61 protein-coding genes (2 of these 61 cut by a window edge) are annotated in these 57,671 nt (G+C 39.1%); 19 read left to right on the top strand and 42 right to left on the bottom strand.

Annotated features, from left to right (window positions below; genetic code table 11):
- Both arfB and AAEU29_RS17330 read right to left on the bottom strand, forming a co-directional pair.
- Positions 1-203, bottom strand: the beginning of a protein-coding gene (gene arfB, locus AAEU29_RS17335) for an alternative ribosome rescue aminoacyl-tRNA hydrolase ArfB (RefSeq protein WP_421974480.1). 208 nt of this gene lie to the left of the window's left edge; 203 of the gene's 411 nt are visible here — the first part of the coding sequence; its start codon is at positions 201-203; the stop codon falls past the left edge of the window.
- Between the two features lie 179 nt (positions 204-382).
- Positions 383-634 carry a DUF1294 domain-containing protein gene (locus AAEU29_RS17330; RefSeq protein ID WP_421974479.1) on the bottom strand — a complete coding sequence of 84 codons (252 nt, stop codon included), beginning with the start codon at positions 632-634 and terminating at the stop codon, positions 383-385.
- A gap of 295 nt (positions 635-929) precedes the next feature.
- Here AAEU29_RS17330 and AAEU29_RS17325 point away from each other — a divergent pair, with 295 nt between their 5' ends.
- Both AAEU29_RS17325 and AAEU29_RS17320 read left to right on the top strand, forming a co-directional pair.
- A complete protein-coding gene (locus tag AAEU29_RS17325; RefSeq protein ID WP_421974478.1) occupies positions 930-1,883 on the top strand; it encodes an SPM autocatalytic domain-containing protein in 954 nt (317 codons plus the stop codon).
- A 244-nt stretch (positions 1,884-2,127) separates the two neighbouring features.
- On the top strand, positions 2,128-3,444 hold the full coding sequence (locus AAEU29_RS17320; RefSeq protein WP_421974477.1) for an MATE family efflux transporter: 1,317 nt from the start codon (positions 2,128-2,130) through the stop codon (positions 3,442-3,444).
- Positions 3,445-3,450: 6 nt separating this feature from the next.
- On the opposite strand, the gene AAEU29_RS17315 is transcribed toward AAEU29_RS17320, so the two are convergent.
- Positions 3,451-4,092 (bottom strand): hypothetical protein, encoded by a 642-nt coding sequence (locus AAEU29_RS17315; protein ID WP_421974476.1) that lies wholly within the window; start codon positions 4,090-4,092, stop codon positions 3,451-3,453.
- A 151-nt stretch (positions 4,093-4,243) separates the two neighbouring features.
- Between AAEU29_RS17315 and AAEU29_RS17310 the strand changes: the two genes are divergently transcribed.
- Positions 4,244-4,936 carry a glutathione S-transferase family protein gene (locus AAEU29_RS17310; RefSeq protein ID WP_421974475.1) on the top strand — a complete coding sequence of 231 codons (693 nt, stop codon included), beginning with the start codon at positions 4,244-4,246 and terminating at the stop codon, positions 4,934-4,936.
- Here the strand turns inward: AAEU29_RS17310 and AAEU29_RS17305 are convergent, their stop codons facing one another.
- Positions 4,937-5,908: a DUF4382 domain-containing protein gene (locus tag AAEU29_RS17305; protein ID WP_421974474.1), complete on the bottom strand. Its 972-nt coding sequence runs from the start codon at positions 5,906-5,908 to the stop codon at positions 4,937-4,939. It lies immediately after the preceding gene.
- 239 nt (positions 5,909-6,147) lie between these two features.
- Here AAEU29_RS17305 and AAEU29_RS17300 point away from each other — a divergent pair, with 239 nt between their 5' ends.
- Positions 6,148-6,882, top strand: a complete 735-nt coding sequence (locus AAEU29_RS17300) for a glutathione peroxidase (RefSeq protein WP_421974473.1) — start codon at positions 6,148-6,150, stop codon at positions 6,880-6,882.
- Positions 6,883-7,042: 160 nt separating this feature from the next.
- On the opposite strand, the gene AAEU29_RS17295 is transcribed toward AAEU29_RS17300, so the two are convergent.
- The gene (locus AAEU29_RS17295) at positions 7,043-7,813 is read right to left on the bottom strand and encodes a hypothetical protein (protein WP_421974472.1); all 771 of its coding nucleotides are present in this window, start codon (positions 7,811-7,813) and stop codon (positions 7,043-7,045) included.
- Positions 7,814-8,046: 233 nt separating this feature from the next.
- Here AAEU29_RS17295 and AAEU29_RS17290 point away from each other — a divergent pair, with 233 nt between their 5' ends.
- Complete coding sequence (locus tag AAEU29_RS17290) at positions 8,047-8,349, top strand: pilin (RefSeq protein ID WP_421974471.1); 303 nt, start codon at positions 8,047-8,049, stop codon at positions 8,347-8,349.
- Positions 8,350-8,406: 57 nt separating this feature from the next.
- Here the strand turns inward: AAEU29_RS17290 and AAEU29_RS17285 are convergent, their stop codons facing one another.
- The gene (locus AAEU29_RS17285) at positions 8,407-8,634 is read right to left on the bottom strand and encodes a hypothetical protein (RefSeq protein WP_421974470.1); all 228 of its coding nucleotides are present in this window, start codon (positions 8,632-8,634) and stop codon (positions 8,407-8,409) included.
- Positions 8,635-9,141: 507 nt separating this feature from the next.
- Here AAEU29_RS17285 and AAEU29_RS17280 point away from each other — a divergent pair.
- Both AAEU29_RS17280 and AAEU29_RS17275 read left to right on the top strand, forming a co-directional pair.
- Positions 9,142-9,771: a LysE family translocator gene (locus AAEU29_RS17280; RefSeq protein ID WP_421974469.1), complete on the top strand. Its 630-nt coding sequence runs from the start codon at positions 9,142-9,144 to the stop codon at positions 9,769-9,771.
- 183 nt (positions 9,772-9,954) lie between these two features.
- A complete protein-coding gene (locus tag AAEU29_RS17275) occupies positions 9,955-10,263 on the top strand; it encodes a hypothetical protein (RefSeq protein WP_421974468.1) in 309 nt (102 codons plus the stop codon).
- 87 nt (positions 10,264-10,350) lie between these two features.
- Here AAEU29_RS17275 and AAEU29_RS17270 read toward each other — a convergent pair whose 3' ends face one another.
- The gene (locus AAEU29_RS17270; protein WP_421974467.1) at positions 10,351-10,725 is read right to left on the bottom strand and encodes a nuclear transport factor 2 family protein; all 375 of its coding nucleotides are present in this window, start codon (positions 10,723-10,725) and stop codon (positions 10,351-10,353) included.
- Between the two features lie 418 nt (positions 10,726-11,143).
- Here AAEU29_RS17270 and AAEU29_RS17265 point away from each other — a divergent pair, with 418 nt between their 5' ends.
- The 3 genes from AAEU29_RS17265 to AAEU29_RS17255 all read left to right on the top strand — a co-directional run bounded on the left by AAEU29_RS17265 (position 11,144) and on the right by AAEU29_RS17255 (position 13,791).
- Positions 11,144-11,713 carry a rhomboid family intramembrane serine protease gene (locus tag AAEU29_RS17265; protein WP_421974466.1) on the top strand — a complete coding sequence of 190 codons (570 nt, stop codon included), beginning with the start codon at positions 11,144-11,146 and terminating at the stop codon, positions 11,711-11,713.
- Between the two features lie 219 nt (positions 11,714-11,932).
- The gene (paeA, locus tag AAEU29_RS17260; protein ID WP_421974465.1) at positions 11,933-13,240 is read left to right on the top strand and encodes a polyamine export protein PaeA; all 1,308 of its coding nucleotides are present in this window, start codon (positions 11,933-11,935) and stop codon (positions 13,238-13,240) included.
- 68 nt (positions 13,241-13,308) lie between these two features.
- Entirely contained in the window at positions 13,309-13,791 is a 483-nt protein-coding gene (locus tag AAEU29_RS17255; protein ID WP_274760803.1) for an MgtC/SapB family protein, read from the top strand.
- A 40-nt stretch (positions 13,792-13,831) separates the two neighbouring features.
- Here AAEU29_RS17255 and AAEU29_RS17250 read toward each other — a convergent pair whose 3' ends face one another.
- A complete protein-coding gene (locus tag AAEU29_RS17250) occupies positions 13,832-15,118 on the bottom strand; it encodes a M20 family metallopeptidase (RefSeq protein WP_421974464.1) in 1,287 nt (428 codons plus the stop codon).
- 302 nt (positions 15,119-15,420) lie between these two features.
- On the opposite strand from AAEU29_RS17250, the gene AAEU29_RS17245 reads away from it, so the two are divergent.
- Entirely contained in the window at positions 15,421-16,455 is a 1,035-nt protein-coding gene (locus tag AAEU29_RS17245; RefSeq protein WP_421974463.1) for an NAD(P)H-dependent flavin oxidoreductase, read from the top strand.
- Between the two features lie 68 nt (positions 16,456-16,523).
- Here AAEU29_RS17245 and AAEU29_RS17240 read toward each other — a convergent pair whose 3' ends face one another.
- On the bottom strand, positions 16,524-18,566 hold the full coding sequence (locus tag AAEU29_RS17240; RefSeq protein ID WP_421974462.1) for a S9 family peptidase: 2,043 nt from the start codon (positions 18,564-18,566) through the stop codon (positions 16,524-16,526).
- Positions 18,567-18,784: 218 nt separating this feature from the next.
- Here AAEU29_RS17240 and AAEU29_RS17235 point away from each other — a divergent pair, with 218 nt between their 5' ends.
- Positions 18,785-20,110, top strand: a complete 1,326-nt coding sequence (locus tag AAEU29_RS17235) for a hypothetical protein (RefSeq protein ID WP_421974461.1) — start codon at positions 18,785-18,787, stop codon at positions 20,108-20,110.
- 69 nt (positions 20,111-20,179) lie between these two features.
- On the opposite strand, the gene AAEU29_RS17230 is transcribed toward AAEU29_RS17235, so the two are convergent.
- The gene (locus AAEU29_RS17230; RefSeq protein ID WP_421974460.1) at positions 20,180-22,177 is read right to left on the bottom strand and encodes a TonB-dependent receptor plug domain-containing protein; all 1,998 of its coding nucleotides are present in this window, start codon (positions 22,175-22,177) and stop codon (positions 20,180-20,182) included.
- A gap of 84 nt (positions 22,178-22,261) precedes the next feature.
- Between AAEU29_RS17230 and AAEU29_RS17225 the strand changes: the two genes are divergently transcribed.
- Positions 22,262-22,660, top strand: coding sequence for a hypothetical protein (locus tag AAEU29_RS17225; protein WP_421974459.1), 399 nt, complete (start codon positions 22,262-22,264; stop codon positions 22,658-22,660).
- Between the two features lie 92 nt (positions 22,661-22,752).
- On the opposite strand, the gene AAEU29_RS17220 is transcribed toward AAEU29_RS17225, so the two are convergent.
- The 25 genes from AAEU29_RS17220 to AAEU29_RS17100 form a co-directional block, all read right to left on the bottom strand.
- Complete coding sequence (locus tag AAEU29_RS17220; RefSeq protein ID WP_421974458.1) at positions 22,753-23,280, bottom strand: hypothetical protein; 528 nt, start codon at positions 23,278-23,280, stop codon at positions 22,753-22,755.
- An 89-nt stretch (positions 23,281-23,369) separates the two neighbouring features.
- The gene (locus AAEU29_RS17215) at positions 23,370-23,630 is read right to left on the bottom strand and encodes a DUF3081 family protein (protein ID WP_274761381.1); all 261 of its coding nucleotides are present in this window, start codon (positions 23,628-23,630) and stop codon (positions 23,370-23,372) included.
- 63 nt (positions 23,631-23,693) lie between these two features.
- On the bottom strand, positions 23,694-23,912 hold the full coding sequence (locus tag AAEU29_RS17210) for a VF530 family protein (RefSeq protein ID WP_421974457.1): 219 nt from the start codon (positions 23,910-23,912) through the stop codon (positions 23,694-23,696).
- A 119-nt stretch (positions 23,913-24,031) separates the two neighbouring features.
- Positions 24,032-24,460 (bottom strand): excinuclease ABC subunit A, encoded by a 429-nt coding sequence (locus tag AAEU29_RS17205; protein ID WP_421974456.1) that lies wholly within the window; start codon positions 24,458-24,460, stop codon positions 24,032-24,034.
- A gap of 9 nt (positions 24,461-24,469) precedes the next feature.
- Positions 24,470-25,273, bottom strand: coding sequence for a MipA/OmpV family protein (locus AAEU29_RS17200; protein WP_421974455.1), 804 nt, complete (start codon positions 25,271-25,273; stop codon positions 24,470-24,472).
- 2 nt (positions 25,274-25,275) lie between these two features.
- Positions 25,276-26,499 carry a beta-ketoacyl-ACP synthase gene (locus AAEU29_RS17195; RefSeq protein WP_421974454.1) on the bottom strand — a complete coding sequence of 408 codons (1,224 nt, stop codon included), beginning with the start codon at positions 26,497-26,499 and terminating at the stop codon, positions 25,276-25,278.
- Positions 26,499-27,224 carry a 3-oxoacyl-ACP reductase FabG gene (gene fabG, locus AAEU29_RS17190; RefSeq protein ID WP_421974453.1) on the bottom strand — a complete coding sequence of 242 codons (726 nt, stop codon included), beginning with the start codon at positions 27,222-27,224 and terminating at the stop codon, positions 26,499-26,501. The genes AAEU29_RS17195 and fabG overlap by 1 nt, the downstream gene beginning before the upstream one ends.
- A complete protein-coding gene (locus AAEU29_RS17185) occupies positions 27,221-27,676 on the bottom strand; it encodes a hotdog family protein (RefSeq protein ID WP_421974452.1) in 456 nt (151 codons plus the stop codon). The genes fabG and AAEU29_RS17185 overlap by 4 nt, the downstream gene beginning before the upstream one ends.
- A gap of 6 nt (positions 27,677-27,682) precedes the next feature.
- Entirely contained in the window at positions 27,683-28,870 is a 1,188-nt protein-coding gene (locus AAEU29_RS17180) for a beta-ketoacyl-ACP synthase (protein ID WP_421974451.1), read from the bottom strand.
- A complete protein-coding gene (locus AAEU29_RS17175; protein ID WP_421974450.1) occupies positions 28,870-29,418 on the bottom strand; it encodes a DUF3261 domain-containing protein in 549 nt (182 codons plus the stop codon). The genes AAEU29_RS17180 and AAEU29_RS17175 overlap by 1 nt, the downstream gene beginning before the upstream one ends.
- On the bottom strand, positions 29,400-30,647 hold the full coding sequence (locus AAEU29_RS17170) for an NAD(P)/FAD-dependent oxidoreductase (protein WP_421974449.1): 1,248 nt from the start codon (positions 30,645-30,647) through the stop codon (positions 29,400-29,402). Before AAEU29_RS17170 ends, AAEU29_RS17175 begins: the two co-directional genes overlap by 19 nt.
- Positions 30,644-32,905, bottom strand: a complete 2,262-nt coding sequence (locus AAEU29_RS17165; RefSeq protein WP_421974448.1) for an MMPL family transporter — start codon at positions 32,903-32,905, stop codon at positions 30,644-30,646. The genes AAEU29_RS17170 and AAEU29_RS17165 overlap by 4 nt, the downstream gene beginning before the upstream one ends.
- The gene (locus AAEU29_RS17160) at positions 32,889-33,428 is read right to left on the bottom strand and encodes an outer membrane lipoprotein carrier protein LolA (protein ID WP_421974447.1); all 540 of its coding nucleotides are present in this window, start codon (positions 33,426-33,428) and stop codon (positions 32,889-32,891) included. The genes AAEU29_RS17165 and AAEU29_RS17160 overlap by 17 nt, the downstream gene beginning before the upstream one ends.
- Positions 33,421-33,852, bottom strand: coding sequence for an acyl-CoA thioesterase (locus AAEU29_RS17155; RefSeq protein ID WP_421974446.1), 432 nt, complete (start codon positions 33,850-33,852; stop codon positions 33,421-33,423). Before AAEU29_RS17155 ends, AAEU29_RS17160 begins: the two co-directional genes overlap by 8 nt.
- A complete protein-coding gene (locus tag AAEU29_RS17150) occupies positions 33,845-35,368 on the bottom strand; it encodes an HAL/PAL/TAL family ammonia-lyase (protein WP_421974618.1) in 1,524 nt (507 codons plus the stop codon). Before AAEU29_RS17150 ends, AAEU29_RS17155 begins: the two co-directional genes overlap by 8 nt.
- A 43-nt stretch (positions 35,369-35,411) precedes the next feature.
- Positions 35,412-36,326 (bottom strand): lysophospholipid acyltransferase family protein, encoded by a 915-nt coding sequence (locus tag AAEU29_RS17145; RefSeq protein WP_421974617.1) that lies wholly within the window; start codon positions 36,324-36,326, stop codon positions 35,412-35,414.
- 13 nt (positions 36,327-36,339) lie between these two features.
- The gene (locus tag AAEU29_RS17140) at positions 36,340-37,074 is read right to left on the bottom strand and encodes a glycosyltransferase family 2 protein (protein ID WP_421974445.1); all 735 of its coding nucleotides are present in this window, start codon (positions 37,072-37,074) and stop codon (positions 36,340-36,342) included.
- A gap of 5 nt (positions 37,075-37,079) precedes the next feature.
- On the bottom strand, positions 37,080-37,436 hold the full coding sequence (locus tag AAEU29_RS17135; RefSeq protein ID WP_421974444.1) for an ApeI family dehydratase: 357 nt from the start codon (positions 37,434-37,436) through the stop codon (positions 37,080-37,082).
- On the bottom strand, positions 37,429-38,748 hold the full coding sequence (locus AAEU29_RS17130) for an AMP-binding protein (RefSeq protein ID WP_421974443.1): 1,320 nt from the start codon (positions 38,746-38,748) through the stop codon (positions 37,429-37,431). Before AAEU29_RS17130 ends, AAEU29_RS17135 begins: the two co-directional genes overlap by 8 nt.
- Before the next feature lie 5 nt (positions 38,749-38,753).
- Positions 38,754-39,353, bottom strand: a complete 600-nt coding sequence (locus AAEU29_RS17125; protein WP_421974442.1) for a COG4648 family protein — start codon at positions 39,351-39,353, stop codon at positions 38,754-38,756.
- Between the two features lie 5 nt (positions 39,354-39,358).
- Entirely contained in the window at positions 39,359-39,607 is a 249-nt protein-coding gene (locus tag AAEU29_RS17120) for an acyl carrier protein (RefSeq protein ID WP_274761398.1), read from the bottom strand.
- 13 nt (positions 39,608-39,620) lie between these two features.
- Positions 39,621-39,875 carry a phosphopantetheine-binding protein gene (locus AAEU29_RS17115; protein ID WP_274761399.1) on the bottom strand — a complete coding sequence of 85 codons (255 nt, stop codon included), beginning with the start codon at positions 39,873-39,875 and terminating at the stop codon, positions 39,621-39,623.
- Positions 39,868-40,641: a lysophospholipid acyltransferase family protein gene (locus AAEU29_RS17110; RefSeq protein WP_421974441.1), complete on the bottom strand. Its 774-nt coding sequence runs from the start codon at positions 40,639-40,641 to the stop codon at positions 39,868-39,870. The genes AAEU29_RS17115 and AAEU29_RS17110 overlap by 8 nt, the downstream gene beginning before the upstream one ends.
- On the bottom strand, positions 40,635-41,366 hold the full coding sequence (locus AAEU29_RS17105) for a beta-ketoacyl synthase chain length factor (protein ID WP_421974440.1): 732 nt from the start codon (positions 41,364-41,366) through the stop codon (positions 40,635-40,637). Before AAEU29_RS17105 ends, AAEU29_RS17110 begins: the two co-directional genes overlap by 7 nt.
- 186 nt (positions 41,367-41,552) lie before the next feature.
- Positions 41,553-42,782: a lipase family alpha/beta hydrolase gene (locus tag AAEU29_RS17100; protein WP_421974439.1), complete on the bottom strand. Its 1,230-nt coding sequence runs from the start codon at positions 42,780-42,782 to the stop codon at positions 41,553-41,555.
- A 210-nt stretch (positions 42,783-42,992) separates the two neighbouring features.
- On the opposite strand from AAEU29_RS17100, the gene AAEU29_RS17095 reads away from it, so the two are divergent.
- Positions 42,993-44,870 (top strand): propionyl-CoA synthetase, encoded by a 1,878-nt coding sequence (locus AAEU29_RS17095; protein WP_421974438.1) that lies wholly within the window; start codon positions 42,993-42,995, stop codon positions 44,868-44,870.
- 173 nt (positions 44,871-45,043) lie between these two features.
- The gene (locus AAEU29_RS17090; RefSeq protein ID WP_421974437.1) at positions 45,044-47,668 is read left to right on the top strand and encodes an EAL domain-containing protein; all 2,625 of its coding nucleotides are present in this window, start codon (positions 45,044-45,046) and stop codon (positions 47,666-47,668) included.
- A 28-nt stretch (positions 47,669-47,696) separates the two neighbouring features.
- Here AAEU29_RS17090 and AAEU29_RS17085 read toward each other — a convergent pair whose 3' ends face one another.
- The 6 genes from AAEU29_RS17085 to AAEU29_RS17060 all read right to left on the bottom strand — a co-directional run bounded on the left by AAEU29_RS17085 (position 47,697) and on the right by AAEU29_RS17060 (position 53,330).
- On the bottom strand, positions 47,697-49,052 hold the full coding sequence (locus tag AAEU29_RS17085; RefSeq protein ID WP_421974436.1) for a sensor histidine kinase: 1,356 nt from the start codon (positions 49,050-49,052) through the stop codon (positions 47,697-47,699).
- Between the two features lie 110 nt (positions 49,053-49,162).
- Positions 49,163-49,609, bottom strand: coding sequence for a YaiI/YqxD family protein (locus AAEU29_RS17080; RefSeq protein WP_421974435.1), 447 nt, complete (start codon positions 49,607-49,609; stop codon positions 49,163-49,165).
- Positions 49,610-49,686: 77 nt separating this feature from the next.
- A complete protein-coding gene (locus tag AAEU29_RS17075; RefSeq protein ID WP_421974434.1) occupies positions 49,687-50,934 on the bottom strand; it encodes a sensor histidine kinase in 1,248 nt (415 codons plus the stop codon).
- Positions 50,935-50,946: 12 nt separating this feature from the next.
- Positions 50,947-51,645, bottom strand: coding sequence for a response regulator transcription factor (locus AAEU29_RS17070; protein WP_421974433.1), 699 nt, complete (start codon positions 51,643-51,645; stop codon positions 50,947-50,949).
- Between the two features lie 156 nt (positions 51,646-51,801).
- The gene (locus AAEU29_RS17065; RefSeq protein WP_421974432.1) at positions 51,802-52,923 is read right to left on the bottom strand and encodes a type 1 glutamine amidotransferase domain-containing protein; all 1,122 of its coding nucleotides are present in this window, start codon (positions 52,921-52,923) and stop codon (positions 51,802-51,804) included.
- An 80-nt stretch (positions 52,924-53,003) separates the two neighbouring features.
- On the bottom strand, positions 53,004-53,330 hold the full coding sequence (locus tag AAEU29_RS17060) for a hypothetical protein (protein ID WP_421974431.1): 327 nt from the start codon (positions 53,328-53,330) through the stop codon (positions 53,004-53,006).
- A 211-nt stretch (positions 53,331-53,541) separates the two neighbouring features.
- On the opposite strand from AAEU29_RS17060, the gene AAEU29_RS17055 reads away from it, so the two are divergent.
- The 3 genes from AAEU29_RS17055 to AAEU29_RS17045 are packed head-to-tail and all read left to right on the top strand — an operon-like array spanning position 53,542 to position 55,292.
- Positions 53,542-54,372, top strand: coding sequence for a mechanosensitive ion channel family protein (locus AAEU29_RS17055; protein ID WP_274761414.1), 831 nt, complete (start codon positions 53,542-53,544; stop codon positions 54,370-54,372).
- A gap of 53 nt (positions 54,373-54,425) precedes the next feature.
- Positions 54,426-54,797 carry a VOC family protein gene (locus AAEU29_RS17050; protein ID WP_421974430.1) on the top strand — a complete coding sequence of 124 codons (372 nt, stop codon included), beginning with the start codon at positions 54,426-54,428 and terminating at the stop codon, positions 54,795-54,797.
- Positions 54,798-54,830: 33 nt separating this feature from the next.
- Positions 54,831-55,292 carry a DUF3291 domain-containing protein gene (locus AAEU29_RS17045; protein ID WP_421974429.1) on the top strand — a complete coding sequence of 154 codons (462 nt, stop codon included), beginning with the start codon at positions 54,831-54,833 and terminating at the stop codon, positions 55,290-55,292.
- Positions 55,293-55,316: 24 nt separating this feature from the next.
- Here the strand turns inward: AAEU29_RS17045 and AAEU29_RS17040 are convergent, their stop codons facing one another.
- Entirely contained in the window at positions 55,317-56,006 is a 690-nt protein-coding gene (locus AAEU29_RS17040) for an alpha/beta hydrolase (protein ID WP_421974428.1), read from the bottom strand.
- Positions 56,007-56,178: 172 nt separating this feature from the next.
- On the opposite strand from AAEU29_RS17040, the gene AAEU29_RS17035 reads away from it, so the two are divergent.
- Positions 56,179-57,671, top strand: the 5' portion of a protein-coding gene (locus tag AAEU29_RS17035; protein ID WP_421974427.1) for a DUF885 domain-containing protein. The gene runs 343 nt beyond the window's last position; the window shows 1,493 of its 1,836 coding nt (coding positions 1-1,493); its start codon is at positions 56,179-56,181; the stop codon falls past the right edge of the window.

Below are 57,671 nucleotides of genomic sequence, written 5' to 3'. Positions count from 1 at the left end.
CCATCATTTGTGATTCTACTGTCGTTTAGAGACAATAATTTTTCTTTATATATTTGCGGTAATGCACTGTGCTTAATGTCAAATCTCAAGTGGATTGCAGAAGAAACTTTATTGACATTCTGACCACCACTTCCTTGGGCACGAATAGCTGTTAGTTCAATTTCCCAATCAGAAATTGAAACAGTGTTAGAAATTTGTAACATACATTTGTTCCGTACGTCATTTAGTAACCGTTAGTATAACAAACCTAACAATTCTTCTAATAGCTTCGATTTTTAACCTTAATAACAAGTGGTTACGAGTGATGTTTTTTAACTTTAACACTCATACCTGCCGTTAAAATTCATACATCTTAACATTGTGTTATGTGCGTTTTGTTAAGCTAGTTTTTCAAAATATGTGGGTAAATTAGGTAAGATATTAAACAGATCAGATTCACTACAATAGAAATATAAAGATACTTTTTAAAAGGTTGTTTAACGGTTTTATGGCGGAACACATGTTGCCCAATCATAGCCCCAGGCCACCCGCCTAATACACTATAAATATGTAAAGTGCTTTCAGGTACACGAACTTTATCATGCTTAGCTTTGTATTTATCAATGCCATACACAATAAATGTAAATACGCTCATAACACAATAAAGTGCCACAAATTGGCTCGCTATGAAATTTAAAAAGTACAATACAATCAAAACGATTGAAAAGAAGAATACGAGTAACATATAGCTAAACACAGTTTAATTAACAGCTCAAAAACAGTTAGCATGCTACATTAAAAGCGTGAATTTAGAGAACACTGTTTTCAAATCTAGTTTTAAGAAATTCACAATATTTAACTTAAAAAATCGCTTCTAAACTTTATAACTGCTCAATTATCAAACAGCCCTGCCGATAATTTGTTATGTACCCGTTTAAGTTGGTTTTGTTATGAAAATTGAAATCTCAGCGGTAACACTTGAAAATCATCATATGAGTGAGTTTGTAAAAACACGGATTGAAACGCCAATAGAGCCCCCTATTCAAGGACAAAGGCCATCGCAAGCAAACAGTGTTGAAGAACAAAATTCCACACTTGAGATGAAAGATAATGCAAAGGTAATGATCCTTAAGCTGTTAGTGCAAAAACTGGCAGGCAAAGACATAGAATGGTTTGATCAGGTTGAATTTACTGCAGCCAATTCAGCTGCTAAAACACCACCAACGACTCCAAATGACGATGCACAACAAGGGCCTATTCAAGTGATTGTTGAAGAGCTTCACCATGAACACCAAGCTAACTCGCTTAAAATGGCGGGAAAAATCACAACGGCTGCAGGTCGCGATATTAGCTTTGAATTTAAGCTTAATTTTGAGCAAAGCTTTACCGAATATCAACGCTCAATTGAAACCATCAATATGAAAGATCCGCTTATTATTAGCTTTACTAGTAAACCGGTTGAACTTGGCGAAAGCACGCATCAATTTGATATTGATGCTGATGGCAACAAAGACACTTTAACCCAACTTGGAAAAGGCTATGGTTATCTCGCATTTGATCGCAATAACAATGGCAAAATTGATGACGGACAAGAATTGTTTGGCGCATTGAGTGGTAATGGCTTTGCTGATCTTTCGCTATACGATGAAGATGGTAACGGCTTTATTGATGAAAATGACGTAATCTTTGATTCGTTAAAAATATGGATAAAAAATAGCGACGAGGATAAGTTGGTTTCTTTAGACGATGCAAATATTGGGGCTATCGCAACACAAAGTGTTAATTCACCCTTAAATATTCGTAATGATAATGGTGAATTAAAAGGGGCAATTCGACAATCTGGTTATTATATTAATAATGATGGTAATGCAGGCCTTATTCAACAAATTGATTTTGTAGTTTAATGTCTACAAAAGATAGTACAATTATGCTTAGCAGAAGCGGTTTATAACCCGTATGTGTTGTGTGTATTTTTTTATTCTATCAGAGACATAAACGCTTACATTCTGTACACATATTCACGTATTTATTCTTGTATGCTGCATTTATTTATAAGATTTAAATATCAGCATAATGCAACCAACGAGTCTTCATCCATATTTGGTCAGCTCCCCCTGGCGAGCAATTGTTAATTCAAGCTCTTTATTAATGCCAGCAATTTTTATGCTGTTGCTATTTGATGTTCTCGAATCAAGTCTGATTGCATCACACAGTGATAATAGCTTATCACTATTTGGTTATTTTTTGCCGCTTGTTATTTCTATGAATGCGGTAGCAATAGCCATTGCTGTTCGCTCAAATATGATTTTGGTTAAAGAGCAGCAGCATCAAAAATCATTTATTCCAACGCTCTTTATATTTACACTTTTTGTAACCAGCATTTTATTAGTTACCTTGTATTTTGGCCAAGATTATTACAGCGAACTAGTCAATTTAAATGCATGGTTGTCACAGTTCAACAAAGGCGAATTAGCCCATTATCAAAGTGAAATAGCTCTCTTTTACGAATACAAAATTGCTTCATTTTTACCACTGGTTTTGGTTTGGCAAAGTAGCAGTGTAATGCGTGCTTTAGGCTGGTGTCATTTCTCTGCTATGTATTTACTCGCTTGGATGGCAAGCAAAACCTTGCTTTTGTTAATAATTATCGATAATCAAAGTCCGACTTTAATTTCAGATCTTGCACAGCTACATTTTGTTGTGGATAGTTGCTTTGCGCTTGCTGCTATGCTTATTTTTATTGTTTACAAGCGTATCGACTTTAAAATTATTTGTCTCAAAACCTTGTTTAGCGATAAACGGCTATCATTACTTTTGACCTTACAGCAACTCGCTCCTGCTCTTTCATTATTTATTCTCACCATTTTTTTAAGCCGTATTGGCACAGAGTATGTAGGTGCATTTGCCATTATTTTCCGTTTAGAAATGTTACTGTTAGTTTTACCTATGGTTTTTACTGCAGCATTACCTGCTGTCATCGGCATTAACTATTGGGCGAAACAGGTTAAACGTTGTAAAAAAATAATCAGCCATGTCTTAATTTCACTGGTAGTAATTCAATCCCTCATTGGCATTTTACTGCTGGTATTCAAAAGCGATGTTTTATTCTTTTTGTGTCCCGATTGTGAACAAAAACGAGTTATTTTGAACTACTTAAGTTATGTGCCATTTACTTACATCTTTTTAGCCATAGCGCTTTTAGCACCCTCTTGTCTAAATGCGATTGGTTATGTATTTGATGCAAGTAAAGTTATTGTGATCCATCGTTTAGTGCTTGTGCCGCTACTAGGCTTGAGTGGTGTCTATTTTGCTGGAAGCCAAGGGCTATTTATCGGTTTAAGTTTGGCTCATGCTTTTGTTGGTTTATATGTTTTATACAGATATAAAAAACAAGAAAATATTGGTTTGAGAGAACACAATCAAAATGATATTAGAGCTATCAAACAAGGCTCAGCGATTAATTAAAACGCCTTATAAAAGGCGCTTTTTTTCTTCTTTAAATTGAGTGTTCAATTCATCTATAAGCGCCAGCAGTACCTCTTGATCATCTTCACTTAATGCCAGTTTTGTTTGCAATCTTGAATCAAAAGGACTTTCAGCCACACTGGCTAAATGCGTTAAATACGCATCAGTATGCTGGATCATACTAAGTACTTTGCCTTGAATATTAAAAATACACAGCGCTAGTTCATTTGAAGCCAGTAATTCTAGCTGTTTCACGGCTAAACTTATTTTCAATCGGTCATTCGCAACTACTTGTCGTTTTTCGCTAATAAGCTGAAGCAATTGCTTTTTTAATTGTGCTTCTTTTTTAGGGTTATTTAATTCCACTACCGCATTAATGTCTTCTAAGAATACTTTTGAGGCATTATCAAGTTCATCGGCAATCACAGATTTATGACGATAAATCATTTCGCCTAACAAACTCTGAAATACAATCAGCTGAGACGCTGTCATCTCAAATAATTTCAAATGCGCTTCATTTCCGCTTTTAACCTGATATGAGGAACTTCGTGATATTCGCTCTTTGTAGAAAATGATTGCGATTAATACAATCAAGGCGCACAGTACAAATTGTGGATTACTTTCAACTAATGAGAGGATTTCTGACATAGTGTTATTTGTTCTATTTCTATATTTCTTTAGCTATCGGACACTTGCATACAAACACAGATAAACTTATTTTTATTTAGGCAAGTTAGGCTACTGACACTCGCTGACAAAACTACAGCGTATTATGTGCAAAAACAACAGGGACAGTAAAATGATTACAATATATGAATTTCCACCTGCTTTTGGACTCACCAATGCGAGTCCATTTGCACTAAAACTACAAGCATATTGCAAACTTGCCAACATCGATTATCAAGTTAAATATCGCATTGATTCAGGAAAAATGCCAAAAAAGAAGTTTCCTGTTGCCATAATTAACAATGAAATGGTTGCCGATTCAAACATTATTCTGGCAACCCTTGAACAAAATGCCAACCTTGATGCTGATCTCTCTAAAGAACAACATGCAATTGGGTATCTAATTAAAGAATTAGTAGAAGAGAAGCTATATTGGAGCTTAGTGTTTAGTCGATGGGTTGACGATGAATTTTGGCCATTAACTAAGCAGGAAATATTCTCAGAAATGCCAGCATTGTTAAAATTATTTGTTCCTAACTTGGTACGAAAGAACTTAATTAAAAGTATTTATGCCCAAGGCTTAGGCCGTCATAGCAAAACACAAATCTATGACTTTGCCATAGAAGCTATTGAACATTTGGCCAGTTTATTGGGTAATAAACCATATTTTGTAACAGAGCGAATGACACAATACGACGCAGCCGCTTATGCAACACTTACCAATTTGCTAAATGGAAAACTGAGTACGCCAATAAAAACAGCGATTGAAAACAAACCTAACCTTGTTGCTTATATTAATCGCTGTCATTTAGCTTGTGGTGTTTAACTAGAAATTAGCTTCACTTGTATTTCCTGATGTCACTGTAATAAATTTACTTTGACCTTCTGGTGATGGGATAACCAAACCATCAAATTGGATATTGTCATCTACTAAATCATCACAGCGTAACGCCACCATGTAATCACCCGCTGCGACAAAACCAAACTCATAGCTACCCTCAGTTGATACAACGGTTGATGCAAGAGGCGCAGTTGCAGTTGGCACTTCCCCTGTGAAAGCTTCATCTTCACTATCAAACAAATCACCAAACTCAGTAGTATCACCCGGGTACATATACACTGTACATGTGCCTAAATTAAGATTTTCAGATGAAATAGTGCCAGCAATAGTACCCGAACTACCCACAACCTTAATCCCATGTGGTTTTAAAATAAAACCATTTTTAGCTGGGTTATTGCCACGCTGCACCAGAGATGTTCTTAAATCAAATTCAATGGTGTAAGATGGGGTATCATCGACTTGCACTAAACTTGCGTCAACCGCAAACTCACCTAGGCGTAAACGCGAGCTAGGCACTTTAATTGCGTATAATGTTGCGTCATTATCAAGCTCAACATAAGAGCCTGCATCAATAATCACTAGTTCTAATTGATAGTTACCTTCGTCAAGTACAATACCAGCCAGCTCATCAATAATTTTCTTTTGATCTGCACCTTGATAATCAAGTAAGTTAGTGACTACCGAAGATGCTGTAGAGCCATCTTCCATAACAAACTCTTCAACTAAAATTTCTTCTGCTGCATCACCAGAATCATTTAATTTAATAATTTTAATCGTATCTATTTCAAGCACTACTGCAATTGCATCGTCAACAGGTGCATCGCTCAGTCCTAATGAAAATTTTGCTTGTTCAACACCTATCACAGGTGGCACAACAACCTCATTATCATTTGAAGAAGAACTTCCACCACAAGCCGAAATTAAAAGTGTCAGTAAGATTACTAGATAGGTTTTCATAATTGTCATCACATTAAAATTTACCAATATTATAGTAGGTGATTACTGATAAATTGATACGAAAATATTAGTACTTTAGCAGTTATTAGAAGAATACTTGACCAACCAAGTATTATTTAGCTGTGTATTTATAAATTGATTTTTCAGATTGAATTGACCAATTTAATTAATTAGATTGATTAAACATCAAAGGGCATACTGTACCCAACAAAACAAATTAACCAAATCAAGGGCGTAAAATGTTAAAAGATATTTCTGGACAATCAGTACCACAGGTTAACTTACCAATTTTTGCTAATAATCAATGGCAAACACTGACTTCTGACGACCTATTTAAAGGTAAGACTGTTGTTGTTTTTTCCCTACCGGGAGCATTTACACCAACGTGCTCTTCAACACATTTACCGCGTTTTAATGAATTAGCCAATACCTTTAAAGCAAACGGTGTTGACGATATTTTATGTGTATCAGTAAATGACAGCTTCGTAATGGCCGCTTGGGCTAAAGAGCAAGAAGCCGAACACATCAGGCTTATTCCTGACGGCACAGGTGAATTCACTCATGGCATGGGGATGTTAGTAGATAAAAGCGAGATTGGTTTTGGCAAGCGCAGTTGGCGTTATTCAATGCTTGTGAAAGATGGCATTATTGAAAAAATGTTTATTGAGCCTGAAGTTGAAGGCGACCCGTTTGAAGTATCCGATGCAGACACAATGTTAGATTACATTAATCCAAATGCTATCAAACCAAAACCGGTGTCGTTGTTCACAAAACCAAACTGCCCATATTGTCAAAATGCGAAACGACTGTTAGACAAGCATGGCTATAACTATGAAGAGATTGTACTTGGCAAAGATGCATCACTCACTAGCTTAAAAGCAATGTCTGGCCGCGATACCGTGCCGCAAGTGTTTATTGGTGGCAAACACATTGGTGGTTCGGATGATTTAGAAACTTACTTCCAATCAATGTAAAAAATAAAGCCTGCATTTGCAGGCTTTATTTATACCAATTTTATTAACTACTTTGTCATTACTGCGAGTCAAACGCCTCATTAACTGCGTTAAATTTTTCTCCTTGTTTATAAACCGTTTCTCTGTCGCAATAAGTGACCTATCAAATAATGCATTGGTATTAAAAGCGGAACTCAAGATTAACATTTGCACCGGTTTCATTATTGCTTCGGTTAAACCAATCAGCCCTATGGTGCACAATTTCACCTGTTAAAACTAACCAAGTTAAAAACTCATACTCTAAAGCTAAACTTGCGCCATAAGCTTTGCCTGTATCTGAAAAACGAGCGCCTACGCACGTTTTGTCGTAACCACAGCCTTGGTTTACTTGTTCGTGATTTACGTCATCATAACTTTCAAGAAGGTAATACTTCCCGTCGATATCACCATCTTGATAAAACACGCTGCCATACATTAGTGTTTGTTTATTAAAACGGTAACCCGCAATAAGTGAAAGATCATAACTTTTTTGTTCCAGTGACCAATTATTATCAACACGCGATGCACTCTTATTGCGCTTTGAATATATATAACCAACACTTGTGGCAAGCGAGACATTACCACTTTGCTTTTCCTCTTCTGGAGAACCAAGCCACTGGTACTTCAAGCTAAGTTGCTGCTCACCATTATCAACATAGCGCGCTTCAAAGCCATGGCTTAAAGTCATTGCAGCAGAAAAACGAAGCGCTGAATCTCTATCTGCTTTTTTGCTATTGTTAATTGATATTTCATTGGATGTATCAGAGCCGACTGCTAATTTAAAATTAAAAGGATGGCTATTTACTTCTGGGCTATTAAAGCGCGCCATGCGTGGTTTAACTTCGGGGGTAGATTCACATCCTACAAGAGCTACACTGGCTAATACCAGTGACATTGAAATTAAATTTTTCAAAAGAAAATCCGTTTATTTTTAGATGGTTTAGATAGTACGAATTTTTTCGTTATTGAAACAAGAGCAAATTGTAAATCAATGTAATTTAAACAGATAAGCTGTAAAAGAAACTAGAGGTATATTAATAAAATTGAACCTCACTATTTGAATTATTGCTTTAACGTTTATACTTTACTAAGAAAAACTTGTTAAACGGATAAATTTTGAAACCCTCAAAGACTAATGGATTCACTTTGATTGAATTGATGATTGTGCTTGCTATTATTGGAGTTTTAGCTGCAATTGCTCTACCAGTTTACAAAGACTATACAATTCAATCTTCTAATAATGCTTGTCTGTCAGAATCGTCTGCACATGTCAGAGCTGGTGTGGTGTATATTACTAATAAGAATTCTCCATTCCCTGCAGGGAAGCACCAACGTTGCCAATCTCTACCTGGTTTTGATAAAACAACACTATCAATAACAACAAAGTCTATTTCTCCAGGTGATGCAACTATAAACTGTGATGTTAAGGCTGGTGTTTGTTCAATCTAGCTATTTTTAAATCAAACAATTCTAAATTGAAAAAAGCCAGCATCCGCTGGCTTTTGGTTATTTTTCTTTTTGTTCGTTACTTGGTTGTGGTTTTTCTGCTTTTTGCTCTCTTACAATGGCGATTGTATGTTCAATTTTGGGATCAGGTAATACCATATTAACCAAAGCACCAAATACAACTGCGCCAGTTTTTCGCTTTTTTGCCCAACCAATCATCTTCCAGCAAAGCAGCATCAAGAAAGCCCACACAAACACCAAAACAAACAAGGTGATTACTTGTGTCATAATTTTCCTTATCTTTTAAGTTGTTAAATAATTAAAAAAGATAAGCTGTCATATTTGGCTGTATGACTTATTAAAATGATAACTTTCACGAATTAGAAAATTTATAAACGGGCTGCGGTAAAGTGAATGCGCTGACTTGCGAAAGTTAAAACGGTTAGCAAAAACTTTTAATATCGAATAATTTATAAATGCTTTAACAGTACTGTTATTACTGGCTAAGTGTGTAATGTGTTGAAAAGAGTTTAACGTTTGCCTATGAGGTGGAATAACTGAGCGTGCTAAATTAAACGGTAACAACGAAAATATAACAAATAAAATTATTAGCGTTGTTTTAAGCACCGTTTTCTCCCTTTTCTTTGGCCTACCCCATCAAAATTAATATGGGCTTTTCTCAACAATTCAATGCTTTCACAAACCAAGGTGAAAATTTTTGATAATCATTAAATAGTTGTCTTTGTTTTCTCATTAAAAATGCTAGCTTAAAGAAAAAACGTTGAAGGTTTCAAAATGGATCTAAGTACATGGACACTCTATTTTATTGCGGTGCTCATTTTAACGGCGTCGCCTGGCCCCAGCGCACTATTTTGTATGTCAAAAGCAATCACCTCAGGAAAACGTTCGGGTGTATTTGCAGCACTTGGTAGCTTAACTGCAATTACTCTAATTTTGAGTTTATCTTTTACAGGGTTAGGCGTGATAATTGCTACATCAGAGCTTGCGTTTAATATTATTAAATGGCTTGGTGCAAGTTATTTGATTTACCTTGGTATAAAGGCGTTATTGTCAAAGAGCACTGACTTTGAGCTTACTGATATGCCAAATGAAAATAATCAGCAAAGCATGCAGCACTTTATTAGTGGCTTTATAATTGGAGCAAGTAACCCCAAAGCCATTGTGTTTTTTACAGCGTTATTTCCACAATTTATTAACCCAGGTGACTCACTTTTAACACAATACCTTATTTTTTCAGGTACATTTATCTTACTAGAACTGAGCTGGTTGTTGTTTTATGTCATGCTAGGCGTTAAGTCTTCAAAGTGGTTATTCGAAAAAGGTCGCACTGCATTTTTTAATAAACTCTCTGGCAGTGTGTTTATTGGTGCAGGCGCATTGCTTACAATGTCTAATAGAAGCTAGTGAATTCTGTCATTAATAAAATACTTAGAAACCATTATTTACAAAGGAATTAAGATAAAAGACTGGTTTTATTTTGAGGGTAATTAGCTTTATAGTGGCTTCACGATTTAAATTTTACAACATCAGAAACTTTAATCGCTTAGTTTAAAATCCGTTGTGAAAGCTTTGAGGAATAACATTTTAATGAAAACCTTTTTACTTGCATTAACCAGCCTTTTTTTGATGGCGTCTCCACTTCACGCCAAAAATGAAAAACACAATAAAGGCAATGACTTACCACCTGGCCTTCAGAAAAAAGTAGCGCGCACAGGAGAATTACCTCCAGGATGGCAAAAGAAAATTCAGGTTGGTAAACCTATCGACCGTGAAATTTATAGCCACAGCAAAATTATTGTTCCGGTTGACCATAAAGGGTTAATCACCGTAAACATCGATGGCAGAATAATCCGCCTGATTGAAGCAACTCGTGAAGTTGTTAAAATTCTAAAATAGTAAACTACAACATGGATGTTGTGATTTCTTCGGATGACACTTCGTTGTGTAACACTCAAGCCATTGGACTGATAATTAAATAACCCTTTAAACTAAAGTAAATTCATCACAAGGCGTACCTTGATGGTACTTCATTTGCCATGCTCCATTATTGAGTACCCAAATAGATGATCTTTTAGCAAAATAGCTGGCCGAGCCATCCTTACTAACCCATGCTGTTTTGTACAACATTAAAAATACTGAATATTCTAACTGAATACATTCATAGTCTTGCGCATGGACATGTCCGCTTGGTTGCTTTTCCGAAGACATCATTTCAATAATGGTTTTGAATGAAAATGATGTGCCCGATTGGCCTACTTCACGAAATTCAGGATGAATTAAACGGATAATTTCACGTTTATTGTGGCGAGTTTCATAGTTATGAAGTAATTCCTCTTGTTCTATCAATAGTTCTTTCAAGTGAACGCCTCGCAATTCTTAACCTTTACTTTGTTATAACGCAAAACAACTAAAGATCAATGATTAAGCGAGCATGTTTAAATTTTATAATGGCAATAGATAACCAAAATTACTTTTCACGTTAGCTCATATTCACTAGCAAATATGAGCTTGAGGTAGTTACTATCGATAAATTTTAGATATGGTTACTGTTAAGACACAATTAAAACGCAATAAAGCGAGAGTAGTTATACTTACAATAGATATATCACTCTGACAATTTATATTGCCACAACTTTAGTCAGTCGATTACTGTAAATACTGGAGACCATTTGAATTTCGAAAATATAAGGGTTAATAAAAATAGCTGTTGCTTAGAGAAGTAAGGCGTTAAAGTAAAATTACTTAGTTGAGTAAAAAACTAAGTGCTTTTTATTTTATGAGACCCACTATTGATATGCTAATTAAACAACCACTACATATTATTTGCATTTTGCTCGTCATTCTCTTTGGGGTGCAAATTTTAAATACTATTACTGCAGGGTTAGTTTCAAATTTTGGAATTTACCCCCGATACATCAACGGCTTAATTGGGATCCCACTGGCACCTTTTATACACCACAGTTGGCAACATTTATTGTCAAATGCGGCCCCCTTAGCAGTGCTTGCATTTATTGTGTTGCAACAAGGTGTAAAGCGTTTTATTTGGGTATGTTTGTTTATTACATTTAGTGCAGGCTCTGCCGTATGGCTTTTTGCCAGTGAAGGTTTTCATGCAGGGGCTAGCACATTGGTTTTTGGACTAATAGGCTTCATTATTTGTAACGCTATTTTTAGCCGTAATATTTTTAATTTGATGCTAGCTGCAATTATTTGTTTTTTGTATGCCAGTGTTATTTATTCGCTTACTCAGTTTGTACCTGGTGTAAGTTGGAGTAGCCATTTCTTCGGTTTTATTGCGGGTTGCATTGCTGGAAAGCTCTTTTTAAGTAAACAGCAAAAATCGTAAGCTCATTATTAAATTCAATCAACCCTTTTATACTCAAAACACAGTTGCATTCCTGTTGCAAATAGCACAACAAATATCCCCCCTAACCATCTGAAATTTAATTACAAAATTTATTTGAAAAAAGTGATTGCAGCAAACTCAAACTTGCATAATAATTGCGCGCTTTTTAATGTATTTCAGATTAAAAAGCATATGCTCATCTTTTGTTTGGAGAACGCTATGAGTGACTTGTTGGGTATAAGCATTTTAATCATTTTTGGTGCCTTATTTGCTATGTCGGAAATTGCGATTGCCGCAGCACGTAAAATTAAATTACGGGTTATGGCTGACGAAGGTAACAAAAAAGCCCAAGCAGTTTTGCGGCTTCAAGAACAACCGGGTGGTTTTTTTGCCATGATTCAAATTGCATTGAATGCGATTGCCATTTTAGGCGGTATCATCGGTGAACAAACGCTTACTCCATATACCTCACAATTGGTAAATTTGGTTTATAACGGACAACATGCTGATCAAATCAGTTTTTTCCTGTCGTTTTTGGCAATTACCTCGTTATTTATTTTATTTGCTGATTTACTACCTAAGCGTATTGCGATGATCATGCCTGAATCTGTCGCAATCAGAGTGGTTAGTTTGATGAATTGGTTAACCTTTGCTCTCACCCCATTGGTAATGTTTTTCAATGGTATTAGTAATATGGTTCTGCGAATTTTTAAACTGCCTACAGAGCGTGAAGAAATTGTCACCACGGAAGATATCGTTGCCGTAATGGAAGCCGGTGCCCAAGACGGTTCATTGCAACAGCAAGAGTATCAACTGATAGGCAATGTATTCGAACTTGAGGGTCGCACATTACCCACAGTAATGACCACACGTGATTCGATTGTATTTTTTGATATTAACGATACTAGTGAAACAATCAGCAATAAAATTTTAGAAAACCCTCACCACCAATTTTTAGTGTGTGATGGACAGTTGGATAAACTGCTTGGCACCATTGAATCAAAAACTATTTTGCATCAATTATTGAATGGTGGAAAAGCCGAACTCAGTTTACAAGCTTTAAACAAAGACTTGCTGTATTTACCGGAAACACTGACGCTTTCAGATGCATTAAATGCATTTAAATCTGCATCTTCTCAGTTTGCTGTTGTGGTAAATGAATATGCGCTAGTTGTGGGCGTTATTACATTAAAAGATTTAATGAGCAGCTTTATGGGTGATTTAGTGCCATTTAGTGGCGATGAACAAATAGTTAAACGCGATGCAAACTCTTGGTTAGTTGATGGCGCGACACCTATTGTCGATGTTAAAAAATTACTTGAAATTGATGAATTTCCTGACGAAAGTTATTATGAAACTGTTGCTGGATTTATCATTTATAAAATGAAACGAATGCCCAAATGTGCCGACTTTGTGCTGCATGCTGGGTATAAATTTGAAGCGGTAGATATTGACGGAATTCGTGTTGATCAATTACTGATCACCCATCTTGAATCAAGTGAAACAGCAACGTCTGAAAGTTTATAAAATATATAAAACAACAACTTAAATAGGCAGTTAAATTTATTGCCTTGATAACCTAAAAGAGAGAAACATTGGAACTAACAACCCTTTTTTCAATTTCACCGTTTGAATGGTCTAAAATTGCCGCTGCTATTTGCTGTGGATTTATCGTTGGACTAGAAAGACAACTTCGCGGCAAACCTGTTGGTATTCGCACCTCTGCACTAATTGTACTTGGTACTTATATGTTTATTGCTGCTTCAAATTCATTAAATAATGATGTAACCGATACATCACGCATTATTGGTCAAGTTGTTACAGGGGTTGGCTTTTTGGGTGCAGGCGTAATGCTCGCTAAAGACGGCATTGTGGTAGGTGTTACCTCAGCTGCAACCATTTGGGTACTTGCCGCTATTGGTGTTGCTGTTGATATTGCAGGTGAATTAAGTGCAATAAAGCTGAGCGTTTTAGTAGTGGGAATATTGTATGGTGTGGATGTATTAGAGGACTACTTTACATCGCTGACCCAAGGCGTGCACGCAAAATTTCATGATTGGAAAAAGCGAAAAAGATAACCTAATTACTAATATCAGTTTCGCTTTTCAAGTTAAGTAGTTACTTAGCCATTGCCATATAGTCTAGTGCAAAGTTAGTTAAGGCTTCTGTGCCTAATTTAAATGAAGACTCATCGGCAAAAAAGTAAGGCGAATGATTGCTCGGTGCATCTTTAGGATCTGTTCCTTTTGGTGTACCGCCCAAAAATACAAATAATCCCGGTACTTCCATTGCATAGAATGAGAAATCTTCAGCACCAGTAATTTTTGGCATTTCAATTAAGTTACCCTTACCTGTCACCTTTTCAAGCGTTGGTAGCATTTTTTCTGTTAATTTAGGGTCATTAACGGTTACCGGATAGCCTTCATAGATAGTCACATCAGCAGTATTGCCAGACGATAACGCGATATGCTCTGCCGTAGTTTTAATTTTCTCGAAAATTTGTTGGCGATTTTCCATATCAAAATTACGAATTGTGCCGACCATGTCCACTTGTTCAGGAATGATATTATTCCTTACTCCACCAGCTATTTTTCCAAACGATACAATGGCTGGTTCTTTAGTAATATTAATTTGCCTACTGACAATATGATTTACCCCAGTAACAATTTGCGCAGCCGCAGCGATTGGGTCAGCGCCAGCCCAAGGTGTTGAACCATGAGTTTGCTCACCTTTAACTGTTATTTCAAATCGGTCAGCGCTGGCCATGGCTGGCCCACTGCGATAACCAATTTGGCCAACATTTAATTTTGAAGTGATATGTAATCCAAAGGCCACATCTGGTTTGTATTTTTTAAAAATACCTTCTTTAAGCATCAATTCAGCACCACCCTCTTCACCTTGCGGCGCTCCTTCTTCAGCAGGTTGAAAAACGAACATGATATTCCCTGCAAGTTCATTTTTCATGCTCGCAAGTACCTCTGCAGCTCCCATAAGCATTGCCACATGGGTATCATGACCACACGCATGCATTACACCAACATCAACACCGCGATAATTTGTCGTTTTAGTAGATTTAAAAGGTACATCTGCTTTTTCTGTTACTGGTAATGCATCCATATCTGCACGTAACATCACTGTAGGTCCAGGTTTAGCGCCTTTTAAAAAGCCAACAACGCCTGTGTATGCAATGCCCGTTTCAACTTGCAAACCTAAAGATTTCAAATGCGCAGCTACAATCCCTGCCGTGCGCGTTTCACGATTGCCAAGCTCAGGGTTTTGATGAAAGTCACGTCGCCATTCAATCACTTTTGGTTCGGTTTTCTTTAATAAGGAATCCACTGTATCCTGTGCGACTACTTGGCTTGATATCCCAGCTAACGCCAACATTATTAACGTTTTTTTCATTAAATATTCCCCTAAGTTTATTTGATTATTATTATTCATTCTTATTTGTGTCTTATAGCATCAAATACTTACCGAATAATCAATCAGTTTATAGTTGTACATTTGAGAGTATTTTTTGGTTTGAGTTTACAACGACACGCCATTGCGTTTCAGAATCGCTAACATATTATCCGATGCGATAACCTTCTAACTAACTATACACTTGCATTTGCAGGCTTTTTTATTTTCCTTGCATATTTGCTATTCCATATTGGGTTAATTATTTGTAAACTCAACACATCTGACCAGTTGAGAAAACGATTATGCAAACACGCATTACCCAATTATTTGGCATTGAAAAACCCATTGTACTTCCAGGTATGAGCTGGATTTCCACACCTGAACTTGTGGCAGCGGTATGCAATGCCGGTGGTTTGGGCATTTTGGCATCTGGTCCACTTAGCCAACAGCAAACACGTGACGCTATCGCTAAAATCCGCTCACTCACAGATAAACCGTTTGGTATTGGCATTACGCTAATGATGCCTGGTGCAAAACAAAACGCCAAAATAGCACTCGAACTTGAAGTGCCTGTTATTAACTTTTCACTCGGTAAAGGCGATTGGCTAGTTGAAGGTGCTAAAAAATATGGTGGTAAAGTTATCGCTACCGTTGTGACAGAAAAACATGCACTCGCGGCTGAGAAATCAGGGGTTGATGCCCTACTTGTTACCGGGCATGAGGCCGCTGCCCACGGCGGTGAAGTTACCTCGTTGTGTTTAGTGCCGAATATTGTCGATATTGTTGATATTCCAGTGATTGCTGCCGGAGGCTTTGCTGATAGCCGCGGTTTAGTTGCCGCGCTAGCCCTAGGTGCCGATGCCGTTGCTATGGGTTCTCGCTTTGCTACTAGCAGTGAAAGCCCTGTTCATCAAAACGTGAAAGATGCCGTTGTCGAGAAGCGTGTTGCGGATACTATTTATTCGAAGAATTTTGATGGTTTATATGCTCGCGTAATGAAAACTCCTGCTGCTGAAAAAGCAACTCGTAAGCCAATGAACTTCTTGATGGCGACAATAAAATCATTTAAAGCCGCAAAAATGGTCGATATGCCACTTTGGAAATTACTGGTTGGCCTAGTTGCGCAGTTTGACAAAATTAAAATGCTCTCGCTATTTGGCGCTGCCACTGAAAAACTAGAAACCGCCACCATTAAAGGTGATTTGGAGAATGGTGTGCAATTTATTGGGCAATCACAAGGTGTTATTCATCAAGTGCAATCCGTACAACAAATTGTTGATGATGTTGTTTTAGGCGCTGAAGAGCGAATTCAACAACTCGCAAATAAACGAATTTAACTTCCCCCTAAATAAGTTAAGTAAAGCAAAAGCCCCGAATTTTCGGGGCTTTTTATTTATGTTTTAAACTAGTTTGCTTTGGTACGGTACTTTTCAAACCATGCCATTATATTACCGACTTTTTGAATTAAATTACTCGGCCTTGCAGCAATACCATGACTGGCTTTTGGAATGCGCACCATAGCAGAGTCAATTTTACGTAGTTGCAATGCTTGATAATACTGTTCGGTTTCACTCATAGGAGTACGCACATCTTCTTCACCAGTTAACAACATAGTCGGTGTCGATACATTACCAACCAGTGATAATGGTGATCGTGCCCACAAATGTTCAACATGATCCCAAGGCATGCCTGGCATCCAATATTTGGTGAAATATGAATAACCATCAGCAGTTAATGCAAAACTCAGCCAATTTATTACAGGCTTAGCGACAACAGCCGCTTTAAAGCGATCCGTTTTACCTACAATCCAAGCAGTTAACACGCCACCACCAGAGCCACCTGTTACGAATAAGTTATTCTTATCTACATACGGTTTTGCTACCATGCCATCTACAACATCCATTAAATCGTTATAGTCTTGCGATGGGTAATTATGATGGATTAAATTCGCAAACTCTTCACCATAAGATGTGCTTCCGCGCGGGTTCGCCCATACAACCACATAACCTTTTGCTGCCATCAGTTGCACTTCAGTACTAAAATTTGGGCCATAAGCCGTATGTGGGCCACCATGAATTTCTAATATAAGTGGATATTTTTTTGATGCATCAAAGTTAGGCGGTAATGCATACCACGCTTGAATTTCACGATTATCTACAGATGATTTAACCGTTATTTCTTCAATCTTCGCGGTTGCTTTATGAGCCAAGAGGTCTTCATTCAGCATCGTTACTTTTCGCGCTTTGCCTTTTTTCACAATGGCTAAATCGGCAGGACGATCACTGTTTGCATGTGTAAAAACGAGTTGGTCGTTATCAATCACCGCAAATTCGCCAGAGGTGTAAGGACGCCCGAGAGATTGACCACCCAGTTTTACTATTTTCTCTTTAATTTTGCCTTTTAAATTAACGTAACCTACGTATTTTTGACCAAAATCATCATAGCTGAAATAAATGCCACGGCCTTTACTATCCCACTTTGGCGAACTAATCGGTCTATCAAGGGATGCTGTCAGATTTGTTACATCACTGCCATCCAAGTCCATCAGATAGATATCGTTATTTTGACTCGATAATTTTTTATCATCAAAACGTAAGTAGGCAATTTTTTTGCCGTTTGGCGAGATAACTGGTGCAGCATCAGGACCCGGTCGGTTAGTTAGGTTTGTCGTTTCGCCACTTTCGATATCAATTTGGTAGATATCAGATTCACGGGGGCGGTCTTGCCAATCTTTATTTCGGTCACCACTGATAAACACGGCTTTACTGTCTTGTCGCCAAGTAATTTGGCCACCATGATGAAAGTCACCAGTACTTACTTGGCGCGGCGTACCGCCTTCAGCAGGCACAACATAGATATGGCGAAAACCATTTTTCAAAAATCCGCGACCGTCGCTTCGGTAACTCATTTGATCAATATATTTAGCAGTGCCAGCCCAATTGGCGCCTTTTGGCTTTTCAGGCATATCTTTAAAAATACCACTGGATGCCTGTGGCTTAAACATTGAAAAAGCCAGCCACTTACCATCTGGTGACCAGCTTATATTACTTACACTTTGAGCAACATTCGTCACGCGTGCAGTTTGCCCTGTTGCGAGCCATCGAACATAAAGCTGGTTATCACCTTCTTCATTTGAAATATACGCGAGCTGTTGACCGTTTGGTGAGAAACGCGCCATACGATAGTGTGCTTTGCCAGAGAGCAGAGGTGAGTGGCTACTATTAGCAAGATTGTATTGCCATAAATTAGTCCGGGTGCCATCACTCATAATGTCCATGGCGCGTCGTTCGTAAACAATAAACTGGCCATCTGGGCTAACTTGCGGCGCCGCCGCATATTCAATATTAAAAACGTCTTCGTATTGCCATACATCCTGTGACGCTGTAACGCCGAGTGATGCAAATGATAATAGTCCTGCTAACAATGTTATTTTAGGTTTGTTACCCATGGTTAATTTCCATTTTTCGTTATTTAATAGCCAATGTAGCAACCTAGATTAATTTTGCAATTACCCTAAGACAAAGCGCAGATATCCAAGTTTAATTTCGCTAAGTATTTTAACACCATGTTATTAAACTATATTTATGCTAAAATTAGGGTGTTTCCATACGCAATAAAGGAGTATTTAATATCGACCGAGAAGTCAAACTCAGCCAAGATGAAAGTTTGTCTATCAAACTTAGCTATCTTTTATTACCCAAAGAATCGCAACGACTCGACCTCTACTTTTCCTTACCCGTAGAAATGGGTATAAATTCAAGTACATTTAATGAAGAAGACTATTTTCACGCACATGTAAAAAGCCACAGTGCATATTATTCCGAGCAGTTGCACCTGCCTCTAGTACGCAGCCGTTTTATTAGTCAATCAAAAGGTGAAAAAGCAGATTATCGCTTAAATCTAAACCTTTATTCATATCAAATTCGTTTAGCATTAGAAGCCGATATAAAACAGACAATACAACTTAAAGAAGCTGAAGAGTTTTATCCTGCTGCCATTGAATTAGTAGAGCAGGCACAAGTTTTACTGAAAAAACTTCGTCGTTATACGCCACCAGACAAAAAGTTAAAGTCGTATTTTGAAAATGCAGACAACTACTTAAGCTGGCACACTGAACAAATGTTTTTAAAACTGCTCTCGAAAGCCCCAAAAAATTCAGAGTTCACCAAAGAGCGTGAAACTTTGCGTTCGTTTTGTCGCAGCGAAACACAATACCGTAGCGATCAAGAATACAATTCTATGTTGACTTTAGACGACCCAAATCGAATTACCAACAAGATGCGTTTACTACAAAGGTTGACTGAATACGGCGTTGTATTTAGTAAGGAAACTAAAAACTTAAACTTAAACTTGCAACGGTTTGTACGTGGCTCAGTAACGGCTGTAATAATGGCGTTCGTGATGTTTTTGGTACTTAATGCCCGCTCAAATTTTCAAGAGATCACCGTAGCTTTGATTGCATTTTTAGGTGTGCTTTATGGCCTACGTGAGATTTTTAAAGACGACTTAACTCGCATTATTTGGCGCAAAATAAAACAAGGCAGACCCAAATGGCGACATATTTTCCGTAGCAGCTTTGATAACAAAACCATTCATACGCAAACTGTTTGGCTGGAACATATTCGACGTAAATCACTGCCAAAAGAAGTATCCGATCTTTTCAAAAAGCGTCGTCAACAGAATAAACAAGCGGCACACCTTATCCATTACCGCTGTGATAGTAAGGTGATAGCTAAAGAATTTTTACCTGGTTATGAAGAAATTCAACAGCAAGTTTATTTTAATTTGACGCCCTTTGTACGCTATTTGAAAAAAGGCGCTGGCAAATTATTCAGTTTGGAAGGCAATAAAGTATCAGGGCAATCAGTTGAAAGGCGATACCAAATAAACTTGGTTGTTACTTATACTGCAAATGGCTCACATACTGCAACGCGCTATAAAATTACGTTAAATCGCTCGGCCATTGTCAGCATTGAAGAGATGCCTGATTAAGCACAGTTATGCTCCGGTTAGCATGGATAAAGTGTAAACGCTGAATTTGTATAACCTAAACCAGTTAATTTAATTGAAGGTGTATTGGTAATTAATAACAATACTTCTTCTTTTCGCTGGCACTATACCATCCCATACTCTTGGATCGAAAATAGCATATTCTTTATCAAACAAATTCTCTGCAGACACAGACAACGTGTGCTTTCCAAAATCTCGTGTAAGTTTCAAATATACTAAACCATAGCTTGGTTGGTAAAAGTGCGTGTTTTCGCTCAATGGTGCGTCGATTTCGTCGCGCCATATTGCATTTAAATGAATGGTTGCAATTGAGGTTGGGTAACGTACTGATAAATTGGCAAAACGTTTAAAACTGGCATTAATTGGCTCATCAAATAATTGCGTAAAGTTAACAGATACATTTAATTTATTTAACGCTTTGCTGGCCGAAAGCTCCAACCCCGCAATATTTTCATTTACCGTATTATCAAAGGTAAAAAAGCTATTACCATCAATTGGCACAAGATTAATAAAATCTCTTAGCTGGTTATGAAACAACACACTTTCAAGTGATAAATCATGATTAGTGTAAAGCCAAACAAACTCACTGGTTTTAACATACTCTGAGGTTAGATTTGGGTTGCCTTTCGTTACGCTATCACTTGAATAAAGCTCGTTATTTACCGGTGTTCTAAATGACTCACCATATTGTAGTTTAATACTGTGGTGCTCTAAAGGTTGCCAAATAGCCGAAAATCGCGGTGAAAGTTTACTATCTATACCTTTAATATCATCAAAGCGAGCACCGACAAAAAACAACCACTTTTCATTAAGCTGCCATTTAAGTTGGCTATAAATACCATAAAAATCATGGGATGCGCGAAGTGCCGAAAATTCAGGAATGTTTTTAAGGCGTTTTAACTCACCTAAGTAAAAACTATCATCAGGAATAATCAGTTCACTTTGGTAGTCATAATAGTTAGTTGTGGCACCAGCCTGATACTGACTGGCATGTCGATATTCAAGGCCGGAATTTAATTGTTTATCTTCTGCTAATTTAAGACTGTGTGACAGTGAAAATTTTGTCCATTGTGTTTGCCAATTAGGCCCCACTAAAAAATCTTCACTGACTATACCGAATTCTTTCGGTAACACCATTCCTGAAGAGTCTATTTGAAAATTTGCATAACTGACGAGCGCATCTAAAGTGTGACGCTCATTTTGCCAAAGTGTATGCTCTAAGCTTGTGCTAAAAGACTGACTCTTGTGAACATTTTCATTACTGTAACCACCTAGATTAATAAATTCATCTAACTGATTTTCAATAAAATGAAATGCTATTGTTGTGTCTTGGTAATTTAACTGTGCATTAAGTAAAACGTGCTTTAGTGGATCTTTAACGTCAAAATTGTCTGTCACAGCATAGCTTTGACCATCAGCTTGCTGCAACGATATATTGCCATTAAACGTAACATCATCTTGTTTATGGCTATAACTGCCACTTAAAGCTTTATAACCATGCTCACCTATCGAAAGGGTTAATTGTTGATGCTGTTTTTTGGTAATAAAATTAACGACTCCCAAAAACGCATTACTGCCATAAAGTGCAGAGCCTGGCCCACGAATTATTTCCACTCGCTCCAGTATTGATGCAGCAATAAACGGAGTATAAACCGTCGCTTTGCCAAATGAACTTTCATTTAAACGCACACCATCTAATAAAATTAATAAATAGCCATTGTCTAAGCGTACTCCTCGGGCGTGCTCTTTTGGTACAGCCCCCACCCAATCGCCTCTTGCCATTTGCATACCAGGCACAAAATTAAGCACATCAAACGCGTTTATAATGCCAAGGGATGAAATTTTTTGTTCATCAAATACGGTTATCGTTGAAGGTGCAGTTGCGCGAGTTTCAGAGGTATTACTTGCAATTGTGACTTCTAATTCACTTAATTGAGCAATATCGAGAGAGAAAAGATCTGACTGAGGAGCGTTACTTGTTGCAAAGCAATTAAACGACGTCGCTACAAGCAAAACAAAGTAATAAAAACGATAAAACAGTTTTGGCATTATTATTAGTGTATAGTTATCGGCTCGGATATACTTTAAGAATAGTAAAAAGTACTGTAACAGCAAGTGGTTAAAAATTAATTTATGATTGAGCAAACTCTAAAAAGTATTCCTAATTTAGCATTATTTCAACGTGTCACTTGTCAGGTGCTCAATCAATTAAAATTAGCTTTTCCTAATCCTAGTGACATTTCGTGTACCCAGCTTGCTCAGCAAATTATTAATGAAACCCCTTCAAAAAATACTCTTGTGCTTGATGTTGCAATTGAAATAAGTGCCGTTATTAGCTGGTTAGAAAAAGCGGGGCTTATTTGGGTTGGCGGACACGACCTTAATGATTTTTTTGATGTCACAATATCAAAGCAAGGCTTGTCTAAACTTTTAATAGAAATGGATGGAGAAAGTTTGGCGCAAAAACTATCCAACTCACCTTCTAAAGAAGCACAATTTGAAATTATTAAATCTTTAATTTCACATCATTAATATTTATAAATTTTTGTACTGCTACTATACGAAGGAAACAGTAGCAGTAGCAGTAGCAGTAGCAGTAGCAGTAGCAAAAGTAACACTAACCATTATTTAAGAGTTGATAAGCGCCCAATTAAGTTATTTAACGCTGTAACACTAAACCCTCTGTCATAAAAATAAACTATTTTGCCTTTGTCATCTAACAACACCACGCGTGCATTATTTGGCTTTTCATTGCCGGTAAATGCCTGAATACGTTCGCCATCTTGATATATGGTAATTACACCACCCCACAACTCTTTTGGAATACCGCGACGCATACCCTCATCGATTTGGGTACTAAACATTCGCGGAAACATACCTGCAATGGTTGGCAGTTCATAGGCAACCACATCAACCTCTTTCATATCAAGCCCGATAAGCCAGCGGTCAATGTCAAATTGCGAGTCTTGTTTATAACCAATTAAAAAAAGCGCTGGTTTGCCGAGCATAGCTTCAGGTAAATTTATATTTTGCTTTTCTAAGCTCGTTCCAGACACATTCGGAAAAACTGTGCCTTCTACATTTTGGTTTGGATACTGTGTAGCGCAGCCCGATAAGACTGCAATCAGAAATAAATTAAATAGTGCTTTCATATTTGCCTCAAAAAACCTTTTTATAGAGTACGTTAGTTAAAGCAAAATGGTTTTCAATAATTAAGCAATTTAGCCTGATCACAGGCTAACTAATCAACCTCTTTTACAAGCGCTTCAAGTTTGCTCATAAACACATCTTTTAGTTTACTGTGTTCATAATCGAGGTGATAAGTGTTGTGAAAGCCAAAACGCAGCAGCACACCATTGCCTTTTAAGTAAATGGTGTAGCCGTCAATATCTGAAAAGGCGGTGATCCCTTGATAAAGTTTGCCATCTTCAAAGTCTTCACCTTTTTTGTAAATAAGGTCGAATACTTTTAATAATAGTTTGGCATCTAGCTCGTTTTTCATAACTAAGTATTCCCTGATTGCTCAAATTGTTACTTAATTATAGTGAGTTAGTTCACTTTTAGATCATTTAGCGAAAGTATCGAGGTAAAGCGCTTCAACTTTATCACGCGCCCATTGTGTTCGGCGTAAAAATTTCAGCGATGATTTGACTGATGGCTCGTTTGCAAAACAATTGATTTTAATCTCACGATAAAGGCCATCCCAACCATATTCTTCAACTAATTGAGTCACAATTTGCTCTAGCTTTAAGCCATGTAAAGGGTTGTTTGGTTGGTTTTGCATTTTAAAAGCCTTAAATAAGGGGCTGGTATTTTTGTTTTACTCTCACTTTAATTAGTAAACAAAAAACAGCTGCCACTAAAAAAGCCCTAAACGGGCTTTTTTAAAATTATGTTTACCGGTTATAGTTTAACTAAATCGCCTTTTAATGTCACACCTGCCATTAAAAAGCCTGCGCCACATTCAAATTCAGTATCACTTACAAATTCACGTTTTTTATAGAACGAGCTGATGTTTACTACCGCATTCATACCTTCTTTGCGAGCTCGCTGTTGCATTGCTTTAAGTGCGCTTAGCATTACCCATTGGCATGCTTCTTTATCACTTTTGTTTACTGCGTTGGTTTTTTTGTTTGTTTGCACTTCACCGTAAGTTGATAAAACTTTACCTGCATCTTGCTTACCAAAAAATAATTTAATTTCTGGGTCAAGTGTTTGCTGTGCTTTTGAGGTTTTTAATAATTCATCAACAGAATAACGACCAATATCATCACGCGCTGTAGCTGTGCTTGCCGCAAGTACTAAAGATACACCTAGAATTAACTTTTTCATTTTTTCTCCCTACTTTTTTAATGAGTAAAACTTCCATGCAAAACCTAATCCGAGCGAAACATTACTCTGCTCTCGCATCAACGGGCTATGCTGATTTGCACTGTGTGAATAATTATAATAACGAATAAAACCACCGGCCCATAGCCAGTCATTATCGTATGTTAAACCTAAACTAAAAACAGACGCAAGGTAACCTGCATCAGCATCATATTGCAAACGGTCAATTGTTTGAAATTGTTCTGCTACTTGATAAAAATAATTATTGTATGCGTGCGAGCCAAAACGTGAACTAATACGAGCGGTCAAATTCACTTCATGTTGTGCTGAGTGAAATAACTTTTTGCCCGTCTCAATAATTAGCCCAGACACACTGCCAATATCATCAACATCTCGATTATCAATGGCATATGCTTTTCGAATAAATGGGGAAATATAGAAGTAGTTATCTGAAAGTGGGTCGCCATAAGCAAAATACTGATAACTTGGCCCTATTTCGCCTACCCATGCAAGGTCATCCATACCCTCACGGGCGCGATTATCTTTACTTGCTACCGCAATCGCACCACCGGCGCTTAGGCTTAAATAATGCTTAGGGGCAATTTCTAGAAAAGAGGCAAACTCATTACGTTCAACTTTATAGTGCTCTTTTTCGATATGAATATATGGCAGTGGTACAAGGTAACTTTCGTTTTGATCAGAGCCTAAATAGTGTGGAATAGATGAATAAAAAGCCCCAATTCCAAAAGTGACTTCGTCAGCAACACAAAGCGACTGAAAGACTAATAAAATTAACGCAATCCATTGCTTTAACATATTTAATTCCAGCGCTTAAAGATGAGGGATGTATTAATACCACCAAACGCAAAATTATTACTCATCACATAGTCAGTGGTGATTTCACGCCCATCAGCACGAAGATAATCAAGTGGTGCACATTCTGGGTCGATATTATCAAGATTAGTAGTACCACTAAACCAGTTGTCGTACATCATATGAATACTGGCCCATGCTTCGATTGCACCACAGGCACCTAAAGTATGGCCTAAATAACTCTTTAACGAACTAATAGGCACTTCACCGAGCGCGTTAAATGTGGCGTGAGATTCTGCAATATCACCACGATCTGTTGAGGTGCCATGCGCATTTACGTAACCAATTTGTGATTTTTCGATAGCGGCATCCGCAACTGCTTGTTCTATGGCTACTTGCATCGTTTCACTGGTAGGTTGCGTAACGTGCTGGCCATCAGAATTACAGCCAAAGCCAACAATTTCAGCGATGATATTAGCACCACGCGCCTTAGCATGCTCCAACTCTTCTAAAATAAAGGTACACGCACCTTCACCGATAACCAGTCCGTCACGGTCTGTATCAAAAGGACGAGGTGTGTTTTTTGGTGTTTCGTTTTTACAGCTTGTTGCGTAAAGGGTATCAAATACCGCAGCTTCAGTAACACAAAGTTCTTCTGCACCGCCTGCTACCATTAATTTTTGACGACCAAATTTAATCGCCTCATAAGCATAACCGATACCTTGTGAGCCAGATGTACAAGCTGAACTGGTAGTGATCACTCGCCCTTTTAAGCCAAAGAAAACGCCCACATTAACCGGTGCGGTATGCGCCATCATTTGAATATAACTGGTTGCCGTAACCCCAGTCATCTCACCCGTATCCATCATGCGGCCAAAAGAAACAAGGGGTGATGTAGAGCCAATTGATGAACCAAAAGCAATGCCCGTATCGCCGTTTGTCAAAGATGGGTGGTCTAGTAATCCGGCTTGTTCAAGGGCAAGCTCCGTGGTGCGCGTTGCCATTAGGGAAACGCGGCCCATTGAGCGGATTTTCTTACGTGGATAGTGCTTTGGCTTTTCAAAGTGTTTAATTGGCGCAGCTAAATTGGTATTTAAACCATTAATAAATTCCCAATCCGGCATGTTTTCAACTGCATTTACACCGGTTTTTAAAGCCGCTTTAAATGTCTGCCAATCATCACCTAGCGCGGTGATTGCCGACATGCCCGTTACAACAACACGTTTCACTAAACTAACCCACCGTTTACAGAAATCACTTGGCGCGTAATGTATGCTGCATCGTCAGACATTAAAAATGATACCGTACCAGCGACTTCTTTTGGCTCGGCCATACGCCGCATCGGGACCATTTTTAGAATTTCATCGACCGGTAAATCATCAACCATATCAGTGGCGACAAGGCCTGGAGCAACACAGTTAACGGTAATTTTGCGCTTTGCCACTTCTAAAGCAAGTGCTTTTGTCGCACCAATTAGTCCAGCTTTAGCAGCGCTGTAATTCACTTGACCACGGTTACCTGCGATACCAGAAACCGATGCCATAGTAATGATTCGGCCGCCTTTTCGCGTTTGGATCATTGGCATTACTAATGGTTGAACTACATTGTAAAAACCATCAAGACCAGTTTCGATGACTTGATCCCACTCTTCACCAGTCATTGCTGGGAAGGCTGTATCGCGTGTCACACCGGCATTACATACCACACCATAATAGGCGCCGTGCTCTGCAACATCAGCAAGTAAACTTTCTTTCGCTTTTTCGCGATCACACACATCAAATTGACAAACCGTAACATGGCGTCCGAGGGCTTCTATTTGCTCTTTTACAGCAAGCGCAGCATCTATGCCGCTGCGGCAATGTAAAGTAATATCAAAGCCATCTTCAGCAAGTCTTAATGCAATGGCTTTGCCGATACCACGACTTGAGCCAGTTACTAATACACGTTTTGTCATTGTTGTTCCTTTAAAAACTGCACAGGATCTTCCGGTTGAAACACGTTTATTTTTGCCTCAGCAAGTAATGTTTCGCCATCGGCAATATTGCATTCGAATACACTTAATCCGGTTTCTTCTTGAAATAATTTTTTTATTGAAACCGACAGTGTTTGACCCAATTTAAATTCAGGTGAGAATGTTTTATATTTACGCGAGCCAATCAGAAAACCAATTTTAACTGCAGCATTGTCATCAAGTGCTAATGCACCAGCATATGCTGCGATAGATTGTGCCATATATTCAGTGCCAATGTAACTTGCAACTGTTTGAGTTTGCTCGTTATAAAATGCAGATTCAGCGGTGATATCCACTTCACAAACAGCCGAATCTTGATCGTAACTAACTAAGCGCGATAATAAGATCATTGGATCAGCATGAGGCAATACCGCCTCAATCGAATACTGTGTCATGTTGTGCTATTTTCCAAAAATTAGCGATACGTTGTTGCCACCAAAGGCAAACGAATTAGATAAACAGCGCTCTATTTTACCAGAAGTTTGACCAGCTGCGAGTTTAATTGCTGCAAGTTTTTCATCTAATTGGGCACTCGGGTGATTTTCAGGCAACATATTTTCGCTATTTAAATCACTTAGCAGCAACCAACACAGCCCTGCTTCAAGTGCGCCTGCGGCACCTAACGTATGGCCGGTAAGTCCTTTGGTTGAACTAACCATACAATCAAAACCAAGTGCATTAATTGCATTTGCTTCCATTTCATCGTTTTTAGGTGTGCCAGTACCGTGCGCGTTAATGTAATCAATATCTGTTGCGTTTAGCCCTGCATCAGTAAGTGCTTTAGACATACTTGCAATCGCCCCGCGACCCGATGGCTCTGGTGCAGAGACATGATATGCATCAGAACTTTCACCAGCGCCTAAAAGCTGTATTGCTGAATGCGCTTTGCTGCTCTCTTTAGTCATCACAAAAAGTGCTGCGGCTTCACCAATATTAATCCCATCTCGACCTGCATTAAATGGCTTACAATAGCGCTCTGCTGTCGACTCAAGCGCTTTAAACCCGTTAAGCGTCATTTCACATAAACTGTCTACACCACCACATAACACAATGTCAGCAATGCCTGATTGTAATAGCCCCTTTGCACTAACAAGTGCTTTGCCGCTAGAGCTACAAGCAGTGGAAATAGTGTAACAAGGTCCTTTCGCACCGGTTATGTACGCTAAAAATTCACTTGGTGCATGTAATTCTTGCTGACGATAATCAAACTGCTCAGGGTATTTCCCTGTGTCTGAAAATACTTTATAAGCGCTTTCACCTTCACTAATAGCACTTGTACTGGTGCCAAGCACAATGGCAATACGCGAATTTGCAACGTTTTTGCAAAGCGCTTTAAAGGTTTGCTCAATTTGCAAGTAGGCTGATAGCAGCAATTGATTATTGCGAGTATTAAAAAAAGAGTCAGTTATTTCAGGTAACTCTGCTTTCACAGCACCCACTAAAAAGGCTGTGCCATCATTGCCAGTTTTGGCAAAGGGTGAAAGCACATTTTGCTGCGACAACTTTGGGTCACATAGTGCTGCCATTACACTTTCTTTGTTATTACCTAGGCTGCAGATGAGTCCTAAATCGTTTAACGCTACTGCCATTATTCTTTAATCTCTTCAATCGTGATTGTGTAGTGACGACGCAAATGGTTGATGGTGATTTTGTTATCAGCGTATGAAATTACCATAAGCTGACTGTTTGCATCGGCAACTATGCGCTGTTGCTTGCTCTCTTTTACAAACGCCCCATCTAACCCTTTGTTTATTGTGCTAATTGGCCAACTGGCAAGTTGCATATCTGCCAACATATGGCTTGGATATAATGCTAAACCTGGAATATGTTTTTCCAGCGTATAGCTACCATCTTTTAATAGTGACATTGAAAACAAACTGATCCCTTGCGGTGTTAATGCAGCGAAATTCAGCTGCCCTCCCTGTAACTCACTTTGCAACAACAGAGATTGTTGCTGGTTTTCGCGTGTTACCGTAACCAGTTGTAATGAAGATTGTATTGGCCAATTATCCGGTACTGCTTGTAATTGATAACTAACAAAGTCGTCAAGTGGCACACGCTCGGGTGAATGCACACTTGAACAACCTATAAGTAATGCGATACAAACTGCCAGTAAGGTTATTGATACTCTTTGCATAACTTCGCTAAAACGTCTAAACGGCGTTCGCTTTGTGCGACATACGGATTACTAGCATCCCACGCGTAACCCGCGAGAATCGAACACACCATTTGCCTTATCTGCGGATCTTGTTCTTTGTGGAAAATAACATCTTGGAAACGACCGTCATACCACGCAGTGACAAAGGTTTTAAAACAATCGACACCTTGTTTTAACGGTTTTGCATAGTCATTTTCAATGTCAACCTCTTTCCCTTCGAGTAAGTCATTGACTACTGGCGCAATTAAACATGCTGAACGAAGTGCAATTGTTACACCACTTGAGAAAACAGGGTCTAAGAATTCACCTGCGTTGCCTAACAGGGCAAAACGTTCGCCGTGCAAACGGGTTACATCCGCTGAGTACCCCTTTATTTGTCGTGCAGGTGCAATGGCTTTAGCATTTTTAAGTAAGCGCGACAAATTAGGCACTTGATTAATGTAATCAAATAAAATGGCATCATGTTCACGCTCTGGACTAATAACTTTATTAGGCTCAATTACAACACCGACACTTGCAGTGCCATCTGAAAACGGAATAAGCCAATACCACACATCCGGATGCGTAGGGTGTACAGTGATTAAAATTTTATTGCGATCAAAGTTAGCGTCATCAATGTTATCTTCAACATGTGTGAAGTATGAACTACGCACTGGGAATTTTGACGGCTTTTCTAAGTCGAGTAAACGCGGTAGCACTCGCCCAAAACCACTGGCATCTAATACAAATTTTGCTTCAATAGTGTATGTTTCGCCACTGTCATCAATCACCATTAAACGCATATATTCAGCGTGCTCTGTTACCTCTAACACTGTGTGTTGGTAACGAATGGCAACACCTTGCTCTGCCGCGCCATCGGCAAGTAATTTATCAAAGTCTGCACGTTTAACTTGATAGGTCGTGCCTGGTCCTTCAGTAAACTTATCGGTAAAGTCAAAAAAGGTGTGTTCACCTGATTTTTCAAAAGCCGCACCATTTTTAAATTGAAAACCAAGGGCATCCGCTTTTTCATGTAAACTATCAACTAAACCCGCTTCGGCTAAATACGTCATGCACTGCGGTAATAAGCTTTCCCCGATAGAAAAACGTGGAAACGTTTCACGCTCAAGTACAATAACTTGCTTTCCTTGTTTATTTAATAAACTACTTGCAACGGCACCAGAAGGACCTGCGCCAATTACAACTACGTCAACCTTTTCTACCTTCATTTCCTTTCCTTGACAATACAGGGAGCCAAAAAGTAAAGACTCACCAACCCTATCACTAAGGTCAAACCAAAACTAAATACTGCTGGCGTTTTACTAAATATTAAGATGCCAAACACCAAACAAGATGAACACAATGATAAACTTATCGCTTGCAAGTTACTTTGACATAACCCTTTACTACGATAAAAAATAAGGTAATCAATTGCTAGCGCTAAAATTAAAATTGTCGCGAGATAATTAAATAAGTTAACCGCACTTTGTAACCAACTTGATAGCAATAAAGCGCATACGGTTACTAAGCAAATAATCAGCCCAGATAAAAGTGCCGTCGCAAAATCAAAACGAAGTGCCATTACAATCATCGCAACCAAAGCGCTGAGCACCATCAACCCCATCACTGTAGTGCGATAATGACCTAATGCATCAGAAATTTCTTGACGTTTATCAAGTAAATATAAAAAAGATGAATGGGTTTCGGTTAACTGCTGTAACGTTTGCTTAGGTAACATATCACTATTAAACCAAAGCACTGTCGCAGCCTCATTTTGTGCCACTTTATGTACTTCAAATAATTGTGCTAATGGCGAACTTTCAAATGCACTTACTGTCAGCGGTGAATAATTTTGCAGGCTAACATTAATCCCTAAGGTATTACTTACATCGCTATAATGTCCTGATGCTACTTTATTAGTTAGGGTTGTGTATGTCGCCTGTTGTGACGATAACGACGGTAAATAGTTTGCTAAACTTTGTACTTTTACTGTCTCTGCATGTGTTTTTATCCATGCATTGATGGCCTCTTGTTTTTCTAATGCATCTTGCATTGAGTTGCCAACAACTAAAAAGTGATGCTTATCACTTTGACCAAAGAGTGCTAAATTGAGTGATTCATTGCGCTTTAACTCAGCACTTGTGCCACTTAAAACAGTAACATCATCTTGATGAATAATGGGCTTTAACATCAAGCCAACAGCAACTAAAAAGACTGCTAGGGCGAGTATTTTCCCCTTATAGCGATTAATTAATTCGAAACTGTCGGCCCAAATAATACGCGGCATTGTGATATTTAAAACGATAAACTTTTGGCAATAAAGCGCAAACATAAGTGCGCCAAGTAAACCAAAGATCATAAACACAGCAACTTGCTGTAATAACGCCATCGGCGAGAAGCTGTAGAGCGCATACCCAGCAGCCGTGGTGATAAAACCAAGTACTAAACTCGTTGTAATAGAAACCTTTTCAGCACAGAGCACGTGAAACAAATAATCAATCGCCACACCAATTAAGGTGATTGAAAAAACTAAACCGATTAACTCTACGGTATCAAAAGCCATCACTAATGCCGCCATGCCCCATAAACAGGCATTAAAAATAGTGACAAACATTAATCCAACGACGGTTAAGTTGCGAAAGAACACAAACACCAATAAGGTAACAGAAACCAAGCTAATCAAACCAAAAGTTGAGATTTCATACTCTGCTTGCTGTGCATTTTCACTGCCGTGAAAAGCAAAACCTGAGTAATAAATAGCGCTATTAAAGTCGCTTTCTATTTTTATTATTATCTCTTTTATGTCTTCGGTTAATTGAATGCTCTGTGAAAAATCCGCGCCATTCTCACTTAACATAAAGCGAACAAAATAAAACGTCGATTGGGTTTGTTCATGATTAAACCCCAGCATATGTTTTGTGTTTAACGCCTTTTTATATATACCATCTTCTTGCTGTAGACCACCAATCTGAGACACCGTATTTAAAAAGCTTGCTAGGGCTAATGTTGGGTCATTTTCAAGGGAACTTGCGCTTAAAGTACTGTCTGGTTTTGTTAGTTCAGCCAAAGTGTAATTAAGAAGTTCACTTGGCTCAGACACTTGGCTTGGATAATTACTGGCCATCAAACTGCCCGGATAGCGCGAGTAAAAATCCACCACTTCATCAAGTGCAATATCCGGTGGAGCAATATAGGTTAAAGGCGATTTAGACTTTAAGGCATTCGTCAATGCCTCAATGGCTAACTTATTATTACTGCTAAATACTAATTGGCTTGAGGAACGTTGTTGAATGGTATTTTTTGCGTCTTTAAGCGAAGGAGATTCGAACTGTGCTGCACTTGGCACAACGGCTAAAATATCACTGCTAAATTGCGTTAAGCCTTGTTGAAAACGAACGCCAATAGTTGCGATACACGCAAATGCAAGCAGCACAAATGCAAGTGCATAGCCATAACGTAGCACGTTTGGATTAGTGTGCTTGACCATAACTTAGATTTATCTCTGTCACATGCCCTGCTGTCTCACGCAAAACAAGCTTAGAAATTGTTCCTTGCCCACACAAACGCACTTCACTGAAAACCTGATCTAACGGTGCTTTTGCTGTTAAGCCCATGCAATCGCTATCCACATTATTAACGCTTAAGTAATTAGACAGTAGTTTTGGGTCTTGCAGTAACAAAGCTTGTAATAACGGAATATACATATCTGCGTTATTCATTTTGCTTGTGGTACCAAGGTGATCTTCGCTATAAACGCCACTCTCATCCATACGAATAATGGATGCAACCGGTGAGACTTGTTGCCATACAAACCCTGTGCTGTTGGCATTGAAAACACCTTTTGATACTAGGCTATTTTTGAGTATTTTTATTTTTTTGCGCTGCTCAAATTCGCCAAATACTTCCGTTTGCTTTACCAAGGATAATGTTTCAAATGCCTCAGTCATAGAGTCCTTTGCGTTAACCGCTAGAGACATAACACACACAAGCAACATCAATACACTACGCATTTATCACCCTTGCTAGTTTTTCTATCAGTGCTGGCGGGCTCACATATTGCATTTCGCCATCACTAATACTCACCGCTACTTGAACTGAATACCCTTTTGTCAGTTTTGCACCGCTCTCTTTACAACTAATGACATAGTCAATCTTTAAACGGTTTTCATATTCTTTTAAGTACGCAGAGACCACAATTGTCTGACGAAAACGTGCTGGTTTGATGTATTTACAACGCATATCGATAATTGGCCACATATAACCAGACTCAGCCATTTCATCATAGTCGTAATCAAATTCACGTAACAGTGCACAGCGCGCTACCTCAAAATAGCGCGCATAATTACCATGCCAAACCACCTGCATCGGATCGCAGTCATGAAATGGCACATCAATCTCAACGTGTTTTGTTAAAATCGCTCCGCGACTATTCATATAACTTCCACTTTTGCTGTTGAATCGCATCAATCGTGTCGCGCAAGGTGCGCTCTAATGGGCGATCTTCATCGAGGTTCGGGAAATAGCCCGTAATATCGTTATACATGTCCATTAGGCCATTTGCCAAACTATCGGAATCTACTTCGCCGCGCTCTTTTCTGATTCGTAGTGCCTGAATTGACGCAAGTAATGTGCTTGCAAGTACTTGCTCAGTCAATTGAATAACGCGCAGTGCATCACGCGCAGCAATTGTGCCCATGCTGACTTTATCTTGGTTATGGCATTCGGTTGAACGCGAGAACACACTAGCCGGCATGGTGAGTTTTAATGCCTCTGCTGTATAGGCAGATGCGCCAATTTGCACCGCTTTAAAGCCGTGATTAATGTATTGACGCTCAGGATCACCATTTGACAGATTACTTGGTAAGCCGTTATTAAACTTACTATCAACAAGTGATGCGATTTGGCGGTCAGCTAAATCTGCTAAATTGGCTACCGCAGTTTTTAAGGTATCCATTGCCATTGCAATGTGACCACCGTAAAAATGTCCACCGTGTAACACATGCTCGCCAATACCATCAATAATTGGGTTATCGTTTGCAGAATTTAACTCATTTTCAATTAGCTGACGTAACCACGGTAAGGTATCAGCTAACACGCCAATAATGTGCGGCGCACAGCGAATTGAATAACGGTCTTGTAGGCGATCAGCATTACGTGGATGAGTATGATAATTCAGATCATCACGGATCCAAGCAGCAACTTGTTGTTGCCCCGCATGCGGTTTTACTGAGAATAAAATATCATCAAAATGGTGTGAGTTACCCAATAAACCTAAACTGCTAAGCGATGTTAAACGCGTCGCTAATTTTACCAGGTACTCTGCACGGCTGTATGCAAGGCAAGCAAGAGCGGTCATTACCGCTGTACCGTTCATAATTGCCAGACCTTCTTTTGGTCTTAAAGTGAGTGGTGTTAGGTTCAGCGCTTTCATCACATCACCACTATTTGCCACTTCGCCATTAAAATACACATCGCGCTCGCCTACTAAGGCACCTGCAACATAGGAAAGTGGGGTTAAATCACCACTTGCTCCCACTGAACCTTCTTGTGGGATAACAGGCACTACATCGTGATTTAAGTATTCTTTTAATAACGACAGCATATCCCAGCTAACACCAGAGTAGCCTTGTGCTAATGAGTTTAAACGTGTGGCTAAAATTGCACGTCCTTGCTCTTTGGTGAACACATCCCCTAATCCACAACCGTGAAAACGCGTTAAATGCAGTGGTAATTCATTGACTAATGAAAGAGGTACAGCGCGCGTTACTGAATCGCCATAGCCTGTTGTCACACCATAAATTACGCCATCTTCGGCAAGTAACTTATCTAAAAAGGCAACGCCTGCATCAATGCGCTGAGTAAAGTCAGTATCATTCGACAGCTTAGCCTCTGAATGTCCTTTTGCTATCGCAACAATATCTTCAATTGAAAGCGGTCCTTGGCCAAACATAAGTGGCCTTTTTTGCTGTTGATTAATCACTTCTTACTCCGACCTAATCACGACTGACTTGTTTATCATCAGTCCAAAAATCATAAAAATTAAACCATTGATAAGGATATTCACTGGCAAAATGCCCCAACCTATCGGAAAAATGCTGAATGGTTGTTTGTAAATCCTGTTGTCTGGTTTTACGGTTAAACTTTAATTTATCCGCAACTTTTTCAAAAATAACCTGATACTGGTTATCCGTTTTTAAACAAAATAAATAATAAACTGGGCACTCTAACAAACTCGCCAAAATAAATGGCCCTTGTGAGAAAGGCGCGGGTTTACCCAAGAAATTACAATAGTTTACTCTTCCTGCTACCGATGAGCTAGTGCGATCGCCAACGATTACGATAACTTCACCTTGCTCTATTTTTTGTTTAAGCAAAATAGCCAGTGTGGGACTCATATCAGTCACTTGAATCAGATTTACTTGCGCATCATTATTTATTTGCTTAAGCACTTTATTAAATTCAACTGCATGATGAGTAAACACTAATACATTTATGGTTACCGCATAACGCCCTTGGCTTAGCGCTCGACATACTTCAAGGTTGCCTAAGTGAGAGCCGATAAAAATTGCGCCTTGCTTGCTTTGCTGTAGTTTGGTGAACTCTTGGTGGTTTTGGTATGTAATTGCATCGATTGAAATACGCCCAAGCCATGCATCTATTTTATCAAAAGCCGAATCAGCAAATTTACAAAAATGTGTTAGTCCTTGCCAAAAACCAGCGCGAATAGGTTGCCCTTTGTAGCTTTCAACTTGGTTTAAAAAAGCAATGCTGGCTTTTCGTTGCGTTTTACCGGTGCAGTAAAAATAAAACACCACAGGAAATAGCATTAGCCATAACACCTTGCGTCCAACCAAGCGGTAAAAGCCGAGCAAAATACGCATACCAAGTAAGGTGCCGCGCTCTTGCATTGTTGACCAATGCTTAGCCACTAAACTTTCTCCACAAAAGCTTAGGCATACGCACTAACATGCCGAAAAATAAACGGGTATGCATCCAACTGATTAACACATTATCTTCAAGGGCGCGAAAGTGTGAACTGCCACCTTCTGGGTAGATCACTTTAGTAGGCATAAAAATACTGTTTACACCTCGCCAATACAAACGCACCATAATTTCAATATCGAAGTCCATGCGCTTGCCTAAACGCTTATCACGTAAAAGCGCTGCTGTTGCTGCCACTGGGTAGCAACGAAAACCACACATCGAGTCTTTAATGCTAAACGACAAAGTTTCAATCCATACCCAAAAGTGCGTGATATAACGGCTATATAAGCGCACTTTGGGCACTGATTCGTCATAAACAGGGCGGCCACTAATTACGCTTGTTGGGTTGGCTTTACCAAGATTTATTAAGGTTTGAATGTCGTTTAAATCGTGCTGGCCATCCGCATCCACTTGAATTGCATGGGTGAAACCAAGTTTATCTGCGCTAAGTAAACCTGTTTGTACCGCGCCACCTTTGCCTTGATTGTGTTGATGCTCAATTAAAGTGAGTAATTCAAATTTCTTTTCACACTCTCGCATCACCTTTGATGCCTCTATTGATGAGCCATCATTTACCATAATAATCGGCAGCGCCAGGCCGCTTAATTCTGCTAGCACATCTTCAATGACAGCAACGTGATTATAGTTAGGAATAACAATACAGGCGCGCATAACTATTAACTATGAAGAACAACACGGCCAGACGAATGTTGACCATGATCTGAGTGAAAACTAAAGGTAAATTTATTGTCGCTTTTTTTCGTCAAAGTAAGTTCAACCAGGGAGTTTGCCACAATCACCACCTGAAACTTTAATACTTCAACATTTTCAACTAAATGAGAGCTTAACGAAAAATGTTCAATAGCATATTTCACCGCCCAATCTAATTGCACCACACCCGCTAAGATTGGTGCTTCAGGGAAGTGACCATTAAAGTAATCTAGGGCGCGATCCACCCATAAAGTTAATTTAACACTGTCGTCTTGTGTATCGATTGCTCGTACTTCAGGCAATGACTCTTTCAACTTAGTCAAACAATTTCTCCAAATCGGCAAACACCAATTTGCCTTGGCTGTTTACCGGTAATTCTTTTAGGTAACGGAACTTTCGCGGCATGCACACCGCCTCAAAACGCCCGGATAAAACCCGTTTTATGTGTTTATTGAGTGCCAGTTTACCGTTTTTATCCAATTCGCTAAAGCCATCTTCACTTAATGCTGCCACTAGTCCTAATTGTTGGCGCTTTCCACTCTTTAATAAAATCACTTTGCAATGCTTAATAAAGTTATCACTGCATAATGTGCGCTCTAACGCATCAAGATTAACCCGTTTTTCTTCGAGTTTAATGGTGCGATCTAATCGCCCTGACAATATAAACTGGCCATCATCGAGCACCTCTGCAATATCTTGGGTAATAAACACATCATCATCAAAATACGGTGAACGAACTGCTAGTTGCTGCTGATAATTGGCAACCGTGATGCCATTAAAGCACTGCCAAGGTGTAAGCTTATTATCGATGACTTGGCGATAAGCAATCCCTCCGGTTTCAGTGCTACCGTAGATTTGCGTTGCGCCAATAGCTAGCTGTTTATAAAGCGTAATTGCACTTTCATTTGATAACGGCCCGCCCGAGGAAAAAATCCCAAGAATGTTTGCTTTGCTATTAATTAGTACATTGTCTCGAATTAGCCTATCGATAAAGGCTGGGCTAGTAATAATCACTGAGTTTTGTTTTTCAACCAGTGCATGTAATTGCTCAGGAAATTCAACAAAGGTAAATTCCGTTTTATAGCCTGCTAACACTGGCCAAAGCAACTTAAACAACAAACCATAGATGTGTTGATGCGATACGGTTGCAATAATTTGGCAAGGCTTATCAAAACTAAAGGTGTGCTTTAAATTTGTTAATTCCGCGTTGATATGTTGCCAGTGTTTTTCAATTGGCTTGCCATAACCAGTAGAACCAGATGTATAAAAGGTTAGCTTTCCTGTTTGCGGTAATGTGATGTGCTCAATCGCAGAATGTGCGTTGTCTACAACATCCAACACTAACATGTCTTTGCTTAATTGTTTGCTGCCAGTAAAACTATCAACAAAAACATAATCCGCGAGAAGGCTCGCAGTTTCAATGTTCTCAACTTGTCCATTTGCAGGAAAAATAATATCAAACCCAGCATGAGCTGCTGCCAACAAGCGGATTAAAAACTCCTCGCTTGATGCATGGTAAAGCACTAAGCTATTGCCACCAAAAGTGTGTTTATGGTGCTTTAGTGCCGCACTTAGTCTGCTTACTTGAGATGCGAGTAACTGATGCTCTTTCAAAAATGCGTTATCGGTAGGCATAAAAATTAAGACTGCAATCCATGGCGCTTTTTGGCAAAGTGGCGAACAATTAACTCACCTGCCATCAATAATCCCATTAAAATATACGCAACAAGCCCATTATAAAGGGTCCAAAGCGCAATATCGTCACTCAAAATAGTGTAAGTGGCGATAATGATATTGATACTAAAAAAGCCACACCATACTTTTGTTACATTGCGCGTATAGGCGACAACATGCGATGGTAAGGTGACGTTTTCTTTATCTTTAGCTTTTCGCTTTTCATCTAACAGAGCAAAACTTTCAATAACACTTGGCCCTTTGACTAATGAATAGGCAAAAGTGACCAGCATAGTGGCAGAAATCAGTACCGGATAAAAAAGCGTGATTTTGCTGTTATTGAGTAGCCATGCAAGTAACACACACACACTACCCAATAAGGTTGCAGGCAATAGCCATGGCATGGTGTTACTGGCCGATTTACTAAAAAGGTAACGACCAATAATGGCAATTAACAGCAAAGGGGCAATACTGGACAAACTAAAGTGCTGCAACCCAAAGTAAATAAGTACTGGGTAGGCAAGCAATAAGCTTATAAAAAGCGTATTCAGTATTGCTTTTGTCATTGGAATTATTCAGTAACGAGTTTACTAACTTCGTTTACTACATCTTCCACTGTGCGAACTTGCTTGAACGCCTCTGGATCGATTTTCTTGCCCGTGATTTCACGTAGTTTTACTACTAAATCAACAGCATCAATACTGTCCAGATCAAGATCTTGATAAAGATTGGCTTCTAAAGAGATATCATCCTGATCAATTTCAAATTCTTCCACCAAGATATCAGTTAATACTGCGAAGATTTCTTGTTGTGTTTTCATAACTTACCCGCTGTTATGCGTTTTGTTCAATAAATGCAGCTAATGCATCTACTGACGCAAAGTGCTGCTTTGTTTCTTCTGAGTTTGCATCGATTTTGATATCAAACTCTTTTTTGATTGCTAGACCAAGTTCTAGCGCATCAATGCTATCTAAACCTAAACCATCAATAAAAAGTGGTTCGCTGTCTTCAATATCATCAATTGTAATGTCTTCTAAATCTAATGATTCAATAATGAGTTTTTTGATTTTAGTTTTTAAATCACTCATAAGTATCCAGTTCTCCTTGAAAAAATGCCTGCATATCGCGGGTAAAACTTCGTGCCTGTTGTGCTAACTTTGCTGTATCAACGGCTGGTAATTGCAATTGTTGTCTGGTCATTGCTAAATCAAATTTTGCTTGTGTCGGCGCAACCTCATACCACATTTCAGACTTTGTTAATGTTGAAGGTGATACATGAATTAACACAGACACAATTTCAGCATGACAGCGCAGCGCAATATTGGCCGCACCGCGTTTAAATTTTAGTGCTTGCCCAGGTGTTGTGCGTGTCCCTTCAGGAAACACAATTAAGTTATTACCACTGGCAAGCGAAGCCGCACAATCTGTTAATAACCCATCAGGACAATCATTGCTGATATAACCGGTGGATTTTATCACACCTCGCATAAATGGGTTACTAAATAAATGTGCTTTAACAACACAGTCCGCGTTTGGAATAAGCGAAATTAATACCACAACATCAATCAAAGTTGGGTGATTGGCTAACACCAGTTTGCCTTGTAGTTTGGCAAACTTTTCATTATCAGCGATGGAAAATTTGAATATGCCCAAAAAGCCCATTAAGCCGACAAAGAATTTAAACAATAAATGTACGGTGTAGCGCGCCGCTTTTCGGCGCGTTTGTTTATCGCGATAAATCACATATTGGATAGGTAACACCAAAAGCGGCACCAACAAGCCACCTACCCCAAATACAGAAAAGCAAAATCCGGTTGCTAAAATTCGCCAAAACCGTCCTAGTTTTGTTAACAATGTCTAACCTCATCAATGGTAATTTGCCAAGCACTTTGACAACCTAATACCACACTGTCACCTGCATGTTTTGTGGCTAGAAACTCAACCAGTTGTTTCGCTTGTAAAGCGCTATTATTTTTCTCTTCAATAGGTGATAACGTCAGACTTATGCCGTTTTCAGCCTGTTTAGACACCACAAATGCACACGCTAAATCAACACTGTCTTTTTCGTCAAATTGTACGTAGTCCGTTGGCAGTGGTTGGTCACAATACACAACTAATACTTTATCAACGGTGGGGTTATCAAGCTGTACATAGGCTTCAATCAACGCCATTAATAAGGTGTTCTCACCTGCCGCAATACTGTTCATTGGTTGTTGGTTTTTGGTCAAAATAGAATAAAGACCAATAACGGCATTATGCACAGATAAACCAAATGATGTAGGACTAATCACTTCGCCTTCGGCCAAGTCTTTTAAAATACTGGAAGTACGATGAAAGTCACCGTGCTGAGAAGCATAAACAACAGGAAGCATTTCTTCTTCATATGCATTTGCACTTTTTGCCGCAACAAATAACGCCATTTTTGCATAATGGCTTAAACGACGGCGCTGCATTGCAGGTACCCACTCTAACTGAGGGCTTTTACTTGAAGAATCTAACATTTCAATAGCAGTATTAGTCAGCTGGGCATCATCCTTTGCTTTACACCAATAATTGAAATGAGAGAGCACCATTTTCATGTGAAGTGCGTCCATGTTGTTTGAAAATGAGGCGAAACTATAAAAAAACTGCGCCTAAGAAGCAATGCTAAAACGTAAGAAACTGTAATTTAGACTAATATCCGATTATTTTTAGTTCAAATTGTAAACTTTAACGGCACGTTAAAAGCATGTTTATGCATTGTATACGTTTTATGATGTCGTAAATTAACGTTTTTCAGGTACGTTAAATTGTCGCTTAATAAATTGAACAAACTCATTTTGCTGCAAAATACCGGCATGAGTCGCCTCAAAACCTCTAATCGAGCTCGCTTCATTCTGAATATTAGTGGGTATTTGACTTGCCAATGACACTACGCCATCACCGCTGTATCCACTTTTATATGAAAACACCAAGGAGTAGTTAATTGCATCTGACAACGTATGTGCATTAAGTGTCTTTACATAATCACTATTAGATGCCACGTCGTACCAAGAATTAATCACAATCGGTGAATTTTTAACGCCTTTTTCAGCACTCTCCATGCCCAGTAATGGGCTATTCACCGTGGCAAACTGATTTATATGGTAATTACTTTTTATCTCTTGATGTTTTAATAAATAGCCTCTTGCGATTAATCCACCCATACTATGGGCTAACACGGAAACACGTGCAAAACCGTGACGTTTTTGCAAAATATCTACGCCTTCAACTAAATAATCACGCACAATACCAAGCCCAACTCCACTTGGGTAATACAGCACCCAGATTTGATATTGACTGTTTTTAAACGCTTCAATAACGGCTGAAAACTCGCGCGGATTACCTTTAATGCCGTGAATTAAAATTAATGGCTCTTTATTTTCTTGATAGGGGCTTAACATAAAAAGACCGGAATCGACTTGGCTGACAAAATCAATGGGATGCCAAAATCCCAAATCCACGTTTTCAATATCAAAATCTGAGGCGGCTAAGTTAACTACTTTGCCTAAACGATTTATGAATTGATTGTCATTGTATTTTACTAAACGTTTTTTGTTTCGTGGGGTTGAGAAACGCAGTGAGGTAAGGTGCTTCTTTTCTTTCTCGTTTAACACGATTGGCTGCCAAGTACCAAAGTCGTCGACATGACCAATAGCGCGCTCACCTTCATCGTAAACTAAATTGTGGTTATCATCTTGATAGACAGCAAAATAGTAAGTACCGGGTTTTAAGTAAAACTGAAATTGATTACTAGAACCCAATGTCTTTTGATTTTCGACCTTAAATTCATCGCCGTTTCTAATGAGCACCGCTGCAACCAAATTCACATTATCAGAAGAACCTGTAAGTTTTGTATTTACCGTCCCCGATATTTCGGCAATTGACGTCAGTAAAGCGGCCTGCTCTTTAGCCTTTTTAAATTGCTGACAGCCAACTAAAAGCAGCAATAAGAGTATTAGCGAAATCCGTTTCATATTTGATTTTCTTATGTATTTCAATGCGTTTGATTATTACACAAATCATATCTTTGCCAAGTTTTTGATAACCATAGCGTATATCTTTTAAATAAGTGTCGTTACTTATATAACAGACAAAGGTGATAACAGACAAAGGTCGAATTTTGTTCATGTTAAAATTAACCTACCTTTAGTAAGGTCTCTCACAAAAACAGTTAGGAGCCTGATATGACGGGCAATTACAACGACGCTTATGCAGCATTCAAACAGGAACCGTGTGAATTTTGGCTAGCACAAAGCAAGCGAATTCCTTGGTTTAAAACGCCATCATCGGCATACCAACAAGATGAAAATGGCCGCTATCATTGGTTTGCCGGCGGTGAACTCAACACCTGCTACCTTGCACTTGACCAGCATATTGAAAACGGTTTTGCTGATGAAACCGCACTTATTTACGACTCACCAGTTACCAATACCAAACAATCATTTAGCTATTTCGAGCTTCACCAAAAAGTGGCACGTTTCGCTGGCGTATTGGCCGATTTAGGCGTTGAAAAAGGCGATCGCGTTGTAATTTACATGCCAATGATCCCAGAAGCTGTGATTGGAATGCTTGCCTGTGCAAGGCTAGGTGCCATTCATTCTGTTGTATTTGGCGGTTTTGCCGCACATGAATTAGCAGTCAGAATTGATGATGCAAAACCAAAAGTAATCTTAAGTGCCTCTTGCGGCATCGAAATAGACAGAGTCATTCCTTACAAACCCATGCTTGATGAAGCCATAGAATTGGCAACGCACCAAGTTACAAATACCGTCATATTGCAGCGCGAGCAAGCACTTGCGCCAATGCACTCACCACGAGATCTTGATTGGTTTTTAGTTGAAAAAGAGGCAAATCCCGTTGCACCAACTCCAGTTCGTGCGGAAGATCCTTTGTATATTCTTTACACCTCTGGCACCACAGGTACGCCTAAAGGTGTTGTAAGAGAAAACGGTGGCCATGCAGTGGCGATGCATTACAGTATGGAAACTGTGTATGGCATGAAACCCGGTGAAGTGTTTTGGGCAGCATCTGATATTGGCTGGGTCGTTGGCCATTCATATATTGTTTATGCGCCGCTTATTTATCGCTGTGCAACTGTGCTTTACGAAGGAAAACCCATTCGCACGCCAGACGCCAGTGCATTTTGGCGTGTTGTTGAAGAACATAAAGTTAGCGCCCTTTTTACCGCCCCAACGGCATTTCGTGCCATCAAAAAAGAAGATCCTGAGGCCAATGGCTTTAAGCAATACGATACCAGTAGCCTTAAACGCTTGTTTTTAGCAGGCGAACGCTTGGACCCACCGACATATCACTGGCTGCAAGAAAAAACAGGCTTACCAGTGCTTGATCACTGGTGGCAAACCGAAACGGGTTGGGCAATTGCCTGTAACCCGATTGGCATTGAATCTTTACCAACCAAAGTAGGCAGTGCAACTGTGGCCACTCCTGGCTTTGATGTGCAAATTTTAGATATGGATGGCAATCAATGTGCGCCTAATGAAAGTGGCGCGGTAGTTATAAAATTGCCTTTACCTCCGGGGTGTTTACCGACTATTTGGCAAAACGATGCGCGTTATGCTGAAGGCTACTTAAGCCAATATGAAGGTTATTATTTAACAGGCGATGGTGGCTACCTCGATGAAGACGGTTATTTGTTCATTATGGGCCGCACTGATGATGTTATTAATGTTGCAGGACATCGTCTTTCAACTGGTGAAATGGAAGAAATTGTTGCCGCACATCCCGCTGTTGCCGAATGCGCTGTATTTGGAGTGAATGACCCATTAAAAGGCCAAGTGCCAATGGCTATGATTGTACTAAAAGACGGCGAAGCAATCTCTTCTAGCGAAATTGAGCAAGAAATTATCGGCACAATTCGAGGCAAAATTGGCGCGATTGCCTGCCTAAAACATATTCTTTGTGTCGAGCGGTTACCAAAAACACGTTCGGGGAAAATTTTGCGCAAAAACTTACGTCAGTTAGTTGATGGCGAAACTCTCAATATTCCTTCAACCATTGATGACCCAACTATTTTTGAAGAAATTAAAACCTTGTTAACTTAAACCTTATGCTGTGTATGGCAACTTTTCGTCATACACAGCACTCTTTCACCCATTTACTTAACGCTAGCAATAGATTTGCTAACCCTTAACCCTGTAAAAATTTAAGCAACTTCTTGCAATAATCACGGCTATAGTTGAATAATGTACCTACTTTAGCTTCAAAATAGTGTGTCATGCCATTAGTTGTCTATTTTTTGTTGTTTTTACCTTTTTGTTTATCTGCAAATAGCGAATTTGGTGAAATTTTTGAAGACCATACCGCGGTGATGTTATTAATCGACCCAACAAGCGGTGAAATTGTCAAAGCCAATAATGCCGCTGCGAATTTTTATGGTTACACCATTGACGCACTCGAAAATAAATCCATTCAAGAAATAAACCTTTTCACTAAAGAGCAAGTTGCTGAAGAGCGTAAAAACGCGCAGCTTCAAAAACGTAATTATTTTATCTTTCGCCATCAAATCGCAAACGGTGAGGTTAAAACTGTGGAGGTTTATTCCACACCAATAGAGCTGTCGGGTAACACACTATTATTTTCCATCATCCAAGATATTTCCGAGCAGCGTCAGTACCAAACAGATATATGGCAATACCAAGAAAACCTAGAAGAAATGGTTGATGCCCAGCTCAAAACGATTAAAGAAAATAGCAATAAAATGCATGCAGTTTACTTAACGGGTATCACCGCGCTAGTTACTGTTGCATTATTTTTAGTGTATTTACTGCGCATTGCACGAAACGCAGAAAAACGCAGCTATGAACTAAACCAAATTGTAGAGCAAAGTCCATCGGCAATTATAACCACAGATCACAACGGTAATATTCTTTATCAAAACAACCACAGCATGAAAACGCTGTTTGCCAACATTAGTAAGAGTAAAAATGTGTTTGAGGTATTGCCCACGTTGGTAAACGATCAAACACGCCTGACAAATGCCATTAAGCATCGTCAGCCTTGGGTAGACAAGTTATCGATTAACCAAGGCCACACTTTTTTACGTGTTCACCTTTACCCAATAAACAGTAAGCAAAACAGTCAAAGTGGTTATGTGTTAATTTTGGATGATATATCCAAACAAAAACAAGATGAAAAACAGCTACGACTCACCTCGACCGTGTTCCAAACTGCCACCGAAGCGGTGATGATTTGTGATAAGCATTATAAAATCCAAGCAGTGAATGAAGCGTTTACTAAAATAACTGGTTTTGAAAGCCATGAGGTCATCAATAAAACACCTGAGATTTTAAGTTCAGGTCTACAAAATGAATCGTTTTATCAAAATATGCAGCACCAGCTAGATGAAAACAATCAATGGCAAGGTGAAATATGTAATCGCCGTAAGAATGGCGAAATTTATTACGAGTGGCTGTCTATCACGGCCCTTAGAGACAACGATGGTGAGATTGAAGCCTTTGTTGCGCTGTTTAGTGATATTACTAAACGCAAAAAAGCAGAAAGTAAGATATACCAACAAGCTAACTATGACTCGCTTACTGGGCTTGCCAATAGAAACTTATTTTTAGATCGTTTTGAACAAGCACTTAATAAAGCGGAGCGTGACACTACGTTTGTAACGCTACTGTTTATTGATTTAGATGGCTTTAAACATGTTAACGACACCTTAGGTCACTCCCAAGGCGACGTATTATTAAAACAAACAGCTCAAAGGTTAAACGCTACCTTACGAAAATCTGACACTATCACCCGTTTAGGTGGCGATGAGTTTGCGGTACTTATTTCCACAGACAAAAAAGAATTTAATATTCATAAAGTAGCGCGCAAAATTCAGAGCGCAATAGCCAGACCTTTCGAGCTCGAAAACGCACAAGGGTTTGTCTCGGCGAGTATCGGCATCACTAGTTACCCAAATGACGGTAAGGATGTTGAAACACTAATGCGAAAAGCCGATAGCGCAATGTATAAAGCCAAAGCAAATGGTAAAAATAACTTTCAGTTTTTCACCGCCGAAATGGATGAAAAAGCCCTTAAGCGCCGCGCACTGGAAAGTGAGTTACGTATTGCGATTGAGCAACAGCAATTTACCGTGCATTATCAGCCTATTTTTGATACCGAGCACAATCATATTTATGCCTCTGAAGCCCTTGTACGCTGGCAACACCCAGAGAAAGGTTTGTTGTCACCTTTTCACTTTATTGACCTCGCAGAAGAGTTAGGGCTCATCGCTGAAATTGGTGAATATGTATTAAACACCGCATGCGAAACTGCCGCTAACTGGCAAACGTTATATAGTGATGCGCCAAGTATCAGTATCAATATTTCCAGTATTCAATTTCAGCGTGATGGTTTTATCGAAAGTATCGATAATGCCCTTCTGAAAAGCGGTTTGCCTGCTGAAAAATTGATTTTAGAAATCACCGAAAGCGTATTTATCGAGAATGATCAAAAAACCATGGCGCAATTAAACGAACTCGCCGAGCGCGGTATAAAAATTGCCATTGATGATTTTGGTACTGGGTATTCATCACTCAGTTATTTAAAAAAATTCCCAGTAAATAAACTAAAAATAGACAGAAGTTTTGTCAGTGATATTGAGCACAACCAGGAAAACCAAGCTTTAACAAAAGCCATTATTGCAATGGGGCAAAGCTTAAAATTAGAAGTCATTGCGGAAGGTGTTGAAACGAGCGATCAAATGAAATGGCTAAAAGACTTTGAATGTACATTAATACAAGGTTATTGGTTTGCTAAACCAAGTAGCCAAGATGACTTTTTAGCATTACTTTCTGAACATGACTCGGTAAAAAAACACAAAACTGACGTGCCTCAATCAAGCTAACAAAGGCAGAATTAAATTAACACTGTGGCTAGGCTTGCAATTGGTGCTGATCAGAAAACGGAATGCAAATCGTAAACTCACTGCCTTTATCACTGGATGTTACCGTCAGTTTACCTTTATGTTCGTCACAAATAATGCGATAGCAAATTGCCAAGCCGAGTCCTGTGCCCTCACCGATTGGCTTTGTGGTATAAAACGGGGTAAATATGTCTTTTAAATCAGCCTCTGGAATGCCACAACCCGTGTCCCTGATAGTAATCACAATATTACTTTCGTGAACTTTAGTAGAGATATAAATATCCCCTTTCGAATCTAACGACTGTTTTGCGTTTAAAATCAGATTCATAAACACTTGGTTAAGTTTTCCCATATTCACCGTTGTTTCTGGTAAAGGGTTTAGCGCTAAATGCACCTTACAATTGTCTTTAAGTTCATTGCGTAAAATATTAAGCGTTGATTGAATTCCTTTATTGATATCGCTAAGTTCATGTACATCAGATTCACCACGGGAAAAGCGTTTTAAATCAAGCATAATTTGCTTGGCTGAATTAAGGCCTTTCACAGTTTCAGCTGTAAGCTCGTCTAAATCACTTAAGATAAAGCTAAGCTCATCATCAAATACCGCGTTTTTTAATTCTTCAGTTATAGATGGGTCGTTTTTTAGGGTATTCAAACGCGTTGTGATCTCAGGCAAATAATCATGGTTAATGGTATTGATATTACTAATTGCAAAGCCAAGCGGTGTGTTAATTTCATGGGCAATACCTGCAGAAAGTACCCCAAGTGCGGCCATTTTTTCCGACTCAATCATCATAGATTGATTATGTGCTAACTGCGCTAAACTTTCTTGCAGCTCTTTATTGCTTCGTTCTAACCGTAATTGCGTTTGTTGTAATTCAAGGCGATATTGCGCTGAGGCAATGCGTGGTGCGGCAATATTGGCAATCACCTGTAAAAGCGCCATTTCAAATTCTGAATAATCGTCAGTTTTATTTGATTCCGAATCAATGACGGCAATCGTATTACCTTCATAAATAACTGGCACCGCAAGCTCTGAAAGCCCTTGGAATTGATCATTGATATAACGTGCGTCAGAGCGCGTATCTGGGACAATTTCAGCCACGCCTGTTGCAGCAACCGTACCCACAATGCCTTGTCCTACAGGGATTTCAATGCGCTCAAAAATCTCGCGATCTTTTGGGTTTTTAATGCCAAAAGCTGCCATTTGTACCAACTTATCTTCATTGCGAAGATAAATCACACAATCATCAAACGACATAATCTCGCCCACGCCTTGTGCAATTGACCACAATAAGTCATCCAGCTCGGCCTGGTTTAACATGGCAAGTGCAAATGCATTTATTTTATCTACACCATAAAACATGATGCACCATCCTCAGAGTTATAACTCCCTAAGTATAGTGCAAAGAGTGGGACTAGCTTGGTTTAGCAAATGATTGCTACTTATAAGTATTAGATTTTATGTGTTATTGATTAGCGCGCTTTTGCAAGGGCTTTATCTAGCTCGTCAGCAAATGCTTTTTTATCCGCATTAGAAAGTGCACTTGGGCCACCGGTTTCAACACCACTGGCACGCAACGTATCAAAAAAATCGCGCATATTTAAACGCGACTTAATATTGCTCGCTGTTAACAGCTCACCGCGTGGCGTAAGGGCTATAGCTTGCTTGGTGATCACTTCGTCGGCAAGAGGGATATCCTGAGTAATCACTAAATCACCAGGCTCTACGCGCTGGGCAATCACATTATCAGCAACATCAAAGCCCTTTTCTACTTGCAGGCGCTTGATAAAGCGTGAAGGCGGAATGCGAAAGCTATGATTTGCTATAAACGTTGTCATAATCTGTGTACGTTCAGCAGCGCGAAACAGAATTTCTTTTATCACAACCGGACACGCGTCGGCATCAACCCAAATATTCATAAATAACCTACAGCATAATTTTATTGGCAAAGTATACGGGAACACATAAACGAAATACTAATTATTTACCGCGCTCTTTAGTCACTGGCAAATTTTAAGGTAAAAACCGTGCCTTGTTTATCTGAACTGACTGTTATATCAATAGCTAAACGTTTGCATAAGCGTTTTACAATCGCAAGGCCAAAGCCAAGGCCGGTACTACTGTCGCTTTTAACCCCAGCATCAAACACCTTGTTGAGCAATTGCTTATCAATACCACAACCTGAATCACGAATTGTTAAGTGATTCTTGGCATATTCAATAAAAATTGTGCCTTCATTGGTATGATGAAATGCATTACTAATCAAATTACTTAACACCATTTTAAATGCATCATGATTCGTGTTTATTGTGGCAGTTGAATCAACATTCACCTCAATCTCAATCTCAATCGGTTTATTTTCAATCAATTTATGATGCAACAATATAGCCTGCTCAATCAGCGGTAATAGTTTAATGTCGCTTAATTCATAATCTTGCTCTCGGGCCATTGCCAATAAACCCGAAACTGATTGCTGCATATCACGCTGCGCATTTTCAATACGGGATAAAAGCACCTGTTGCTCTTGGCTAAGCGTTGTTTCTTTTAGTAACGCAACTGCACCTACACTAATTGCGATGGGTGTACGTAATTCATGGGAGGCATCACGCGTAAAATTTTGCTCCCGTTCAATAAACTGCTGAACACGCATAAACGCATTATCTAATGCTTTGGCAAATACGCCGATTTCATCTTGTTTAAACTGTGCTGAAAATCCAACCGGCATTGTGTCTGATGCGGTATTTGAAATAAGCTGATCGAGCGTCTTAATTGGTTTAGTGATGCGCTTTGCTAATAGCCACGCCACCAATAGAACTATTAGCAAAATGATGGTGACAAAAAATAATGCAAAGCCCAGCATACCGCCTTTATTTTTGCGCACAATCAGTTGCTCGCTCACCTCGGCAACCAAGTAACCGGAAGATAGCGGTTTAATATGGTAATGTTTGTCGCCGTCACCAGAAAATTCTGTACGATTTGGCTCTTCTTTTAACACACTAAAAATTGGCTGTGGTAACGCATCAATTGATGCAACATAACTGACAAAAGGGTAATGGGTGGAAACTGTTTGGTTTGTGGCTAATTGCGACTCAACTTGCTCTTTTTCACTGTTTAAAATAAAGCGAAAAAAACCATCTTCCACTTCATATGAAAATATAAAACCTAAGCCTATAAACAAGGTGCTAACTAACAGTGCAATGCTGATAAACGATACAATGATGCGCGTTCTAATTAATGTAAACACAAGCTCAATCTCTTAAAATGTTAAACTAAACCCAACACCGTGGATGGTCTTGATAATCGGCTTAGCAAATGGCTTATCTAGCACCTTTCTGAGCTGATAAAAATGCGAGCGAAGCGCATCCGAATCAGTTGGCTCATCACCCCAAATTTTATCGCATAATTCTGAGCGCGATACCGCTCTTGGATAGGCTTCCATCAAAATGCGTAAAATAGCAAAACCTATCGGCTGTAGGTGAATTTCAGCGCCTGCCCGCAGTACTCGTTTGCTGGCAAAATCTAACACTAACTCAGTTTCATCCTTACCCAGCTGCAATTGTTTGCTTTGAGTTTGCGATTGATGCCTTTGAGTAATCGCCAAACAGCGTAAATAAAGCTCTTCTAATTCAAACGGTTTTGTTAGGTAATCATCAGCTCCTAACTCAAAGCCCGTTACTTTATCACTTAAGGTATCGCGCGCCGTTAGCATAATAATCGGAATATGGCGTTCTGCCTTACTTCTCAGCTCCTGACAAACCGCTAAGCCATCTTTTTTCGGCAGTGCAATATCCAAAATAATGCAGTCATAAAAATGTGCAAGAGCTAAAGAAGTGCCTTGTTCACCATCGTAAGCAAAGTCCATTACGGCGCCTCGATTGTCAAAAAATGTGGCGATGTTGTTGGAAATCGCAACATTATCTTCAATCAAAAGTACTTTAAGCTGTTGTTCTTTCAATTTAAATTTTCCTTTTAAGCCGACAAAACAAGGCTAGCATTTAAAAGTAAATGAGGTAAAGGGTAAAGGTGATGAATATCAGCATTAGTGCACTCATCGCACTATTTAGTGCAATGAGTGCAAACGTTAACTGCTTTATTAAAATCCGTTTTTTCATTAAAGCGATTGCACTTTATTTAATAAGGATGCGATATCTGTACTGTCAGGAAACTTCTCTTTTGCCGCCGCAAGATGTGTTTGTGCAGCTTTAAACTGATTTTCAGCAAGCAGTGTATTTGCCATTGCTAGCTCCAGCATCGGGTGATTAATGGCATCTTTAGTCACTTCCATTAATGAAAGCGCGGTATCGCGTTCCATTTGGTTTTGCGCATGCTTACCTAAATAAACCCCAAGCATCGCTAACAGCATGGTATCAAAGTCATCTTTGTTGGCATTATATGTAGCAAGCGCTTTTGTTTTATTTGCAAAAAATTGCTCTGCTAATTTAATCGTGCGGTCGTCTTTAAATTCAATTGGTTTGTCGAGTGTTAAACCTAATTTCTCAACAACGGCAATTGCTGTGTCTGTGGTTGAAAATGGGTTTTGACCAGTCAGCAAATTGCCATCAAAACTGACTTGATTGAACATCAAACTGTCTTGTTGATAAAGCGCACCTTGCTCTGATAATTTATTGGCAAGCGAAAATGGCATTTGCCATTTTTTAGTAAAGGCCGTCTCTTCTAAATCACTAAAGGCTGATACACGTTTACCTGCTAGCAAGTACTCACCGTTTGATAATTTAATATCTAAAAGCGCAGCAGGTCCATGACACACAGCGCCAATCACGCCATTATTTTCATACACTTGCTTTATTATTTTTTTAACGCTGTTATCACTGGCTAAATCAAACATAGGGCCTTTACCGCCCACCACATAAACAGCATCGAAATCGTTATGATTGAGGGTTTCAAGTTTGATTGTGCTTTCAAGCTTTTCTAACGCACTGCTATCTTTTAAAAACGTCGCATTGTACGATTTTTCTTTGTTGTAGTTATCAGCCAGTACTTTTCCGCCTTTTGGCGATGCAAAAGTAACGTTTGCGCCTGCGGCTTTAAATACTAAATACGATTTACTCATTTCATCGAATTCGTAGCCTGGTTTAACTAATTCGCCCGCTGCGTCCTTTTCGCCATAGCTACTTAACACCATTAAAATATGCTTTTGCTCATCAGCCATTAGGTTAAGTGAAGAAAGGCCAAGTAAACTTGCAATAACGCTGTGTTTAATTTTGATTGACATAACATGCTCCTATTGATTGTTGAGTACAATCTAGCAAGGGGCATGTGAAGAAAATGTGAAGTGAAATTGATTTTTAACGGTTAGCTATTTTTTTTAACCGAAGTCATAAACTGCTCGACTTTCAGAGTAATAAACTCATCAACCGCTTCTTCCATCGACTCGATAGTAAAGTTATGTAGTTCCAGAACGCGGTCTGCTTGGCTTTCACTAATCAGTTTATCGCTGAGTAAATACTCCCATTCGGGCAGTGTTTTGTCGTATCGTGGGATCACATTGAGTTCAACAAACGGGTAACTAAACTCAACTAAATTAATTAAACGGCAAAAGTCTTCAACATAATCTGTGCCCGTCGGCCCCAAACAGCCCGGTTCTAAACGAAAACGAATCACTAATTTTATATTAGACATAAACCACCCTTAATTTCATGACAGCTACAAAACACTGTGCACTTCAAACTATGTGATCGTTCTGGCTATTTCGCAAGTGATTGTTAACTAAATTATTGATTAATCAATTTTAGCTGCGCTAGCGCAATTAAAACGCAGTGTGTTTATTTTGTCACTTGAACAGCTCTATAAGATAGCTTAGTGTATATTTTTTAACTAAAAGGAAAGTCTCATGGAAGAATTTATAGCTCAACTCGATTTAAACCAATATCTGCCCACTGCACTTGATTGGGCAACCAATCTTATTTTGGCGCTCGCCATTTTAATTATCGGTGTATGGCTTGCAGGTAAAGTAAATAAAGCCATTATTAAAGTTGCCAATAAACACGCGCAATTGGATGACACCTTATTTAAGTTTTTTGGCAGTGTTGCCAAATACACCATCTTAGCCTTTGTAGGCATTGCCGTACTCAACCGTTTTGGCGTCCAAACAGCTTCAATCATTGCTTTACTCGGCGCTGCCGGTTTAGCGGTTGGCTTAGCATTACAAGGCACTCTGTCAAATTTAGCAGCAGGCGTAATGCTACTTATTTTTAGACCGTATAAAGTTGATGATTTTATCGAAACGGGCGACCAATTCGGTAAAGTTGCTGAAATAGACATGTTCACCACCATTCTACAAACATTTGATAATCAACGCATTATCATTCCTAACAGCGATATTTGGGGCAGCAAAATTATTAATCATTCACACCATGCAATTCGCGGTGTGGATATGCATTTTGGTATTGCTTACAGCGAGAATATTGATGCAGCCCGCAAAGTAATTGAAGGTGTACTTACAGCGCACCCACATGTACTTAGCGAACCAAGTCCGTTTGTTGAAGTGGAAACATTAAACAATAGCTCGGTAGATTTTTTAGTTCGCCCTTTTTGTCAGGGAGAACATTATTTCGATATTTTGTATTCGGTGCCAGAGCAAATTAAAAAAGCACTCGATGAAGCAAATATTGAAATTCCATTCCCGCATCGTAAAGTTATTTTAGTTAATGAAAACAAATAAATAACTCTAAGGCATGCGCTTTAAACGCATGCCTTAATATTTTGAGGATTAAAATGAATTTAAACCAAGTTACATTACCAGTAGCTCACATGAAAAATGCAGTTACGTTCTACCAAACGCTCGGTTTTGAACTTATCGTCGACACACCCCATTATGCACGTTTTGCCTGCCCGATGGGCGATTCAACATTTTCGCTATCACTTGAAGAAAACCCTGTTAATGGCGCAACCATTTATTTTGAACATGCAGAACTCGATAACTGGGTTGACGAATTACAGGCCAAAGGTATTACGTTTACACAGTTACCAACTGATGAGCGATACCTATGGCGAGAAGCAGTGTTATTTGACCCTTCAGGCAATAAAATCAAGCTATATTGGGCAGGTGTAAACCGTTTAAACCCACCGTGGCGTGTTAAAAATTAATCGTTTTTCCGTAAGTTCTCGCAAAGGATGACTATGCAATTAGCTCAACTCAATATCGCGCTTGCAAAATACGCACTTGATGCACCTGAAATAAAAGACTTTGTTGATAACCTAGATAAGGTGAATGCACTCGCTGAAAACAGTGAAGGCTTTATTTGGCGCCTGAAAGATGACTCTGGCGATGCGACCAATATTCAAGCATTTGAAAACCCCAATATGCTCGTCAATATGTCTGTTTGGCAAAATGTCGATAGCTTAAAAAACTTTATGTTTCGCACCCATCACCGCGATTTTATGCGCCGCAAAAATGAGTGGTTTGAAAAGCTAAATGAAGATAACTACGTGCTATGGTGGGTGGAAGATGGTCATATTCCATCAGTCGAAGAAGGCATAGCGCGCCTCTCGCAATTACGTAGCCAAGGCGATACACCCTCTGCTTTTAGTTTCAAAACCAATTTTACCTCAGAAGATCTCAAAGAAGAATTCAGCAATTAAGTCAAAGGGATAACTAAATTGTTGTTATCCCAAATTCATTTTAGCAGCGATCCAATTTTTTACTGGAACAAGCCATTCATCACTTGGGGTGTAAAATGCACCATGTGAAAGCCCTGTATTAATCTCAATTTCCTCAAATGACGTTAACGCCGTACTTTTAGCTTTTAATTTAGCACACGACTTTGCAGCATCACTTTTCTCGTAAACTGACAACACATCGCCATACACTTGAATATCGCTGTGTTTACTTGAAATCAAGCGCCCACAACCAGCCAGTAAAATGGTATTAACACCAATATCCTGTAAGTAATGTGAGGTAAGCCCTGTAATAAAGGCGCCTCTTGAAAAACCAACAAGGGTAATATGTGTTGGTTTTACGCCATTTTTAACTAGGCTGCGTATGTCTTCGCTTAACTGTTTGGCATATACAAAAGGATCCGTATTCTTTTTGCGATGCGTTGCAACCAAGGTATACCGTGCATCCGAAAGCGCTTGTTTGATACCCGGAAAATCATACACCCCCCAACCATGTTTGGTTTCTATTGGCATTGGATTATCCCCTTCAACAATGAACCCGTGCGAATAAAACACAAACTTACTTGCTTTGTTGTAGTTTTCAGGAATGTTATTTAAAACTTGATTAGCCATTGAGGTGTTGGTTAAAAGCAAGCTAAATAGCCAAACAATCATTTTGATAAACCTTGATGCTTTCAAGCTGTCTCCTAAATAAATAATCTTTCAAGCAAATGAATTCTAAGGGTAAAGAGTTAACTTGTATATCTTAAGCACACACTTCTTTACCATTATTCAAGGTTAATAAATTGTTAATTTGACGAATATCGGTATCATAGCAAGGGATGCAAACAACAACTTATATGGAAGCCCAATGATTAAAAAAATAATAAAGTGGCTAGTGCTGAGTATTTTATTACTGGCATTTTTAGCAGGGGCATTTGTTGCCCATGAATGGTACGCCAAAAAGCCATTGCGATTTAAATCGTACGTTGACCGTACTATGGTAAAAATGGCCTTTGACAGCCCAGAAACCCTTACCTCGCTTGGTTTTTTAGAAAGTTTAGGCTTTAACAGCCACAATGCAGAGCTTGATGATGCAAGCCTTGCTAAAGACGACGAAATGTTCGCCCTGTTACCCGAAATTAGACAAGGTGTACTGCAATATGACGACAGCGAACTCGACAAATCTGATCAAATGTCGAAAGAGATTGCGCTCTATTTACTTGATTTTGCTGTTGATGCCACCGAGTTTCGCTACCACAGTTATCCGGTAAACCAATTATTTGGCATTCAAAACGGTTTCCCAAGTTTTATGGATGCGCAGCACCAAGTTAATTCGGTTGAAGATGCTAATAACTACATTAGCCGTTTAAACCAAGTTAAACGCAAGTTTAGCCAAAGCTTAGAGGGGCTAAAATTACGAGAAGAAAAAAACATTATTCCACCGCGTTTTGTAATTGACCGCGTACTTGACGAAATGACCACCTTTGTTGCAACCCCAATCAATGAGAATATTCTTTACACCTCATTGCAAGATAAAATGAATAAAGCAGCAGAAAGTGGCAGTGCGGTTTTTGACGACCAAACTCAAGCGAAGATCCTTGCTGACGTTGAAAATGCAATGACAGAATCTGTGCACCCTGCTTATCAGCTGTTTATCGATTACTTTAGCGCACTTCGCGATAAAGCCACAACCGATGATGGCTTTTGGAAGTTACCAAATGGTGATAAAGCTTATGCCAGCTCACTTAAATTTTTCACTACCACCAACTACACTGCCGATTTTATTCATCAAACAGGGTTAAATGAAGTTGCACGAATTCAGGGAGAAATTCTCACAATTTTAAATAGCGAAGGATTTGATACCAGCCTTGGCTTTAGCACGGCTATTGAAGCGTTAAAAGCCGATGAGCGTTTTTATTATCCTGATACCGATGAAGGTCGCGAACAAATTTTAGCGGACTATCAAACCATCCTAGATGAGATTGACCAAGGACTTGATGGCGCGTTTAATATTCGACCAAAAGCAGGTATGAAAGTGCGTCGCATCCCTGAATTTAAAGAAAAAACCGCACCGGGTGCCTATTATCAACAGCCCGCTATTGATGGTTCACGCCCTGGGTTATTTTTTGCCAATTTATACGATATTAAAGCCACCCCTAAATACTCAATGCGCACCCTCGCCTACCACGAAGGTATTCCAGGCCACCATTTTCAAATTGCCATTGGAATGGAAGCTGAAGGCTTGCCGCTCTTTAGACGCATGTCGCCATTTACTGCTTACACTGAAGGCTGGGCACTTTATGCTGAACAAGTTGCGTGGGAGCTAGGTTTTCAAAACGATCCATACGATAATATTGGCCG

The organism is Pseudoalteromonas aquimarina (assembly GCF_049257255.1).
In the GTDB taxonomy this organism is placed as follows: domain Bacteria; phylum Pseudomonadota; class Gammaproteobacteria; order Enterobacterales; family Alteromonadaceae; genus Pseudoalteromonas.
This window is presented reverse-complemented; position numbering and strand designations above follow the sequence as displayed.

Bases quoted from the DNA above. Each gene is read 5' to 3' on its own strand.
- AAEU29_RS17090 (WP_421974437.1), top strand. From the start codon at position 45,044: ATGCCATTAGTTGTCTATTTTTTGTTGTTTTTACCTTTTTGTTTATCT.
- AAEU29_RS17240 (WP_421974462.1), bottom strand. From the start codon at position 18,566: ATGGGTAACAAACCTAAAATAACATTGTTAGCAGGACTATTATCATTT.
- AAEU29_RS17210 (WP_421974457.1), bottom strand. From the start codon at position 23,912: ATGCAAAACCAACCAAACAACCCTTTACATGGCTTAAAGCTAGAGCAA.
- AAEU29_RS17205 (WP_421974456.1), bottom strand. From the start codon at position 24,460: ATGAAAAAGTTAATTCTAGGTGTATCTTTAGTACTTGCGGCAAGCACA.
- AAEU29_RS17150 (WP_421974618.1), bottom strand. From the start codon at position 35,368: ATGTTTGGCCAAGGACCGCTTTCAATTGAAGATATTGTTGCGATAGCA.
- AAEU29_RS17145 (WP_421974617.1), bottom strand. From the start codon at position 36,326: ATGCAAGAGCGCGGCACCTTACTTGGTATGCGTATTTTGCTCGGCTTT.
- AAEU29_RS17180 (WP_421974451.1), bottom strand. From the start codon at position 28,870: ATGGCAGTAGCGTTAAACGATTTAGGACTCATCTGCAGCCTAGGTAAT.
- AAEU29_RS17200 (WP_421974455.1), bottom strand. From the start codon at position 25,273: ATGTTAAAGCAATGGATTGCGTTAATTTTATTAGTCTTTCAGTCGCTT.
- AAEU29_RS17140 (WP_421974445.1), bottom strand. From the start codon at position 37,074: ATGCGCGCCTGTATTGTTATTCCTAACTATAATCACGTTGCTGTCATT.
- AAEU29_RS17125 (WP_421974442.1), bottom strand. From the start codon at position 39,353: ATGACAAAAGCAATACTGAATACGCTTTTTATAAGCTTATTGCTTGCC.
- AAEU29_RS17230 (WP_421974460.1), bottom strand. From the start codon at position 22,177: ATGCCAAAACTGTTTTATCGTTTTTATTACTTTGTTTTGCTTGTAGCG.
- AAEU29_RS17155 (WP_421974446.1), bottom strand. From the start codon at position 33,852: ATGAATAGTCGCGGAGCGATTTTAACAAAACACGTTGAGATTGATGTG.
- AAEU29_RS17065 (WP_421974432.1), bottom strand. From the start codon at position 52,923: ATGTCAATCAAAATTAAACACAGCGTTATTGCAAGTTTACTTGGCCTT.
- AAEU29_RS17055 (WP_274761414.1), top strand. From the start codon at position 53,542: ATGGAAGAATTTATAGCTCAACTCGATTTAAACCAATATCTGCCCACT.
- AAEU29_RS17045 (WP_421974429.1), top strand. From the start codon at position 54,831: ATGCAATTAGCTCAACTCAATATCGCGCTTGCAAAATACGCACTTGAT.
- AAEU29_RS17220 (WP_421974458.1), bottom strand. From the start codon at position 23,280: ATGAAAGCACTATTTAATTTATTTCTGATTGCAGTCTTATCGGGCTGC.
- AAEU29_RS17185 (WP_421974452.1), bottom strand. From the start codon at position 27,676: ATGACACAGTATTCGATTGAGGCGGTATTGCCTCATGCTGATCCAATG.
- AAEU29_RS17300 (WP_421974473.1), top strand. From the start codon at position 6,148: ATGTTAAAAGATATTTCTGGACAATCAGTACCACAGGTTAACTTACCA.
- AAEU29_RS17120 (WP_274761398.1), bottom strand. From the start codon at position 39,607: ATGAAAACACAACAAGAAATCTTCGCAGTATTAACTGATATCTTGGTG.
- AAEU29_RS17330 (WP_421974479.1), bottom strand. From the start codon at position 634: ATGAGCGTATTTACATTTATTGTGTATGGCATTGATAAATACAAAGCT.
- AAEU29_RS17275 (WP_421974468.1), top strand. From the start codon at position 9,955: ATGAAAACCTTTTTACTTGCATTAACCAGCCTTTTTTTGATGGCGTCT.
- fabG (WP_421974453.1), bottom strand. From the start codon at position 27,224: ATGACAAAACGTGTATTAGTAACTGGCTCAAGTCGTGGTATCGGCAAA.
- AAEU29_RS17060 (WP_421974431.1), bottom strand. From the start codon at position 53,330: ATGTCTAATATAAAATTAGTGATTCGTTTTCGTTTAGAACCGGGCTGT.
- AAEU29_RS17250 (WP_421974464.1), bottom strand. From the start codon at position 15,118: ATGAAAAAAACGTTAATAATGTTGGCGTTAGCTGGGATATCAAGCCAA.
- AAEU29_RS17325 (WP_421974478.1), top strand. From the start codon at position 930: ATGAAAATTGAAATCTCAGCGGTAACACTTGAAAATCATCATATGAGT.
- AAEU29_RS17050 (WP_421974430.1), top strand. From the start codon at position 54,426: ATGAATTTAAACCAAGTTACATTACCAGTAGCTCACATGAAAAATGCA.
- AAEU29_RS17115 (WP_274761399.1), bottom strand. From the start codon at position 39,875: ATGAGTGATTTAAAAACTAAAATCAAAAAACTCATTATTGAATCATTA.
- AAEU29_RS17175 (WP_421974450.1), bottom strand. From the start codon at position 29,418: ATGCAAAGAGTATCAATAACCTTACTGGCAGTTTGTATCGCATTACTT.
- AAEU29_RS17265 (WP_421974466.1), top strand. From the start codon at position 11,144: ATGAGACCCACTATTGATATGCTAATTAAACAACCACTACATATTATT.
- AAEU29_RS17080 (WP_421974435.1), bottom strand. From the start codon at position 49,609: ATGAATATTTGGGTTGATGCCGACGCGTGTCCGGTTGTGATAAAAGAA.
- paeA (WP_421974465.1), top strand. From the start codon at position 11,933: ATGAGTGACTTGTTGGGTATAAGCATTTTAATCATTTTTGGTGCCTTA.
- AAEU29_RS17105 (WP_421974440.1), bottom strand. From the start codon at position 41,366: ATGAAAATGGTGCTCTCTCATTTCAATTATTGGTGTAAAGCAAAGGAT.
- AAEU29_RS17160 (WP_421974447.1), bottom strand. From the start codon at position 33,428: ATGCGTAGTGTATTGATGTTGCTTGTGTGTGTTATGTCTCTAGCGGTT.
- AAEU29_RS17305 (WP_421974474.1), bottom strand. From the start codon at position 5,908: ATGAAAACCTATCTAGTAATCTTACTGACACTTTTAATTTCGGCTTGT.
- AAEU29_RS17315 (WP_421974476.1), bottom strand. From the start codon at position 4,092: ATGTCAGAAATCCTCTCATTAGTTGAAAGTAATCCACAATTTGTACTG.
- AAEU29_RS17245 (WP_421974463.1), top strand. From the start codon at position 15,421: ATGCAAACACGCATTACCCAATTATTTGGCATTGAAAAACCCATTGTA.
- AAEU29_RS17100 (WP_421974439.1), bottom strand. From the start codon at position 42,782: ATGAAACGGATTTCGCTAATACTCTTATTGCTGCTTTTAGTTGGCTGT.
- AAEU29_RS17310 (WP_421974475.1), top strand. From the start codon at position 4,244: ATGATTACAATATATGAATTTCCACCTGCTTTTGGACTCACCAATGCG.
- AAEU29_RS17320 (WP_421974477.1), top strand. From the start codon at position 2,128: ATGCCAGCAATTTTTATGCTGTTGCTATTTGATGTTCTCGAATCAAGT.
- AAEU29_RS17130 (WP_421974443.1), bottom strand. From the start codon at position 38,748: ATGCCTACCGATAACGCATTTTTGAAAGAGCATCAGTTACTCGCATCT.
- AAEU29_RS17285 (WP_421974470.1), bottom strand. From the start codon at position 8,634: ATGACACAAGTAATCACCTTGTTTGTTTTGGTGTTTGTGTGGGCTTTC.
- AAEU29_RS17165 (WP_421974448.1), bottom strand. From the start codon at position 32,905: ATGGTCAAGCACACTAATCCAAACGTGCTACGTTATGGCTATGCACTT.
- AAEU29_RS17280 (WP_421974469.1), top strand. From the start codon at position 9,142: ATGGATCTAAGTACATGGACACTCTATTTTATTGCGGTGCTCATTTTA.
- AAEU29_RS17095 (WP_421974438.1), top strand. From the start codon at position 42,993: ATGACGGGCAATTACAACGACGCTTATGCAGCATTCAAACAGGAACCG.
- AAEU29_RS17170 (WP_421974449.1), bottom strand. From the start codon at position 30,647: ATGAAGGTAGAAAAGGTTGACGTAGTTGTAATTGGCGCAGGTCCTTCT.
- AAEU29_RS17225 (WP_421974459.1), top strand. From the start codon at position 22,262: ATGATTGAGCAAACTCTAAAAAGTATTCCTAATTTAGCATTATTTCAA.
- AAEU29_RS17215 (WP_274761381.1), bottom strand. From the start codon at position 23,630: ATGAAAAACGAGCTAGATGCCAAACTATTATTAAAAGTATTCGACCTT.
- AAEU29_RS17085 (WP_421974436.1), bottom strand. From the start codon at position 49,052: ATGTTTTATGGTGTAGATAAAATAAATGCATTTGCACTTGCCATGTTA.